Below are 52,153 nucleotides of genomic sequence, written 5' to 3' on the forward strand. Positions count from 1 at the left end.
ATAATATTTAGCTTCTTATATTTCCAACAGTAGGGTCATATATCACTTCTTCTGGAAGAGTATAAATATTATTATTATTCTCTGTAGTATTTCTATTTTCATTTGTATAAGCATTATTTTCATCTAATGGAGCATAATAATAATCTTCTTCTTCTTCATCTGCCATATTAGTTATATCATTATTATTGTTTCTTCTAGTTGCACTTCTTATATGGTCAATATTACATTGAGTACTAAGGTCTATATTTCCACCAACGGTAAGAGGGGTTGTATTAATACAAGTATGATTTCTAGGCAAACCAGAATCCTGACAAATCTCTACAATAAATACATCTTCCGGCACCTTCCAATGAAACTCTCTTTTATCTAAAGGAGTAATTGCATCTAAATATTGAAATGTAGCCAAAGCCGTAGTAGCTCCTCCTGTAACATTATTAGGAAGAACGTCATTTCTATCGCTTCCAATCCAAGTAACAGTTACAATCTCATCATTATAGGCAACAAACCAGTTATCTCTATGCTCGCTTGTAGTACCTGTTTTAGCAGAATATGAAGGACTTTGAAAACCATATGTACTAGCACTTCTGTATGCTGTTCCTCCGGGAGCTATTACTTTTTGAAGAGTAGAGTTTAAAAAATAATATGATGCTTGTGAAGTTGAACTTATTTTTTTTGGAGTTCTATCTGCAAGAGCAGTTACGCTTAATTCATTTCCATCTATATCTATTACTTTATCCACTATATAGTTGTTGTATCTTGTGCCATTATTAGCAAGCCCGCCATAAGCAGTAGCCAAATCTAAAGGACTCATCTCTATAGTACCCAAACCAATAGATAATGCATTTGGTATATATGCATCATTTCCAAAAAACTCTCTGGAATGATCAACAAAATAAGTAAGACCAATATCATTTAATAATTTAACAGCAACAGTATTGATAGATTTTGTTAGAGCAGTTTCTAAAGTAATTTCGCCCATATATCTTCTATTAAAGTTTCTAGGGGAATATGCTGGCTTACCCGGTCCTTGAGGGTAGCTGTAATTGGTGTCAAGCATAGTAGAAAAAGGCTGAGCTCCACCTTCAAATGCATACAAATATATAAAAGGTTTTATTACACTTCCTATTTGTCTTCTTGCCTGCACTGCCCTATTAAACTGGTTTTGCAATGTGTACCCATCTCCTCCTATCATTACAAGTATGCCGCCTGTTTTAGGGTCTATGGAAACCATTGCACCTTGATAGCTTCTGTTGGAAGTAGATGCTTGAAGATTTCTTATCTTTTCTTTCATTACAGCATCTGCCACTCTATAATATCTTTCATTTATTGTTGTGTATATTTTAAGACCAGATAAAGCAAGTTCATCTTTATTAAAATAGTTTAATAATTCTTGTCTTACATATTCATTAGCATAGGGTGTTCTGTTTACAGTCATTTTCCACTGAGCACCTTTAACTTGTTTGCTAATGTTTGTATATTTTTGGTCAAATAGTTCTAATTCTGCATTTTTAGTGTTTTCATCTATAACTTTATTTTTAACGAGTCTTGATAAAATTTGTTCAACTTTTTTTCTGCTGTTGTCTGGATTATTTACTATAGAGTAGTATGTAGGGTTAGGAAGCATGCCAACCATTATAGCAAATTCTAATAATCTGCACTGCCTTAAAGGCTTCTGAAAATAATAATTAGCAGCCGCCTCAAAACCATAATTTCCATCACCCAAATAAACAGTATTAAAATACATAGCTAGTATTTCTTTTTTTGTATATTTAGCCTCTATCTCTCTTGCAGCAAACATTTCAAATAACTTTCTCTCTATGGTTCTCTCACTTTTTGTAAATAACAACTTTGCTAATTGCTGTGTGAGAGTAGAGCCTCCTCCTACTATCCTTCTTGTTAGAATAGTTTGTATTGCCAAATATGCAGACCTAAAATAGTTTATACCATTATGCGAATAGAATTTCTGATCTTCCATTAAAAGAAGTGTTTTTTCTAATAGAGGGTTAATATCATCAACATTTACAACCTCATAAGCAGGAGGCATATATTCCCCTATGAGTATATTGTTTTTATCATAAATCTTTGTAGGAGGTGAATCCCCAAAAGGGTTTAGAGGGTTAAAATATCTTATTCTCTTTTCATTTCCTCTTATTACTATTATATTGTAATATTCCTCAAGCATAGCCATACTTTGATCTCTTTTGGAAACCCAGTCTTTATATATATTTCCAACATAAAGACTAACTACTATTCCCCCAACTGCAGAGATTAAAAGCACAACAATAAACACACTTATTAAAAATTTTTTAAGTTTTGATTTTTTCTTTTTTACAGTTTTATCTTTAGTAACCATTATACACCAATTAACATAATATTTTTTAATATAATACTATGATATAATCAACTTTGCAAGTCAATATACATTAATTTTTTATATCTTATAAAAAACAAATCTTCAATATATATAGTAAAAAATATAAAAAAAGAGCATACATAATATTATTTATGATGCTCTTTAATATTTTATATAAAACTATCAATTATTATTTAATTACTTCTTTTACTTTACTTAAAACATTTTCTCCAGATACACCATATTTTACTTTTAATTCTGTAGATTTACCAGATTCAGTGAAAGTATCTCTGCATCCTACTATTTTTAAAGGAGCAACATCTTTATACTCAGCAAGCACCTCAGCTACAGCACTTCCTAAACCGCCTATAACACTATGATTCTCTAAAGTTACAACACATTTAACTTGTTTAGCATTTTCTACAATGTTTTTAGTATCCAAAGGTTTTAAAGAACGAACATGTATTAAACGATAAGTAATATTATTTTTTTCTAATAAATTAACAGCATCAACAGCCTGTTCAAAAGAAGAACCATCAAAAAATAATGCCACATCATCACCAGTTTTAGCTATTTCTTTATTTGTAATATCAAAATTAGCCTCTTCAGGAGAGTTATAAATAATAGGTACAGGCTCTCTTGATACTCTTATATAATAAAGCCCTTTGTTATTGAAAGCATAATTAATAGCAGATTTAACATCATTTTCATCAAGAGGAAGAAGCAGATTCATATTTGGTATACAACGTATTATAGCCATATCTTGTGTAGCTTGATGGCTTGCACCGTCAGGACCAGCATCTAAACCGGGGTGAGTAGCTATTATTTTAAGATTAGCTTTAGTATAAGCAGCTTGTCTAATTTGAGTCCATACAGTACCGCTTGCAAATATAGCGAAATTAACATATACAGGATACATTCCTTCTAATGCTAAACCAGTAGCAGCACTTAAAGAACTCTGCTCACCAATACCTAATTCCCAATAATTTTTTGGAAAAGTTTTAGTTACATCATAAGCAGATGTTGATGTACCTAAATCATTGTCTATTACTATTATCTGATTGTTTTTTTCTATTAAACTAGTTAAATGTTTACCTATTACCGCTCTAGGAGCAGAAGTTTTTTCTATGTTTATCATAAATATTAGTCCCCTTTTTTATTACATATCTAAATCTTTTTTTATTTGCTCAAAATCTTTATCACTTATAGTTAAAGAATGGCAATTAGGGTTATTTTCCAAGAAAGAAACACCTTTACCTTTTACTGTTTTCATTATAATAGCAACAGGTTTTCCGCTTAATTTATCTAATTTATCTAAGGCTTCAACAACTTCTTTCATATTGTTTCCATCTTTTACTGTTATAACATTCCAATTAAAACTAGTAAACTTATCTTCTAAAGAGCCTAAATTAATAACTTCATTAACAGGGTCATGTGAAGATAAGCCATTATTATCTATAATAGCTACTAAATTATCTAATTTAAAATGAGCAGCCTGCTGAACAGTCTCCCAAATCTGACCTTCATGAAGTTCAGCATCACCGCATAAAGCAAATATTTTTTTAGGGTTATTATTGAATTTTCTAGCATAAGCCATACCCATAGCAACAGCTAAACCCTGACCTAAAAGACCTGTATTCATCTCTGTTTCTGGTATCTTATTAACATCTGGGTGCCCTTGAAGATGGCTATTAATATGTTTTAATGTTTTTAGCTCTTCCATAGGTATAATTCCAAGATTAGCTAATATAGCGTATTGCATAACAACAACGTGACCTTTAGATAATACAAAACGAACCCTATTACTGTCTTTAAGATCAATATATTTGTCGTATACAGCAACAGCCATATCCATAGCAGATAAAGATCCGCCTATATGTGCAACCCCTTTTGCATCATATACCATTTGAAGAAAAATTTGTCTGCATTTTTTAGCTTTTTTTTCTAATTCTTCTATAGAACTCATTAAAAATCCTCCAATTTAATACTAAAATTGAATTATTAAAACTAAATGATTAGTTTATACTTCGAATTTAATTATATAGATTTATGAAAAAAATTCAATACACATATTTTATGATTATTTAATAAATTAATATCCAAATATCAAAATTAAATATATTATTATTTTTTCATATCAACAAATCTTTTTTCATAAAACTTAGGTGCCAATATTGCCATTATGCACATTATTACAAATCCTGTTAATAAAGCTATTAAAGGATTTAAAGTAATACCTCCAACTATAATACCTACAAATGAAGCAATAGCTACCAAACTTGCATAAGGAAGCTGTGTGCTAACGTGCTCAAGTAAAGGACAGTTACTTCCAGTAGAAGAAAGTATAGTAGTATCAGATATAGGAGAACAATGGTCGCCAAATACCGCACCAGATACCAAAGAACCTACACTAATAAGAAGTACATTCAAAAGCTGATCACCTGTATAACCATTAGCATTAGCAAGACCTGTAGCAATAGGTATTACTATAGGAATAAGTATAGCAAAAGTACCCCAGCTTGTTCCAGTAGAGAAGGCTATAACACAACCAAGCAAATAACCAATAGCAGGAAGTATCCAAAGAGGGAAACCGCCTCCTTTAACAACCTCTGATAGGAAAGAAGCTAAACCTAAACCGCCCTCTTCAGGTGATGATTTTATAACATTACCAATAGTCCAAGCTAAAGCTAATACCACCAAAGCAGGTACCATAGATTTTATACCTTCCATTATGGCATTGCCAGCAGAGCGAACAGTTAAAAGTCTTCTTGCCACATAATAAATATACATTATCATAAGAGAAATAACTGCACCATAAAATAAAGCCTTAGAAGCATCTGTTTGTATAAAAGCATTTGTAACAGTTGTGCTGCTGAAAGCCTGAGATAAAGTCTCTATACCGTCAGAGCCAACTAATCCCATGTATGTAGTAATAGGGAACATTGCTATACAAGCCAATATTAATACTACTATTGCTATAACCATGTCATACCATTTAGCACTGTCTCCAGATATAGTCTCTAAATTACCCGGACAAGCACCGTATAAATCTTCATTAAATAATTTGCCGTTAGCCGCATCATCTTCACTTCTTTTCATAGGTCCGAAATCTTTAAAAAATAAAGAAATTAATACTACAAAAGCCAAAGCTAAAAGCGGATAAACTGAATATGGTATCATCTTTATAAAGAATATAAACTCACTCATATTCAAAGATTCAAACCCTTCAGAATCTCTAATATAACTCATAACCGTTACAACCCAAGTAGATATAGGTGCAAGTATACAAACAGGAGCAGCAGTAGAATCTAATATATAAGCAAGTTTAGCCCTAGAAATCTTTTTTTCATCAAAAGCAGGACGCATTACAGTACCCACAGAAAGACTATTAAAATAATCATCTATAAATATAATAAGTCCAAAAAACCAAGTAAATATTAATACACTCTTTTTAGTTTTAAGGTATTTGCTAGCCCATAAACCAAAAGCCTTAGTGGCACCTGTTTTTGAAAGCATGCTGACAAATGCCCCAAGCAAAGCACAAAATAAAAGTATTCTCACATTCCAAGAATCTCCAGTCATAGCAGCAACTTTATCTGTAAATATAGTAATAGCAGTAAATATGTTGCCATGTGCGAGTATTAAAGTACCAGAAAGTATACCAACTGTTAAAGAGATTATTACCTCTTTAGTAAGAAGTGCAAGTATTATAGCCAAAAGCGGCGGTATAATACCGAATAAACCGTAATGTTCCATTTTTCAGTAACTCCTATTTTTTATGTATGTATTATATTCAAATAAAAAAGCCCCCTATATTTAAGGGAGCTCTTAAATTGCTAAACTATATAATTAATGAATAAATAATTTAACACTCCCAAACGATAAGAGGTTTATTTTGTTTCTTAAATTTATTCATTATTTTCCTACTTTCTTTTTATAGTAACTGATTCTACTACAAAATATTAACTTTGTCAACATACAAATAATATAATAGTAGCTGCTTTTTAAATATATATTTAAATTATTTTAAATACAATTTTATAGCTACATAATAAAACAAGTACAAAATGTATATTGATATATTAATAAAAAATGTTATTATATATGATATTATAATATATACTTTAAATTGTTATGAATATTGAGTTTCTACTTAGTGCTAAATTTAATAGGGCTCTTCCTACAAAAGATAGACTATTTAAATCAATAGTATCATCTCTAAACGAAGTAAATATTAACCCGCTTGTTATGCTTTCAGAATATTCTATCTTAGATGAAGATAAATCAAGCACATTAATATATTCATTTCATCCAGCTTCTGACCCTGTGTATTTTGAATATAAAGAAGGCACACTATATGTAACTATTAATAGCGGTACTTTTGGTGCTGGGTATCATAGATTTATAATTTCTGTACTCGATAGAATTTCTAGAAGATTAGATATTGTTTTTGAAGAAGATGAAACATATAAAGACCATAGCGGTTATTTTGAAGAAAGAGATTTTGATAAATTAAAAACATTTTTTACTTTGGCATTAAATGAATATTCAGAGAGTTTGCTTGCTAATGAAGAGTTTACAAACTTTATGATATCTATGCCTTATGATTATCCTATGATAGAAAAAGAATATTATGCACTTTCTCCTTTGGGATATTGGGGTAAGTCTTGGTTTCATAATTTGGTTGATGCTCCTTTAGAAGATAAATATAATTTTGCAAGAGAGTTTTTTATTTGGAATGATGAAGAGATTAATGCTGACTTTTGGTTTAAGAGTTTAAATAGCATTATATGGCTTTATTTCCCTTTTAGAGAGATTATAGATGATAAAGAGAGAGATACATACAAAAAAATAATTTACTCTTTTCAAGAAGCATATAAAAAAGATAAAACATTGCCGTATCCTTGGCAGATACTTGCTGATATAGCGTATTATTTGGACGATGATAATTTAGCAAAATTTATAGAAACTAATAAACAAAATAATATTCAAATGGTTAATACTGATATTGGATTTAGAAAAGAATATGCAAGATACTCTATTGCGGGCGGGTTTAATATTTCTCTTCCTATGAGTTTTAATATTTACAGAGATGATAAAACCTTAGTAGAGTTTAAAAACATACATACATACATTGCAATGCAGGTATATTCTTTTGCAAACGATGAAATTGACGCTATAATGGAATATGTTATAAAACAAATGGACGTCACAAAAGAAGAGAAAGGCGACCTTACAGATATAAAAATAAAAGATATAAAATCTGCTGTATACAAAAAATCTATGGGTAATGATGATTATGTATTTACTGTAGTAGCTGTTTCAAAAAAGCTAGCACTTCTTGCATGGTTTACATACAATGGAAAAGAAAATGAAGAATTATGCATAGAGGCTATAAAGTCTATAAGTATATATAATTAATTCTTTAGATTGGCGTCTTCGCAGTACTCTCTTCCAGATTCATAATATAAAGGCAATTTGTCTGCTCTATAATATAATTCAGACTTCGGCATATCAAACTTAGCTTTAAATAAAACTTCTTTAGTTTGTTTATCTACTTCTAATACAGTTCTTATAGTACCATAGGTTAAAAGTAAATTGTTTCCTACAATATCAGCATCCGAAGTAATTCTCGAATAAAGTGAAGCATCTCTAAACTCATCTGTTTTTATTGCTGTATAAGAACCATGCTCTCCTGTAATACTATATTCTACATACCTTGAGCCTTTAGAGTTTCTGTTGGCATCTCCCTGATTATCAAGCATTCCTAAATTACCATTTGGAAAAAGTATTAATGCATGCTGATTTTTCGGTCCGTCTGTGAGTGCATCTCCTTTTACCCTATATGCATCCAATGAAGGCAAATCTCCAAAGTTATCTTTATAAGGAATCTGACCATATGCATTTCCTGTTCTTGTGTTTAAGGTTTCATCTGCAAACCACCATATAAGTTTCCAATCGCTATAATCAATTGCAAATACTCCTAAATTCCTTGAAGATATATAAAGTATATCAGTCTCTTTATCATAAACAAGTGAATTAGCATGAAACCAATCTATAGATTTTTGTTTGCCGTTTTCATCTACAAATATATTATCTTTATCAAATACTATTCTGTTTAATATTCTTATTTCATTTTTATCATTATTAGGAAGAACTATATCTCTTATAATAGAAGCAAAACCCATCTTCCTAACTATATTTCCAGAAGAATCAATCTCTGTAATCTCATCATCGCCCCCCCATTTGCTTGCAGATAAATAAATATAATTATCATCTTTTTTTATTGTGTCATGATGAGAATTGCTCGGATATTTTACAAGCTCTTTCCCAAGCATATTATAAATTTTTCCTTCATACATAGGATATATTAAAAACTTATTGCCATCTATATCTATCTTTGAAGCAGTAACACCTTTAATAAAATATCGCACATAACCATTTTTTGATATTCCTATAGTAGCAGTAGGATACCAGCCATTAAAATACTGAATAAAATATAACTCAGGATTGTTTCCGTCATCGTTTGTAAGTTTATTAATATCTACAGTATATTTTGAATCAATGTAAACCTTATCATGATAAATCTTTTTTATATAATGATTTTCTATAATCTCTCTTCCTGCATCATTTATAATGATTGTGTTTGTAGCTTCTGGGAAAAGACCATGTATTTCAAACTCTTTGCCGTAATTAGCAGGATAGGTGTGAATTATATCAGGTTCATTGTATAGCCCTTTAACAGTTACGGTTATTGGGTAATTGTTTGTATTGCTTATAACATAAGAGGCAGATAATGGAGCTATATCATATGGGTTTAATATTATAGTACCTAACGGAGTGAGTTTGTTTGGGTCAATGATATTTTCTTCTGGATTTTTTTCATTCTCTTTTGCATTACAATTTATTATAAAGAAAAAACTAAATAAAAAAGTTAATATAATTTTTTTCATGAGCAGCACCTAAATATAATATATATATTATATACTAAAAAATTATAAGTTTGTCAATTTTTTGTTGTTCTTTTTCCCGCGTACGAGCTGTACCACCTTGCCACACTACTCGCCTAGCTGTGCACTCCCTACGGTCGGGGGCTTGCTGCACGGTAATGCTATGCTTTAATTATAACTTCTTAGTCATGCGGGGGAGTGCCTTTTAATGTAAAATTAAATTATAAAATTTATAATAAAAATGCAGTTCTTTTGGTTCTTTGCGACACGCCACAATGGCACTTCCTTCGGTCGCCGGCACTCCCTTCGGTCGCAAAAGAAGTGGGGTGCAGGGGCTAGTCCCCGAAAACAATAAAAAACTACCAAATTTTAAGTATATAATAAATATATAATTTTATAACATATCTCATATTAAAAAAGCGATGCATATTTAAACACATCGCTAATAAAAATATATTTCATAAAATAATAAAAAATTATTTCAACAATACATTATTTATCATATATCTAATTTGTACATAATTATTAATATCCACAGGACTACTTATAACTCTAGAGTTTAAAAATATTTGCTGCTGAGCTTCATACCATTTAATAGCTGTTCCATCTGTATAAGCACTTTTTACATCAGAGCCATCAAGCCATATAGCAGTTTCCTTCTCTAAAACAACAGACTCAACAGGTGTTCCATTTAATTTAGCAACTATCTGAACAGTTTCATCCATATTATTTGCTCTATAATCCATAGCCTTTAATATAGCCATTGAAAATCTATTAACTATATCTTCATTTTTATTCTGATAATCAGGAGTTACTATCCAACTGCTTGGAAATACTGCTTCATCTAAATAATTAGTAATAGAAGCTAGTACAGTAACTTCATGTCCAAGAAGTGTAGATATTTCAAAAGTATAAGGTGCCCATATAGAAACAGCATCAACATTTTTAAGTACCATAGCAGATACTATTTCATTAACATTCATATTAATAATATTAACATCATCTTTTGTAAGTCCAACTTTTCTCAAAGCAATATCCAAAAGTATATCACCAGAAGTTCCAAGCTGAGTACCTATAGTTTTACCTTTTAAATCAGTGATATTATTAACTCTAGCCCATTCGCCTACAATAATTTGTTCAGACTTGCTCAAACCATTAGGAAATAATATATTAACTTTACCTTGTATAGCTAATGAATGAGCACCATGTCCTATATATGCAAATTGTATATCACCAGCAAGCATAGAATCAACTTCAGAAGGACCATTCAAAAATTTAACTAATTCCACATCTAAATTCTCTTCTTCGAAAAAACCTTTTTCTTTTGCTATAGCAGCAGCCGAAGTACCAGAAAAATCTGCCAAATAACCAACTCTTATTTTATCAGCTTCTTTATCATCATTTTTACTACAGCCCACAAAACAAGACAAAATTAAAAACAATAAAACTGTAAACATAGAAGAAAGACATATATTTTTTTTCATTTGCTTCTCCTTAAATAATATAAAAATAACATTAAAAAATACTTTTTCATATTAAATTATAAACTATTTTGTAGAATTATAAATTACTTTTTTATATTAAATTATGTATTATTTAGGATTTAAAAAAGTGAAAATAATTTAATTTTATAGATTTGAAATATGAATTAAATATAAAATAATACCTATATTTTTTGTTGTTCTTTTTCCCGCGTACGAGCTGTACCAGCTTGCCGCACGGTAATGCTATGCTTTAATTATAACTTCTTAGTCGTGCGGGGGAGTGCCTTTTAATGTAAAATTAAATTATAAAATTTATAATAAAAATGCAGTTCTTTTGCTTCTTTGGACACAAAAAGAAGTGGGGTGCTACCCTACGGGCACGCTTTGCAGGGGTGCAAAGCCATGCAAATAACTAAAATAAAAAAGTTAAAAAATTTTAGAATATATTAAAATAATAATATTAATTTTTTCTTGTTATTTTTCCTGCAGCTCGCACCCATACCTAAAGGTACTTCCTATGGTCGCCTTTAAGGACTCCCTTCGGTCGCACCCACAGGCACTCCCTTCGGTCGCGGTGCGGACTTCGTCAAAGAACCAAAAAGTGCAAATGATCTAGCTTTATACATTTGAAATATAAATTAGTAAGATATTACATCTATTATTTAGAAAAAATTCAGTACTTAATAAATACTATAGTTTTTAAGGCACATTGATGTTTGAAAGAAGGTCTTCTATAATCATATCGCTGCTTACATTCTCAGCTTGTGCCTCATAACTTACACTAATTCTATGTCTTAAAACCTCATAAGCAACCGCCCTAATATCTTCCGGTATCACAAAGCCTCTGCCGTTCATCATAGCATTAGCCTTAGCTGCCTTTGTAAGATATATACCAGCCCTCGGAGAAGCTCCATAATCAATATACTCCTCTTTAAGTTTATACTCTATTGGGTTTCTTGTTGCATCTATTATATTAACTATATAGTCTAATAACTTATCTTCTATATATATTTGTTTAGCTAATATTCTTAATTTGTTTATAGTTTCTATTGTTGTGATAGGTTGTACTTCCTCTGGTTTTGAAGAAGACATATTTTTTATTATAGTTTTCTCTTCGCTTTTTAGAGGATATTTAACAATTACCTTTAACATAAATCTATCAACCTGTGCTTCTGGTAAAGGATAAGTACCTTCTTGCTCTATTGGGTTTTGAGTAGCTAATACTAAAAACACTTCTGGAAGCTTATATGTTTTATCGCCTATTGTGACTTGATGTTCTTCCATAGCTTCAAGCAAAGCAGATTGAACTTTAGCAGGTGAACGGTTTATCTCGTCTGCAAGTATGATGTTTGAAAATATTGGACCTTGCTTTGGCAAAAAAACTGAATTTTTAATATCGTATATTTCTGTACCAATAATATCTGCAGGAAGCAAATCCGGTGTAAACTGTATTCTTTTAAAAGTAGCATCTATTGTAGAAGCTAAAGTTTTTACTGTAAGTGTTTTTGCAAGTCCCGGTACTCCTTCAAGCAATACATGCCCGTCACATATTATACCAAGCAAAAGTTTATCTATCATGTTCTCTTGCCCAACTATAACTTTTTTAATTTCATCTTTTACTGCATTCACAACATCTAGTGCCGCATTAGCTGCCTCAGAAATAGCCTGTAAATCCTTAGTCATAAACTCTCCATTTTAATTTTTATGCTGTTTTTTTATAAATTTATATAATAAGTATACTATAAGAACTATAAGTACCCACTGCCCTATCATTATAATTAAAAATGAATTGCCAAACACTCTAATGTTGTATTCACTCAAAGGCTCTTCATTTGGTATTAAATTATTACCCCTCTCAATCTCATAATAACGAGCTTCTAATTCTGGTATTTTTAATTTGCCTTTATTAATAGGCTTTAATGTATATATTATTTTGTATATAGTTTTTACATCAGAGTTTTCTTTATCTATAGTTTCGCTTTCTATTTTTTTGTTTATTATCTCAAAATCACTTATAGAGTTTTCATCTAAACCCTCTACCTTAAAACTATTAGCATCTCCTGTAAAAGTTAAAGTATATTTTATATTCTGCCATTTATATATACTTTTTTTATTTACATTACCTTCAACAGAAACCATTGAAAAAACTGCACTATTAATAATTATTATAAGCAAAATAATATAATATCTCATAGCTTTTTAGATTATAATAAAAAACAAAAAAGTCAACATCATTAAATATATTATATAATAAATTGAAATTAAATAAAATTAAATATATAATTAATACTATAAAAATATATTTATAGGAGTATTGTAATGAAATTTTTTATAGACACAGCTAATGTTGATGAAATTAGAAAGGCTAATGATATGGGTGTTATATGCGGAGTTACCACAAACCCATCATTAATAGCAAAAGAGGGAAGAGATTTTAAAAAAACAATAGAAGAAATTACTACAATAGTTGATGGACCTATTTCAGGAGAGGTAAAAGCTACTACTGTAAAAGCAGAAGATATGATAGTTGAAGCAAGAGAGATAGCTAAAATACATAAAAACATGGTAGTAAAAATCCCTATGACTGTAGAAGGATTAAAAGCTGTAAAAGTATTATCTAAAGAAGGAATAAAAACTAATGTTACTTTAATATTTTCTGCTAATCAGGCATTACTTGCTGCAAGAGCAGGAGCTACTTATGTTTCACCTTTCTTAGGAAGACTTGACGACATATCTACTGATGGACTTGAACTTATTAGAACAATATCTGATATTTTTGCTACTCATGCAATAGAAACAGAAATAATTTCAGCAAGTGTTCGCCACCCTATACATGTTACAGAATGTGCTTTGGCTGGTGCTGATATTGCTACTGTACCTTATAATGTAATTGAACAAATGACTAAACACCCTCTTACTGATCAAGGTATAGAAAAATTCAAAAAAGATTATGAAGCTGTTTTTGGTAAATAATTTATAATTGATGTTCACATTAGCTTTGCATTAATAATATATATGCAAAGCTAATTTTTTATTATAATTTATGAAAGAAAATATAAAAAAACTTATAAGCCTAATACCATTATTTATTATTATCATTCTATTTCTATGGTACAAAACACCAATCAACGGCATAAATTGCTACCCTCAAAGTGTAGAAAAAATTACTGTAGAATACGAAAATAAAATACTAAACATTACAAACACAAACGATATAGATTTTATTATAAAAAGTTTCAATAGCATATCTCTAAATAAAATAATACCCATAATGAAAAAAAATATAAACGGCTATAAAATAAATATAGTAAGCACAAATAAAAATATACCAAATGACATTATAATATATTCAAAAGACACAGCATCAATTGGATATTTTTATTATACAGATAAGAACACAATGCTTCCATATGATTATATAAAGAATATATTTTCTAATAAATAAAATATATATTTACTAAAATAATTATATTTTGTCAATTTTTATTTTTTATAAATATATTATCAACTTTTTCCCGCCTTCGCTGTGCGGACTTCGTCAAAGTTGCAAAAAGTGCAAGTACTATAGCTAATATCTTGGGAATATATAATAAGATAATACCGTACTTACTCTGTAAAAGAAGTTGGAATGTTGCGAAGAACGCACAGCGGTGTGCAAAGTAACTACAAATAAAAAACTCTAAAAATATACTTTTTTAGATATAATCCTATTTGTCTCTTATTATCACTAAATGTCTTTCTTTTTCCTTCGAAGCTAACTTCACTATATTTACATCATATTTATGTATATCGTTAATCTCTTTAAGCTCTTCTTCTATTGTTTGAAGTTTTCCCTTATATGCTATGAGAGAGGCATTTTTAGTTTTTATTTTTTTAAATATTCTAATAAGAGTTTTTATATCAGAAAAAGCCCTTGATGTAATGGTGTCATATTTCTCTTTTAATTCATATACATTCTTTGATACAACATTTATATTAGTGAGATGCAATTTCTCTTTCGCTATAATTAGAAAATCAGACTTTTTATTTTTAGACTCGCATAGTGTAAACTTTTTATCATTATACATTATAGCAAGCGGAATAGAAGGCAAACCCGCACCGCTTCCAACATCTATAATATTATCATAATCTCTAAATACATCTAAAGCTAAAAGTGAATCAAGAATATGCTCATCTAAAAATGTCTGAATGTCTTTAGCTCCTGTTATATTTATATTTTTATTATAATCCATAGCTAAAGATGCATAGTCTATTATCTTTCTTTTTTTTACATTATTATTATCATCTTTAAATAAAGATAATTTATCTAATTCAATACATAAATCATCATAAATCATATTACCAGCCTAATTTTTTAGCTGCATTTTTAGCATTATTACCAGCTGAAACATTTGTGATGTTGTAGCGAATCTCTCTTTTGTCAGTTTTGCTTTTCATAATAAACTCTTTAGGATATGGTATATTATTAACTGTAGTATAAGAACCCAATTCAACATTAACAACATTATCCATAAATGAAGTAGAAAAACTTCTTACGCGGAAAGTAGAAGCAGAAAAAACTATGGTATCAACTCTATCATTATAACCAATTTTTAGAGTATGCCAATTTTTACCTAATGTGATATTGCTGCTTATTATTTTTTTATTTAAATCTATAAACTTATAGTCCAATATATCTGCATAAAGCTTTGGAAAACGCATGATAGGAGCTTCTAATGCAAATGTATTAAAGTTTCTTTTAATTGTTTCCTGAGAATCTTGAGTGTATAATGTAAGTTCATTGTTAATAACTTTAGCATCCATTATAACTCCGCCCAAAAGTCCATCTAATGCTGTCATATATTTATTATTATTATCATTCTTATAATAATTAACTATCATAGGCATTTGGTCTAAATCATCACCGCTGTAAAAAGCACCTCCTGATGAATAAAGCGAAGTAAATGGTGATTTAGAAAACTTATCAAAAGCCTCTTTCATCACTTCCTGTTCATTTTGAGCAAACACTGTCCCTGCAAAAAAAGTAAATAAAAATATATAAACTATTCTTCTTTTTATCATTACTTATAACCTCTCTTATTTTGTATTATTTTCTATTGATGATATTCTCTCTTCTATTCTCTTAGAATCAAAACTATCATCTTTGTAAATAGAAGATATTGATTTTCTATAATATTTTAATGCACTGTTAAAATCTTTTTTAGCATAATAAACATCTGCCAAATGTGAATAAATTTCAGCCTTAGAAGTTTCATCTGCATAAAATGCTGCTTTTAATAATAATTTTAAAGACTCATCATAATTGCCTTTTAAATAATATCCAAAACCTAAAGTATCTATATAATGAGGAGATTTAGGCTCTATTTTTACAGCATCTTTAGCAAGAGATATTCCTCTGTCTATGTCAATATTTAAATATATCAAAGCCCAAGCCAAACTATTTAATGCCTCAGCAGAATCTTTATTTATAGAATATTTAAAATTGGCATATTCCATAATAGAATTAGTATTAGAAACAGAAAGTGCTGTAACATAAGGTATATTTAATCTATAATCATTAGTATTAAGATTTTTATTATTTCTAAAAACCTCTAAATCTTTGTTTAAAAAGTTGTTAGCATTGTCAAAGTCTTTATTTAAATAATATACATAAGACTTCAAATAACTATAATAATCTTTCTCCTTTTCAAACTTTTCAATATTTTCTATAGCAAAATCATATTCACCTATATCTGTAGAAGTCATAACTAAAGAAACTAATTCATTTTCAGCTATGTTTCCTTTCTTTAAAGAAGCATATTTATAAAGCATTTCTTTTGCAGCTTTTTTATTATTTTGCTCTTCAAACTTCAAAGCAGCTTGCAAATATAATGTGTAAAGTTTTTCATTTTTGCTATCATAATTAATAATATTTTCTATATGTTTAGGCAAAGCATCTATATTGCCAAGCATCAAATAAAAACTAATAACATCCAATTCTGCTTTTATTTTTTCTTCTTTGCTTCCTACTTCATTTACAAGTTTATAGTATGTTTGAATTATATCTAAATCTATTTTTGCTCTGTCTATATCTGTTTCTATGATATTTAAAGCATTGCTGTAGCCATTATTTTTAGCTTCTATAATAACAGATAACACTTGAGGAGTATTAACACTATTATTAATTTGTGAGAATAATTCTTCATTATATTTATCTGCCATAAAACTCAAATAAGCACTTAAAACATAAGCATTAGGATTTTCTAAACTTTTACTATATGCTTCATTATAGTTTTCTAATGCCTGATAACTTTTTATTATAGCAAATTCAGCCTCTTGCCTATCTCTATCTGATAAAGAATTATAATTAACTTTGTTTAGTCTATCTATTGCACTTTGAAATCTGCTTAAATAAAAATTACACATTCCATAATAAAAATTATAATACTGCAAATAATTTTTACTAGCAGGCTTTGAAGTGTTTACCTTATCAAAATAATATATAGCATTTTCAAACTCTCTCTCATTAAAATTAATAAAACCTAATAATATTAAAGTGTCATTATAACTTCTGTCTATCTCATAAGCATTTTCAAGATAATATTTTGCCTTTTTTAAATCACCCACAAAAAATATATTTCTCTCAGCCGCCTTAATTAATATATCTATATTTTGAGAATTATTTAATACAAGAGAATCATATATTTTTATGCTTTCACCAATTTCTCCTAAAGCCTCATGAGTTTCAGCAAGAGAAATATATATATCATCATCTTGTATATATTTTAAAACCTCTTTTAATATCACTTTTGCATTTTCTAAGTCATTAATACTCTCTCTGTTAAGCACACCGCTTGCTAATGCTTTTTCTTTGTAGTATAAAGCAAAACTATATGCAGCCCTTGCCTCTTCCTCATTTCTAATATATCCTTCTTCACTGTAGTTGTTTGTAGAAGGATAATCATTGCTTAAAGAAGTTTGTGGATTTTGTGCATTAAGAATATTCAACCCAATTATAAGTATTAGCAATACATATTTACACATATTTACCCCGCGTAGGTTTATTAATTTTTTTATTAATTAATATATATTCGTCAATTATATAAAAAAGCATGAGAGAACTATTTTTGTAAAATGATTTATTTAACTTTTTTTATAATTATATCAAAAAATATATAAAAGTAAATTAAACATTATTAAATACAATTACTTTAAATAATAATACAGCTATGATATACTTTAATAGATGAGAGAGTTTTATGGAAAATATTAATTTATCAAAAAAAATAGAAAATATTATAAAATTGCTTTCTAATGGGCTTTATGAGAGAGAAAATATTGTAGCATTAACTCTACTAAGTGCCATAGCAGGAAAACCTATATTTTTATACGGCCCTCCGGGAACTGCCAAAAGCTTCATAGCAAAAAGAATATCATATGCTTTTAAAGATTCAAAATACTTTGGATACTTAATGCAAAGGTTCAGCACCCCAGAAGATATATTCGGACCTATTAGTTTGGAAGAATTAAAGAACGATAGATATATAAGAAAAATTGAAGGCTATTTGCCCGATGCTGACTTTGCTTTTTTAGATGAAATTTGGAAAAGCAGCCCTGCAATACTAAATACACTTCTTACTATAATAAATGAAAGAATATTTAAAAATGGTGTTAATGAAATAAAAGTGCCATTAAAAGCATTAATCTCAGCAAGCAATGAAACTCCTCCTGAAGGTCAAGGTCTTGAAGCATTGTATGATAGATTTATTATGCGTTTAAATATAAAAAATATAAAAACTAAAGATAACTTTGAAAAAATACTTCAAAACACTGAACTATCTTCTTTTGTAGAAATAGATGATAACTTAAAAATATCTACAGATGAATGGATAGAAATTAGAAAGAAATCTAATGATGTTAAACTTTCAAAAACAGTTATTGATATTATTCATTATATAAAGCTTTCTATAGATAGGTTTAATGAAGATAATATTAGTAGCCCTATATATGTATCAGACAGAAGATGGCAGCATATAGCATATTTATTAAAACTGTCGGCTTATTTAAGCGGTAAAGAAGAAGTTGATATTTATGATTGCTTTATTATTTATAATTGTTTGTGGAGCACAGAAGAGCATATTGAAGCTGTAAAAAAAATTACTGAAAACGCTATTAGACGATATTACAATTTTAATGATTTAATAGATGAATGGAAAAACAATTTTGAAAATATAAAAACAAATATTGACAATGAATGTTTTTATTTAGAGAAAGTTTATGATACAGAAAACATTGATGATAAGCATTATATAGCAAAAAGTTTTGATGTTGTTATGGACGAATATAATAATAAAGCAGAAACTATTATTTATATACCAATAAAACAATTACAAAAAAACGGATATTTTTATCCATTAGATATTAGCAGAAATCAAACAAAGAAGTTCAGATGCAATTTTTTTGGGACTGATAAATGCGTTGTTGAAATAAACTCTGCCATAAAAACAAATGGTTTATTATCAAATAGACTTTCAAAAAATTATGAAGCATTGTTTGAGTTTGAGGCTGAGTATCATATTAAAAGATTAAATGCAAAAAAAATAGAAAAAGAAAAGAAAGAGAAATACATAAACCTTTTAAATGATTCATTACTAAATATTGATAATATTATTTCCAACATTAAAAACAATTTTGAAATCTCAAAAAATATATTTATGTCTGATGAAGAGTTTAATTTTTTTAGAGAGATATTTGATGATTATATAGAGAATCTTGAAAGCGAAAAATTAAACGCCGAAAAATTAAAAAGCGAAATAGAAAACCATGAAACAATTTATTAATAATAATTCTTATAACAAAGAAATAAAAAAAACAGAGAAAATGGCAAGAGGAGTTTTCTACAGCTCTTTTAATAACGATGAAAAAATAGAAAAAGAATTAGAAACAAAAATTGAAAAATGGAAAAAAGATTTAAATGATTATATATATAACAATAATCCATATATAGAAAATAAAAGAGAATTAGAAATAGCAAAAAAAGAGTTAGATAAAAAAGACATTAGCAAAAAAGATATAATAAATAATTTGAATATGTTTAACTCGCTTGATGTAGATACAAAATTTTGGCTTGATAAATTAGAAAATAATAACAATAATTTAAACGCTATAAATAAAAATATAATATCAAATTGGAATGAAGTTTATAATAAAAAAAATAATGAATGGACTATAAACACCATTAAAGAGAAAAGATATAAGTTTATTAATGATATAGAATCTTGGATTAAATTATTAAAGAGATTAAGATATATGTCTAATATACTTAGAATAAAAACAGCTGTATTATGGGACTTTAGAGTTGGGGAGTTAAAAGAAGAAGATATTTCTTTATTAGAGAGATGGGTTAAGTTTATAGACAATATTGATAAAAATAATTATATAGAAAAAATAACAGACTCTATAGGAAAAAAAATAGATATAGAAAAAATAACAAAAAACATAGAATTAAAAAATAATTATTCATACACAAACAAAAAGATTGATTCTAAAGATGAGATATCAGGCATTTATTTTTCTAAAGACATAGAAAACATTATTCCAGAGGAGCTTTCACTTCTTTGCAATGAGGAAGCTCAAAAACTGTTTAAGCTAAAATATATAGAAAACAGAATTATGTGCTTTGATAAAAGTTATTATGCATTTAATGAATTAGATAAAAACAAAACCGCATCAGGATATAAAGACGGCAAAGGGGATATGATAATATGCATAGACACAAGCGGTTCTATGAAAGGAATAAACGAATATATTGCCAAATCTATAATGTTTAAAATATTGATGAAGGCTATAGCAGAAAATAGAAATGCCTATCTTATTAACTTCAGCACAGAAATATACACATATAAGTTTGATAAAAATAGCGGAGTAGATGAGCTTATAAAATTTTTAAAACTAAGCTACTACGGAGGCTCTGATATATATAAAGCTCTCTATGAAGCAAATAGAATAATGAAAAATTATAATAATAATGATGTGCTTGTGATATCAGATTTCATAATGGAAGACATGCCTCAATATTTGGTTGATATATGTTTGAAGCAGAGAAAAGAGGGAAACAATTTTTTTGCTGTGTCTATAGGTAAGTTTCCATTTGGATATTCTTATAAAAAAGTTTTTAATAGGCATTGGGTTTTTGATATAGAAAGCGGTATAAAAGAAATTAGTTAATTAATATCTCTAATGCATAATCATCGTTATTTTTTAGGGCATAATTTTTTGATACTCTATTAATTCCATAAGGCTCTAAATATATTGCTGCTATTTCATTTTCTGATTCTATTATAGGAATTAAATCTCTCTCTTTAGAAGGAACTTTTAAATCTATTAAAATCTTTCTTAAATATTTTTTCTCCCCATTTGGATAGCTATATAAAAAATCCCCTTCTTTTCTTTTTCGTATAACAATAGGGAAAGTTTTTTTTATGTATATATTTTTTTTATAATCAATATCTTTGTTTAAAACAGTTTTTATTGTTATGGTTTTACCAGCAAAATTGTAAACTCCGTCATTATAAATTATAATTGAATCTGTATTAATATCGTTAGTTTTTACAATTTCTAATACACTATAACTCTTTATTAAATTATAATCATCAAGCCTTAATACTATATTTGGGTTTTTGGAATAAATTATTTTTAATATCTCTAATAGCCTTTTTTCTGTTATCTCAATATTGTTTTTAAAAAGAAACTTTATAATTATTTTTTTTAATAAGAGTTTATTTTTAATGTTTTTTATATTTATTTTATTTCTATTAATTTCTATATTTTTATATGTTTTATTAACTTTTTTTCTTAATATATTTGACTCTTCATAAACTCTATAAGCAAACTTTATTATATTATTTTTTGCTTTTGAATTTATCTCTTCAAGCATTGGTATAATAACATTTCTTAATTTATTTCTTGAATATTTATTTGTTTTGTTTGATGAGTCTTCTCTGTGAGAGAGATTATTTTCTTTAGCATAATTTTCAATATCTTTTCTGTAGAAGTTTAATATTGGTCTTAATATATATTTTCTTTTTTTGCTTAGGGCTTTATAAATGTTTGTGCCGCTTCCTTTAATCATTCTATAAATTATAGTTTCTGTTAAATCATCTTTGTTATGAGCTATAAGCAAATAGTCATATATTTTTTTATTGTAAAGCTCTTTGAAAAATGAATATCTGTCTTTTCTTGCCTCTAACTGAGTATTTTTATTATTATAGCTTCCTTTCTCTATTTGCTTCACATAAATATCTATATTATAATTTTTGGCAGTATCCCTTGCAAACATTTCATCGCCAATGGACTCTTCGCCCCTTAAATTATAATTAACATGAATTGCTATAAGATTATAATTGAGTTTATCTTTAAGTTTGTATGCTATATTTAAAAGTACTTGCGAATCAATACCGCCAGAATATGCCACAGCAAAAGTTAATTTTTCTTTTTTATTAGAAGAACTACTAGAAATATTTTTTTTATTATTTTCTTCATTTTCTTTTATAGTTTCTAATAAAAATTGCTCTACTTCTTTTAACATATTCTTTGGCTGCTTTTAATTGTTATCATACATTCTTTCTATTTTTGTGATGCCTATAATATCAAAACATATGCCAAGAATCTTTTTAACAGCTCTTATTAAAGTAAGTCTTTCCTGTCTTATATCATCATTTTCTTCTAATACAATATTGTCATAATAGAATTTGTGTAAAGAAGAAGCAACATCATAAGTATAATTTAATAAAGTATAAACCTCTAAAGACTTAGCAGATTCATAAATTTCATCAGGGAATCTTAATATCATCTTAGCAAGTTTCAAAGTGCTTTCATTAGATATTTTATTAATATCAAACTGTTTATTATAATCATATTTCATATTTTTCTCTTCTAGTTTGAAAAAAATATTACAAACTCTTGCATAAGCATATTGAACATAATAAACAGGGTTATCATTATCTTTCTTTTTAGCAAGCTCCAAATCAAAATCTAATGAACTAGAATATGAACGCATAAGAAGAAAATATCTAGTAGGGTCAACACCAATCTCATCAATAACCTCTTCAAGACTAATCATATCCCCAGTTCTCTTGCTCATTCTTACAAGCTCATTTCCTCTGTACAAACGCACCAACTGACCAAGTATAACTTTTAAATCAGCAGTGTCATCGCTCACAGCCCTCACAGCAGCAGTAATCCTAGGTACATAACCATGATGGTCAGCACCTAATATATCTATTAAATGTTTATATCCTCTGTCTATTTTGTTTTTGTGATATGTAATGTCTGGTGCAAAATAAGTGTATGAACCATTGCTTTTTTTAACAACTCTGTCTTTATCATCTCCATATTTAGTGCTTCTAAACCAAACAGCATTATCCTCTTCAAATAAAAGACCTTTTTCATTTAAATAATCCATAGTCTTTTCTAATTCACCGCCTTCTCTTATCTTGAGTTCAGAGGCGTAATTGTCCATATATGTGCGAAATCTCTCTAATAGCTTTCTCTGCTGTTCTAATATTATATCCTTTGGCACTCCGTCCATCTTAGCAATATCTTTAATATAAGCACCATGATACCCATCTTCTGGAATCTCTCTTCCTTCTCTTACAGCATTCACACTCTCATTAAGCTTTGTTATCTGCTCTCCCGCATCATTAACATAAAACTCCTGATAAACTTCATGACCTACATATTTAAGTATATTAGATAAAGCACTTCCAATAGCAGCCCATCTACCATGACCAATATGAAGAGGCCCTGTAGGATTAGCACTTACATACTCAATTAATATTTTTTTCTTATCTTCTGCAGAGTTCTTGCCATAATCATCATCTTCTAATAATTTGTTTACACATTCATTTATATAATCTTTTGATAATGTTAAATTTATAAATCCCGGTCTTGCAACCTCAACACTCTCAAAATATTTTTTATCTATTAGCTTTACAATATCATTAGCTATATCAAAAGGATTTTTCTTAAGAAGTTTTGCAAGCCTCATAGCTACAGGCGAAGCATAATCTCCAAACTTCTCATCTACAGTGTATCCTATATCTATATAAGAATCTATATTCTCTACATCTGTGTCTTTTAAATAATTGCATAAAGCTTCTTTTATTATGTCTGATACTATTCTTTTAAGCATACCCTCTCCACAAAAAATATTTAGAAAATAGCTTTTATAGTATATCAAAGTTTAGAACTTCTGCAAGTGTATATTTTAATGTATTTAAATAATTATATATTGTTAATATTGAAGTATAATATTGACATTTTTTTAATAAATGTTAGAATATACTAACAATATTTAAGTATTAGCTAACATAAAGAAGGGCGTTGCTATGAAATATATAGTATTAATCACTATTATTATAACAAATATTCTATATAGCTACAATTCAAAAGAAATAAATAATTTTTATAATAATTACTACTCTTCAAAAAACTATGATATTAATTTATTAAAAGAAAATAACTCACAAACTTATAAAAATATATATTATTTAGTAACTTCAAAAAATATATCAAGTGACAAAGAGAAATATAACTATTTAAAAAAGGCAATAGATGAAAACAAAAATTACAGCACATCAAAAGACATTGATTATTTAATAAGCATATCAGAGTTAATGAATTATATTATATATTATTCATCGCTTCCTGATAAAATTTCTTACGGCAAAAAATCTAAAGAGATATATCAAAACATTTTAGAAATTGACAATGGTAACTTTTTTGCACTGCTTGGCACAGCTATAGGCTATATGCATGCTCCGGCCATAGCTGGCGGCAGTGACAAAAAAGCATTTGAATATTTCAATAGAGCTTTAAACAACTCTAAAGAAAAATACCAAAAATATTTATCCTATGTATGGTTATCACAATATTATTTCAAAATAAAAGATAATGAAAATTATCAAAAATATATTGATATGAGCAAAAGTGTATATCAGGATGGGATATTATTAAAGGAGGCTATAGAGAGAAACAAAACTAAAAAGAAACCTTTATAAAAAAAGCAGTTTAAATGAAAATATTAAATATATATGTGTCAATAATTAAGAAATACAAAAAGAATTATAAATAGAAAAAATAAAGGAAAAGTTATGAAACGTATATATATCATTTTAACGGCTTTAATAATAAATGCTTATAGTGTATTTAGCTACACAATTGTAGAGGATTTCAATGATTTTTTGGTTGATGAAAATCAATTAACTGTAAGACTTGACAGATTTGGAGTATTAGCAGGTACGGATAATTTTCGTTTTCTTGTTGGGGTAAATGGTGAAACCGCTGGAGTTTTGTTAGATAATTTGGACAATGGAAGCAAGGGCGGAATAAACACTTTTAGACCTGCGGCTTTAGCTGGATTTGGATATAAAACAGAGAGTTTTGCTATTGGTGCTGGTTATCAATTCAAATATGTTAGCGGAAGTTGGCAGGCACACACTCCTATAATAACAGCAACTGCTCTAAATGAAAATTTTAGAATAAATATACCTGTTACAATAGGAATAGGACGCGGAAGCATTAATGATGGCGATATGGCTGTTTCAACAGATACAAGAATAGAATATTATACAGGTAATAATATTTTCAGCAGAATAAGAGTTAATCTAAAATATGGAATGTACAAATTAAAAGCGAATGAAAGCAGAAGCGGCACTTTAACAGACGGAGGTAATTTAGGTGCTATGGGAACTGTAGGAGAGAGCGGCAAATATGGATTTACTAAAGATACTACTGCTCATTCTATAGGTGTTGACATTAGAGGATATTTTATAGCAGCAACTGACCCTATATTAATAGAACCTCAAATAAGGGTAATATATCAAGGTTCTATAGCAGATTTTAAAGGCACTTCATACAAAGTTACACCTCCGGGAATGGATGCTAAAGAGGGAGCTGCTGAATTTGGACTCTATAATATAGATGCTTCAAATCCTATAGGTGCTTTTGAATTAGGAAATACAGGCACTATACCTACTGCACCATATTATGATTTTACTGCTCATAATATAATGTTTACAGGTGAAGGAGCTTCTATAGAAATAGGAGGAACAGAGTATTATATAACTAAGCCTCAATTTGTAGGTGTGGCTGTGCCTGTTGGTTTTACTGCTGAAAGTGATTTAATTACACTATACTTAGAACCTGCTGTGTCATTCTCTATGGTTACTGGAGGAATCAATGCATATGCCAGCAGTGCTAAACCTGTAAGAATACCTCCTATATTTTATTCTGTAGGATATTTAGTGTATGGAGAATTATATATTAATCCTATGCCTAATTTAGAGTGGTATTTTGAGGCTCAGATTGGAGGGGCTACTACTGTTGATGGTATAGGAAACAGTGCTGACAATGGACTTGCATTCAATGGAAGTACTGGTATTACTTGGAAATTTTAATGAATTTTAAACTTTTATTATAATATATTGATTTTTGGTGGTATATTGGGTGTCTAAAAAAATAGATGCCCAATATATAAAAAAGAGTTATTAAATATGTGCTTAAAAAAAGACAAAATATATAAAAAAAGAGAAAATGAAAAAAGAGTAATGTTTTATATGATTAATCTTTACTGTAAACATCATCATAAAGATTATCAAAAAATTTGCTCAAAAACATTTGGAAGCAAACCACTATGCAAAGAGTGCGAAGAAATATACAATTATTCAATAGAGAGAACAGACAATTGCAGATTTATAAAAACAAAAACTTTTTGCAGTGCTTGCCCAAAGCAATGTTATAAAAGAAATATTAAAAACAAAGTAAAACAAATTATGTCTTTTTCTGGAAAAATAATGCTAATCTATCACCCTATAATAGCATTAAAACATGTATTTGTTATGATTAAGCATAATATTATAAAAAATAAAAAATTAGATTTTAAAGGCATTATATGAAAACATTATTAATAGTTTTAGGATTTATATGTGTGGCTATAGGAGCCATTGGAATAGTTGTACCAATACTACCAACAACACCTTTTTTGTTGTTAGCATCATTCTTTTTTGCTAAAGGCTCTAAAAAGTTTCATGATTGGTTTATGTCTACAAAACTATACAAAAAACATTTAGAGAGTTTTGTTAATTCAAGGGCTATGACATTAAAATCTAAATTAACAATACTTCTTCCTGTTAGCTGTATGCTTATAGCTACATTTATATTTGTTAATAATTTGCATGCAAGAATATTATTAGTTATTTTATTTATAGGCAAATATTTATACTTCTTTACGCAAATAAAAACAATAAAAGAATAATATTTTAATAGGGTTTAGGAGAATAGATTAAATGAAAAAATACATGCTCGTAATAAATATAATATTTTTATCATTATTTTGTAATAAATTATACTCAGAAGAAAATAACGAAAAAAAAGGCTTTCAGTCTGTGCTTGATAATAGATTCTTTTCTATAGGTTTATTTAGCAGTGCCGACTCAATAAAAACATCTGTTAATATAGAATTTGGTTTTAAGTTAATGAAATATAATAACTTTCAGATAAAAAGCTATACTTCTGTTGTAGGTTCAAAGATATATGATGACAGTCCTCAGATGTATCAATTAGGACTCATGCAAAAGTTTACATTTGGAGGCGATGACGAATATAAAGGAACTATAAGCATATCAAGATACGGTTTTGCTTTTGGAAGTTTTGGTGTTTTATCTTTTGATGCTGATAAAAGCGGAAAGTTTTTATTTAGTGAGCCTTATTATTTTGAAGTTGGGGGAGGAGCTGGTTTTAATATAAACGTAAACAAACATGTTGCTATATTATTAGAGTTTGGAGGCGGGCTTCATATGGTGGTAAATGGTAAAGAGTTAGGATATCCTGCAAAAATAAACAAAGCTGGTTTTGGGAGAATGAGCATTGGGGCAAGGTATTATTTTTAATTAAATATTTATAAAAATTTTATTTACATACCCCACCCTTTTTATTTTTATAACTTTATTTTGATATTATAATTTATATTATATTTAATGTTTAATTAGAAATAGCACACCCACCCAAGCGTTTTTTAAATTTGATGTTTTTAAACCCACGCGGTAAACAAGCTTTTTATTTATAAATTATAATGCAATTATTAATTAAATTTATTTTTATAGTTAGCTTAACGCGTGCTAAAATTCATCTTATTAAAATATATTTAAAATATTAATTTCTAATCCTCTTAATAATAAATTAAAAAATAAACACACTATAGAAAATAAAATATATAAATAATCTTTTAATCTTAAACTAGATTCATACAATCTTGTTTTTTTAGCATTATCATTATATCCCCTAATTTCCATAGCAATGGCAGTCTTTATAGATGATTGTATAGCTAAAACTACTATAGGTATAAAAATACTAGTTACATTTAATATCTTTTCGTATATAGATATGATATCATAATCTAAACCTCTTGCTTTTTGTGCTTTAAATATCCTCACAGCTTCATCTTTTATTAAAGGAATAAATTTTAAAGATAATGCTATTATTATACTAATATTTTCTATAGGTATTTTTAAATATTTTAAAGGATAAAATATTTTTTCTATTGCAAAACCAATGTCTATAACAGTCATAGATGATAACATAACAGCTGCTAATATTATGATAAAAAATAACCTAGAAGCAGTATTTAATATATAATAAACATCTCTTCCTATAAGAAAATAATTAATAAATATTATAGACAATAGCAGCCATATAGAAGCTAAAAATATCTTTAATATATTCCCAACGTTTATACCTACAAATAATATATGTATAATAATCACTATAGTGAAAAATATAATCTGATTAATATTTCTCATCATAATCAATGAAACAGTAAAAACTATTGTAGATAAAAAAATTGTTCTAGGGTCAAATCTATTATTCATTTTATTTATTCTCTTTTATTAAAAATTATTAAAAATTATATTAAAAAACTATTAAAAAATTTTTTCTATTAACTCTTTTATATTATATGCTCCATCAGCCTTATTCATTCCTAATCTTTTTAGCTCTTTTATGTATTTATAAATATCAGGCTCTGCTAAATTATATTTATTTAATATTTCATCAGAAAATAATAAGTCTTTAGGTTTTCCTAATATATATTCTTTATTTTTATTTAAAATAAACACATCATCTCCATATTCTATTATATCATCCAACATATGAGATGATTGTATAATTGTAACATTTAAGTTTTTATTTAATTCTTTTATTGTATTCATAAATATGTTTTTACTTTCAAAATCTAACCCAGCAGTAGGCTCATCTAAAAATAATATCTTTGGAGAAGTTATTATAATTGATGCAAGTGCTATAGTTCTTTTTTGCCCGCCACTAATTTCAAATGGGGATTCTTTTAAAATTGCTTTATCTATATTTAATAATTCCACTACTTCTTTTAATTTTAAATTAATTTCTTTGCTGCTTAATTTGTTTCTTTTGAGATTAAATATTATTTCTTCCCTTATAGTATCATTGAAAAATTGCTTATCAGAATATTGAAACATTATTCCAGATAATTTTCTAAACTCTATTAAATTCTTTTTGTTGTTTAGGCTTATATTGTTAAATAATATTTCACCAGATATTTTCTTTGTAATCAAAGACATAGTTTCAAGAAGTGTAGATTTACCGCTTCCGGATACACCTGTAATAAAATGAAATTTACCGCTTTCAAAAATGATATTTAAATCTTCTATTATGATATTTCTTGTTCTTTTATTTAAGATATATCCTGCTGTTAAATTTTTTAAAGATATTTCCATAATTTATCACAAACCATTTTATAATCAAAAACATATTCATCTATTAAAACATTCTTTTTTTTATACAATTCATAAGCTAATTGAAAATTAATAGGCATATTAAGTTTATGAAACTCATCGCTTTTTATCAGCATCTGCACAAACTCATTAACACTGCCATTAAATGAAATAACTCCATTATCCATAAATATAACATCATTGCAATATTCTATTTCATTTAGATGATGCGTTACTATTATTATAGCAGTTCCCATAGAATGCACTTGATTTAATATTTCTATAATCTTTTTTCTATTTTCACTATCAAGCATAGATGTAGGCTCATCCAACACCAATATTTTTGGATTTAATGCTAAAGAAGAAGCTATACAAAGTCTCTGCTTTTCTCCGCCAGAAAGTGAGGATATTTTATCCTTTCTTCTATTAGATAAACCTACTATCTCTAAAACTTCATCTATTCTTTTATGCATATCTTTACTAGCTATAGAATAGTTTTCCATAGAAAATGCCACATCAAACTCAACTATATCAGCAACTATTTGATCATCTGGATTTTGAAAAACTAAACTAGCCATTTTATATATTTCATAAGACTTTTTATTTATGTCCAAATTTAGTATTCTTATTTTACCGCTATTTGCTTTCTCTATTCCAAACATCAATTTTATTAAAGTTGATTTGCCGCTGCCGTTCTTACCAAGCAATGCTAAATAACTATTTTCATTAATGCTAAAACTAAGATTGTTTATAAAGTTTTTTTCACCCTCTGCAAAATAAGAAAAACAAACATCTTCAAATTCAACAACCTTATTCATAATCAATCTGCCTATATATTTTTATAAATAATCATTAACATCATAAAAATTAATATTGATATTATTCTCTTCTAAAATAATCTTAAAAGTTTCCATAAATACCCCGCTCTCATTTACCATCTTTATTTTAGAATTAATATCTTCCAAATCTTTATACTTGCTAATCTCTCCGCCAATATCTCCACAACATGTAAGATTAACTCCGCAGCTCGGGCTTCCTGCTATACCATATACACCAATTATCTCATATCCATTATTAATATATTCTTTTATAATATCAACAAAATCATTGATTCTGTTTTTTATATATTTTTTATACCCAACATTACAGAATTGATCTTTAACATGTCCCCATCTCTTTAGTCCATAATATTCTGTTTCAGGACAAGGTAATTGCAATATACCAACATTGTTTTCAAATAATTTTTTTACAAATGGCAAAAAAGTATTAATATCCTTATATTCACCCTTTACTACAGAATTCTGATTTAATATGCAATGTGATAATATTGCTAATTTCTTGCTTCTGTTCATTATATTTCCTCTTCTGACTTAGACATTCTTTGAGATAATATCTTTTGGTTTGAAGTGATTTTGTTTAACAAAGAAGTTGGTATTCTTAATATGATAATACTTGCTATTATACAAGAAAGCGGTTTATCTATGATATTTGATATAATTCTAGGTATAAAAGCAGCAGTAAAAATCTTTTGACCGCTTTGAACTAAAAATCCTGTCATAATATCCATAGTTCCGCCAGTTAATCCGCCATATAATAAAACTGTAATAGGTGTGCCAACTAAAGGAGCTACTACAGCAAGAATTACTCCTGTTATTATAGCTACAGGTATCTTAAAGCCAAAATTAATAGATACTATTCCAACAACTATACCTATTATCATATTAACAAGTGCATAAGGTAGCTCTGCCGGATTATTAAGCATTGATGTTATTAAATTTGTAATGAATCCTGTTATTCCTCCATACAATGGTCCTAATGCAGCAGCACTCAATACAGTACCAATTACATCAAAAAATACAAAAGGTATTTTTAAATGTGATGATATAAAAGATAATACAATATTTAAAGCTACGCCTATAGCACAAAAAACTATAGAATATGTTTTGTTTTTCATAAAATAATCCTTGTAATTATTATTTGTAATAAAAAGTATTTTAAAAGTATTTAAAAATATTTAATTAAAGAAAATTGTTTTTTTTATAAGCAACCTGCTTACGGGAATTAATGATTCTGAGGAAAGTCGTATTCGTTGATAAAATACATTAGTTTTGATAGGAATAAAATTTTCATTATAATAGAATCCTATGTAATTGTTATATGCCCTATACTACAATACATAAAAAATATGTCAATAATATTTTATAATATTAATAAAAATTATTTAATTAAGCCAATATCTTTTCTAAAATATTTATCTTTAAAATCTATTTTTTCAATATCACTATAAGTTAGTTTTCTTGCTTCTTCCAAACTGTCTGCAATATTTACAACATTCAAAACTCTTCCGCCGCTTGTAATAATATCTTTATTTTCATCGAGTTTCGCACCAGCAATAAAACATTTGCCGTTTATATTGTTTATGCCAGTAATTTTGTAGCCCTTGTTATAGCTAGAAGGATATCCGCCAGAAGCCATAACCACACAGCAAGCATGTTTATCTTTCCATTTTATATTTATATCTTTTAATTTTTTATCCATAGCACTTTCTATTAAAGATAAATAATCACTCTCCATTAGCATAAGCACAGCCTGTGTCTCTGGGTCTCCCATTCTTACATTATACTCAAGCAAATATACACCTCTCTTTGTAATCATAAGACCAAAAAATATTATACCAGCAAAACTTATATTTTCTTTTTTCATTCCTTGAAGTGTAGGATTTAATATATCTTTTATAAATAAGCCTTCTGCTTCTTTTGTATAATAAGGGTTAGGAGATATTACCCCCATTCCTCCAGTGTTTAATCCTTCATCATTATCCAATGCTTTTTTATGGTCTTTAGCAGATATAAAAGGTATTATAGTGTTTCCATCTGTTATAGATAAAATAGAAGCCTCATAACCTTCTAAAAACTCTTCTATTACTATCTCGTTGCATGCCTCACCAAATACTTTTTTTATCATCATATCTTCTAATGCATTGTTGGCTTCATTTATATCTTTACATATAATAACGCCCTTACCCAAAGCAAGCCCGCTCGCCTTTATAACAAGAGGATAATTTACACTATTTAAATATTCTTTTGCATTATTATAATTATTAAATGTTTTGTACTCTGCTGTTTTTATGCCATACTTTTTCATAAACTCTTTGGCATAAGCCTTAGATCCTTCAAGCATAGCTCCTTTTTTATTCGGTCCAAATATTTTTAAATTGTTCTTTTCAAATATATCAACTATACCTGCAACAAGAAGCTCCTCACTTCCCACTATAGTTAAATCAATATTTTTCTCTTTTGCAAAATTAACAAACTCTTCAATTCCATTTAATTTTACATTCTCGCATTTATTTTCATAAAAAGTTCCAGCATTCCCCTCAGAACAATATATCTTCTCTACTTTTTCATTTTTTGATAAACTAAAAGCTATAGCATGTTCTCTTCCGCCAGAGCCTATAATTAATATTTTCATTATACAAAACCTTTATTTTTTTCTTATATTATAAATGATTAATTATATTTAGTCTATAAAATAATTAATTTTTAATTGACAAAAATATATTTTTATGTAAAATGAACAATGTTCAGTTAGAAAATTAATTAGGAGCAGCAACCTATGAAATATATAGCTCTATTGTTAATAATATTTTATTCATCACTATATTCATATAATTCTGAAGAAATTAATGACTTTTATAATAATTATTATTCAACTAAATATGATATAAAAACCATAGAAGATAATTCCTCTCAAACATATCAAAACTTATATTTTTTAATACAATCTAAAAAAATAGAAGATAAAAAAGAAAAGTATAATTATTTAAAAGAAGCAATTAATCAAAATAAAGATTATGAAGAGTCTGATGATATTGATTATTTAATTAGCGTGTCAGAGTTAATGAATTATATAATGTATTATTGCAATGTTTCAGAGAAAATTTCTTTTGGTTCAAAAAGCAAAGATATATACAAAAATATTTTAGCAAAAGATGAAAAAAATTTCTTTGCTCTTCTAGGCACAGGAATAGGATATATGCATGCACCTGTAATAGCTGGAGGAAGCAGTAAAAAAGCTTTTCAATATTTTAATAAGGCTCTAATAAATGCCAAAGAAACATATCAGAAATATTTAGCTTATGTTTGGTTATCTCAGTATTATTTCAAAATGGAAGACAATGAAAATTATATTAAATACATAAAAATGAGTAAAGGTATATATGAAAATGGTTATTTATTAGAATATGCAATGGACAGAAATTTAAATCACGAAAAAACATTATAAAAATTCATATTTATTATTGACTAAAAACTGTTATTGGTTTATAATGAACATTGTTCAATATGAAATAATATATTGAACTTTTATTTTGTTTACATAATGAACAAGGTTCATTACAAGAGTAAAATTATGAGAGCATTATATATAGTTTTAGGGTTTTTATTTATGGGGCTTGGTATTATAGGAGTAGCTCTCCCAATACTTCCAACTGCACCGTTTCTTTTGCTTGCTGCATTTTTCTTTGCAAAAGGCTCTCAAAAGTTTCATAATTGGTTTATATCTACTAAACTTTATAAAAAACATTTAGAGAGTTTTGTTAAATCAAAAGCTATGACATTAAAATCTAAACTAAGCATACTTATACCTGTAACTATTATGCTCATACTTGCTTTTATATTTGTAAATAATTTGCACGCTAGAATTGCATTAGTTGTATTGTTAATAATAAAATATTTTTATTTTTTTGTATGTATAAAGACCATAAAAGAATATAGAGAAAATACAAATATTGAATTTGATGAACAGAAGTAAAAAATAGATGATAATATTATGAGAGTATATAGATATATAGCTATAATAAATATTATAACTTTGAGTTTTTTTGATATTGCCTACACAGAAGAGGAGAATAAAAAAAATAGGATTTTATCTGGAGTTGATAACAGATTTTTTTCTATAGGGTTATACAGCAGTGCTGATACAATAAAAACAAGCGTTAATATAGAGTTTGGTTTTAAACTATTTAAGTATAATAATTTTGAGATGAAAAGTTATACTTCTATAGTAGGCTCAAAGATATATGATGATAATCCTGATATGTATCAATTAGGTTTGATGCAAAAAATTACTTTTGGAAGCAAAGATGTATACACAGGAGAGATAAGCATAGCTAGATATGCATTTGCTTTTGCGAGTTTTGGTTTTTTATCATTTACAGCTAATAGTGGGCACAAATTTTTATTTACAGAGCCTTTTTACTGGGAAGTTGGAGGAGGAGCTGGATTTAATATAAATGTAAGCAAACATGTGGGTATGGTATTAGAGTTTGGAGGCGGGCTTCATGATATTTATAATGGAGCAAAACTTGGTTACCCTAGAAAATTAAATATGGTTGGTTTTGGAAGAATAAGTGTAGGTGTGAGATACTATATTTTTTAATAATTAAATAAACATACTATTTTTAAGGAAGTAAGTATTATGAATAAAAATATAACTTCAAAAGAACAAATACTTAATATGAGCAGAGAACTCATAAAAAGAAAAGGTTTTAATTCAATTAATATAAGAACAATAGCAGATGCATGTAATATAGCTATTGGTTCTATATATAATTATTTTAATTCAAAAGAAGATTTAACTATAGCTATAATAGGAAGCATATGGCTTGATATATTTCATCCTTCAAATATTTGCATACAATCTGATAGTTTTATAGAAGTGATAGATACAATTTTTAAGAGCATTGAAAATGGAAATAAAGAATATCCAAATTTTTTCTTAATGCATTCTACTATACTATTTGGAAAAAACAAAACTAAAGCTATTGGTATGATGAACAATATAAAAAACCATATTAGAGAAGGATTATATAAAAATCTCATGAATGATGAAAATGTGAGAAAAGATGCATTTAATGAAAGTTTTACTGCAGAAAAATTTATAGATATAGTATTGTCATTTATAATAAGTGCTATGACTAGAGAGGATTATGATAGTTCTGGTATAAAAGAGATAATAAAAAGAAGTATTTACTAATAATTTAAATATATAAAGGAAAGTTTATGATAAATAAAAGGCTTATAGCTTTGATGGGAGAAGCTAAAAAATATATAGCTTGGCATGTAATAATACAGCTTGCAAATTTAGCTCTCAATATAGCTGCAATATTTTTTATGGCTAATATTATACAAAAAGCATATCAAAAAACTATAACAAAAGAAGACATTATAACATTATGTATTGCTATTTTTGTTATAATAGTTTTAAGATTTAGATTTAATATTTTAATAGCAAATATGTCATATCATGCTTCTGGAAGAGTTAAACAAACTTTAAGAGAAAAGATATACTCTAAACTTCTCACACTTGGAAGCAGATACAAAGAAAAATTTTCAACAAGCGAAATTGTTCAAATATCTATGGAAGGTGTTGATCAATTAGAAACTTATTTTGGACGTTATTTACCTCAATTTTTTTATAGTATGATAGCTCCTATTGTGCTTTTTTGTGTGCTTTCTACTATAAGTGTAAAGTCTGCTGTTATACTTTTAATATGTGTTCCGCTTATACCTTTATCAATAGTTGCTATAGTAAAAATTGCAAAAAAGATATTAAAAAAATATTGGGGAAGCTACAGCGATTTGGGAGAGATATTTTTAGAGGATGTACAGGGGCTTACTACTTTAAAAATATATAAGGCTGATGAAAAGAAAAATGAAGAGATGAATATAGAAGCAGAAAAGTTTAGAATTGCCACAATGAATTTATTATTTATGCAATTAAACTCTACAACCATAATGGACATAATCGCATACGGCGGAGCTGCTTTAGGAGTAATAATATCTATACTTGAATATATGAAAGGAAATATTAACCTTGCAGGAACATTTACTATAATAATGCTTTCTGCAGAGTTTTTTATTCCTTTAAGACTTTTGGGGTCATTCTTCCACATAGCTATGAATGGAATATCTGCAAGCGATAAGATGTTTGAGATACTTGATATGCCTGAAGATAAAAACAGAATAAATAAAATAAATAAAGATAATAAAGAGATTATTTTTCACAATGTAAGTTTTGCCTACAATGAAGATAAAACCATATTAAAAAATATAAATCTTAATATAAAAGAAAAATCATTTGTTTCTATAGTAGGAGTTTCTGGTTCTGGAAAAAGCACAATTGCGGGTCTCATATCTTTAAAAAATGAAAATTATAAAGGCTCTATAAAAATAGGAAGTTTAGAACTCTCTACAGTAGACAAAGATGATTTATATAAAAAAATAGCAGTAGTTGATCATAACAGTTATTTATTTGAAGGCACTGTATATGATAATTTAAAAATGGCAGGAAGCACTATCACAGAAAACAAAATGAATGAAGCATTAAAAAAAGTAGAGCTTTATGATTTTTTACAAACTGAAGATGGTCTTAATACAAAGATAATGGAGAAAGCTTCCAACCTATCGGGAGGGCAAAAACAAAGATTAGCATTAGCAAGGGCTATACTTTTTAATGCTGATATATATATATTTGATGAGGCTACTTCTAATGTTGATGTTGAAAGTGAGGAGAGCATTATGGAGGTGATAAGAGATATAGCTAGGGAGAAGACGGTTATATTAATATCTCATAGGCTTTATAACTGCATACCTTCAGACAAGATATATTTTTTAAAAGACGGTGTTATAGAGGAAGAAGGCAGTCATAATGAATTGATGAGTATAAATGGAGAGTATGCGAGAATATTTAATGAGCAAACAAATTTAGAGAGCATAACAAAAGGGGAGAGTTTAAGCATAGCGATATAATTATATATATTAGATTTTACATTTTGTTGTTTGTGGTGGCTTTGCCCCCTGCGAAGCGTGCCCTTAGGGTACACACCCCCAGTTCTTTTATTGGTATAAAAGAACCAAAAGAACTGCATTTTAGAAAGTATGCTTTAGATTTATTTTAGGCATATTCCTAATATATAAACTATAGTACTTGCGTTTTTTGCAACTTTTTTGAGCGACAAAAAAGTTGATAATATAATAGGTGCGAAGTCTAGAAAAGAACAATAAAAACAATTAATAAATTAATTAATAAAAATAATAAATTGGAGTTTAAATGATGCGAAGAAGCGGTATTAAAATTATGGCACAATTAATCGGACTAATTGCGCCGCTTATGCATGTTATGATATTGGCAATAACTACAGGAGTGTTGGGATTCTTATGTGCTATATCTATAACAATATTAGGCGGATATGCAATATTAACTTTTTTGGGTTTAAATAATTTCTTTACAATAAAAACAATATTCATTACTGTTTTGGTGCTTGCAGCTTTAAGAGGTTTGCTTCACTATGTTGAACAGTTAAGCAATCACTTTATAGCTTTTAAATTACTTGCATTGATTAGAGATAAAGTTTTTAAGGCTCTAAGAAAATTATCTCCTGCAAAACTTGAAGGAAGAGACAAAGGAAATTTAATAGCACTTATTACGAGCGACATTGAACTTCTTGAAGTGTTTTATGCCCATACAATTTCACCAATAGCCATAGGAGTATTAACTTCAATAATAATGACAATATTTATAGGAAGTTTTAATATTGTGTTAGGTGCTATTGCTTTACTTGGATATTTTACTATAGGTTTTATCATTCCTTATTTCTCATCAAAGTTTGGAAAGAATGACGGAATGGAATATAGAAATAATTTTGGTAAATTAAACAGCTATTTTCTTGACAGCTTATGGGGAATAAAAGAGATACTTCAATTTGGATACGGTGAGAAAAGAATACAAACAATAGAAAATAAAACCGATAACTTAATGGATTTAAACAAAAAACTAAAAAAATATGAAGGCATAATATCAGGACTAACCACTTCAGCAGTGTCACTATTTACATTAGCTATTCTTGTTGTGAGTGTGTTAATATCAAAAGACAAAAATTTATCTAATATATTAATACCTACTATAGCAATGGCAAGTTCTTTCGGTCCTGTAATAGCATTGAGTAATTTATCAAACAATTTATTTATGACATTAGCAAGCGGTGAGAGGGTGCTTAATTTGCTTGCAGAAAAGCCTATTGTAGAAGAAGTTTATGATGGAGAGAGTAATTTAGAGTTTAATGGGCTTGAATGCGAGAATGTATGCTTTGATTATGAAGGCGAAGAGATATTAAATAATTATAATTTAGAGATAGAGCCTAATAAGATAATAGGCATAAGCGGAAAAAGCGGAAGCGGAAAATCTACACTTTTAAAACTATTCATGCGTTTTTGGGATATAAAAGAAGGAAGCTTAAAAATATCTGGCTCTAATATAAAAGATATTAATACTGATAGCTTAAGAGATATTGAAAGCTATGTAACTCAAGATACTTCAATATTTAAAGACACTATAGAAAACAATATAAAAATAGCAGATAAAAATGCTACAAGAGAAGAGGTTATTGAGGCATGCAAAAAAGCATCATTGCATGACTTTATAATGAGCCTTCCAAACGGGTATGATACTAATGTAGGGGAGCTTGGGGATACTTTATCTGGCGGAGAAAAACAACGCATTGGAATAGCAAGAAGTTTCTTACATAAAGCACCATTCATGCTTCTTGATGAGCCTACAAGCAATCTTGATAGTTTGAACGAAGCTGTTATATTAAAATCTGTGAAAGATAATAGCAAAGATAGAACTGTTGTTTTGGTATCGCATAGACTCTCTACACTTAATATAGCTGACAAAGTGTATAAAATGAAAACAGACAGAGTGAGCTAAAAAAGTAAATTGGAAAGTAAATTAAAAATTAAGTTTAAAAAAGAAGTATAGTAAAAATAATACTATACTTCTTTTTATATGTATTTATTTAATTATTAATCATTAACAGTCTTTTTAATAAATCCAAGAAGAACCGCTGTAACTACAGAACCTATTACTATAGCAAGCAAATACATTACAGGATTATTAACTATAGGCAAAACAAATATACCGCCATGAGGAGCTCTTAACTCTATATGAAAAGCCATAGACAAAGCCCCAGAAATTGCAGCACCAATCATACAAGAAGGAATAACTCTTATAGGGTCAGAAGCTGCAAAAGGTATAGCTCCTTCAGTAATAAATGAAAGCCCCATAACATAACAAGTTTTTCCAGCATCTCTTTCATCGGCAGAGAATTTATTTTTAAATATTGTAGTAGCCAATGCTATACCCAAAGGAGGCACCATTCCTCCAGCCATAACTGCAGCATGAGGTGCATATTGACCAGAAGCTATCATTGCTATACCAAAAGTGAAAGCAGCCTTGTTTATAGGGCCTCCCATATCAGTAGACATCATAGCACCAAGTAAAGCACCTAATAATATTAAGTTTCCTGTTCCTAAGTTTTGTAAGAAATTTGAAAGACCAGTATTAATTGCAGCTATTGGGTTAACTATAAACAAATACATTATAGCACCAGTGAAAAATATACCAAATAAAGGATATAATAAAACAGGTTTAATTCCTTCTAAACTGTCTGGCAATTTAGAGAAAATCTTTTTTAATAAAAGAGTGATATATCCGCCTAAAAAACCACCTATCAAACCGCCCAAAAATCCGCCGCTGTTGTTTAAAGAAATTAATCCTCCAACCATAGCAGGAGCAAAACCCGGTCTGTCAGCAATACTCATACCAATAAATCCTGCCATTACAGGAACCATGAGGAAGAATGCATTTCCGCCTCCTATGTCATTTAAAAGCTTAGCAAAATAATTGTATGAAGGGTCATTAGGGTTGCTTGCATTAATACCAAACATAAATGAAAATGCTATTAATATACCTCCGCCTACAACAAATGGGAGCATATTTGACACTCCTGACATTAAATGCTTATATACTCCTGTTTTTGGCTTTTTAGCAAATTTATTTGAAGCTTGAGTATTATCTTCACTGCTATGATATATAGGAGCAGTTTGATTTATGGCATTGTTTATTAATCTTTCAGGGTCTTTTATAGCCTCTTTTACTCCTACTATATCAACATTCTTTCCTGCAAATCTCTCCATAGCAACATTTTTATCTGCTGCTACTATTATTCCTTTTGCATTTTTTATCTCTTCTTTTGTAAGTTCATTTTTTACACCACTTGAACCGTTAGTTTCTACTTTTATAGTAATTCCAAGTTCTTTACCTTTTTTAAGCAATGCATCTGCTGCCATGTAAGTATGTGCTATTCCTGTAGGGCAAGCTGTTACTGCTAATACTTGATATGAATTGCTATTGTTAGTTTCCTGATTTAATGATGAGTTTTCATTATCTTTTTCAGCATTCTTTATTAATATATCCAATACTTCCTCTTTGCTTTTTACATTAAGAAGTGCTTCTCTAATATCATCTTCAAGAAGAAGTGTTGTTATTTTTGATAATAATTCAATATGAGAATCGTTAGAGTTTTCTGGAGCTGCTATCATAAAAAATAAATGTGAAGGCTTACCGTCTAATGATTCATAATCAACACCTTTTTTTGAAATACCTATTGCAACTGTAGGAACCTTTACTGCATTAGTTTTACCATGAGGTATTGCTATTCCTTCTTCCATACCTGTTGAGCTTTGAGCTTCTCTCTTTAGTATTTCCTTTTTATACTCTTCTTTGTCATTTAATTTACCGTTATTATAGAGAATATCTATCATTTCATCTATAATTTCTGATTTTGTTTGTCCCTTTAGGTCGATATTAATACAATCTAAAGTTATAACATCTTTTAGCATTTTTTAGCCCTCCATTTATATTTTAATTAATTTTTTTTATTTCTACGTTTTCTAGAAATTTATTCATATTTTCAAATGTAGTTAACCCTTCAGAGCATGCAGTAGAGCTTCCGCTTGCTATAGCATACTTATAAGAATCAACTATACTTAAATTATTGCTTATACCGTAAACTATTCCAGCTACCATAGAATCTCCAGCACCAACAGAACTTATCAATTTTCCGTCAGGTGCATTTCCAAGATAAGCTTCATCTTTTGTTACAAGCACAGAACCATCTTTACCCAAAGAAACTATTACATTCTCGCTTCCTTCTTTTATTAGCTCTCTTGCATATTTTATTATCTCTTCTGTTGATTCTATTTTTTTATTAAAATATTCTCCTAACTCTTTTTTATTAGGTTTTGTGAGAAATACTTTTTCTTTTAGTCCTATTTTAAATGCCTCATCTCTTGCATCCAATATCACTTTTATATTTTTGTTAGCATTTGATATAACATTTTTATATATGCTGCTTTCAATAGAATTAGGAACGCTTCCAGATAATACTAAAACATCATTTTCTTTTACATTATTTTTTATGTAGTTTATAAGTTCATTAACTTTTTCTTTTGAAATATTAGGAGATTTTCCTGCTATTTCTGTTTCTGTTTTGTTCGTTTTTAATTTAATATTTATTCTTGTATCTTCTTCTAAATAAATAAAGTTTTCTTTTATGCCATATTCTTTTATATGCTTTTTTATATAATCACCTGTAAAGCCTCCGCAAAAACCTAATGCAGTAGATTCAACATTAAAATTTTTAAGCACCTTAGAAACATTTATTCCCTTGCCTCCTGCTAATGTATAGGCATTATTAACTTTGTTTAAATCCCCCTCTTCAAAGTTTTCCATGTCTATATAATAGTCAACAGCAGGATTTAATGTTAAAGTATATATCATAGTTAATCCTCCTTGTTTTTATTTTTTTCTTTCTTTTATTATTAATTAACAATATATAAGCCTTTTAATTTGCTTTTTATTTCTTCATTTATCTCTTTAGCATTTGTTATTAAGTATGAATCTTCCAAATTATAAAAATTAACCAAGCTCTTTTTTTGTAATTTTGATTCATCACATAAGAAGTAAGTTTTATTTGCCTTTGAAGCAGCTTCATTTTTTATCAATGCCTCTTCACTGTCAGGAGTAGAATATCCGTTAATATCTATTCCATTTGCTCCCATAAATGCCAAATCAAAATTAAAACTTTTTAGAGATAAAACAGCACTAGCACCAACCAAAGCACCAGTAAGCATTTTCATCTTTCCGCCAATTAGGTAAGTTTCTATTTTTTTATTATAAAGCTCCTCTATATGGCTAAGCCCATTAGTTACTACTTTTATGTTCTCTATACCAGCTAAATATTTAATCATAGCAAATACACTTGTACCTGCATCTAAATATATAGTACTTCCGCTTTCTACCAATGAAGCAGCAAACTTTCCTATATTTTCTTTTTCTTCTGAATATATTTCTTTTTTATATAATAGGCTCTCTTCCTGAGTATCAACTAATATCGCACCGCCATGAACTCTTCTTATTTTTCCTGCTTTTTCAAGAAATGTTAAATCACGTCTAATTGTAGCCTCTGAAACATTAAGCCTTTCAATTAATTCCTCCACTTTTATATTTCTTTTCTCTTTTATAACTTCTAATATTAGCTCATATCTGCTTACTTTTAGCATTATTATTTTTACCTCTTCACTAATATAGTATATAAAAAATTCATAGAAAATCAATCAAAAATAGTCAAAATTAATCAAAAACAATCAAAAAATATACAGCTTTACTTAAAAAATTATAAATTAGCTATAAAAACAAAATATTTAAAATAAAAAAGTCCTGCCAATACAAAGTATTTAGCAGAACTCTTAAAAAATATAAAATAATTATTATTAATTAATTTCTATTAACTTCTCAATAGTTTTTTCTAATAAATAAACTCCAACACCAGTAGCACCTTTAGTTAAATATTTATCATTAGAATCAGATACAGAAGTGCAAGCTATATCCAAGTGAGCCCATTTAGTTCCTTCAGTGAAGTATGAAAGAAATTGTGCAGCTGTAATAGTGCCTGCATATCTTCCGCCAGTGTTTTTAATGTCTGCAACATCAGATTTTATTTGCTCTCTATACTCATCAAACATAGGAAGCTCCCATACTCTTTCATAAGTATCATCACCAGCATCTTTAATAGCTCTAGATAATTTATCATCTGTAGAAAGAAGTCCTGTAGCATGTCTTCCTAAAGCTATAGAACAAGCACCTGTTAATGTAGCAATATCTATTATATAATCAGGTTTATATTTATCTATTCCATAAGCAAGGGCATCGGCAAGTATTAATCTTCCCTCGGCATCAGTATTAACAACCTCCACAGTAACACCATTATACATCTTTAATATATCGCCGGGGTTAATAGCACCGCTTCCTGTTTTGTTGTCTGTCAATGGGCAAATAGCAGTAACATTAGCATCAAGATTCATATCGGCAGCCAAAAATAAAGCTCCGCAAACTGCAGCTGCACCAGCCATATCGTCTTTCATGCCAAGCATACTATCAGCAGGCTTTAAACTCATTCCGCCAGTGTCAAAAGTTATACCCTTACCAACTAATACTACATTTTTTTTAGCCTTAGGCTTTTTATATTGCATACAAAGTAATCTTGGAGGGTTCTTACTTCCAGCATTAACACCTAATATACCATTCATCTTTAATGTCTTTAATTGTTTTTCATCTAATACAGCAGCAGTTATTTTTTTCTTTTCTGCAATCTTTTTTGCTCTCTCTATAAATGTTAAAGAATTAATAACATTGCTAGGCTCATTAACCATATCCCTAGCCCAACAAATATGCTCAGATATACTAGAAGCAATATTAATAGCATTATCTGTATCTTTTTTATGGTCAGACACTAATAAAATATTATTAATATTATTCTTGTCTTTAAGTATTTTTTCTCCCAAATAATAATTAAAATTATAAGAAGCTAAAAACATTCCTAAACAAAATTGTATATAAGATTCCTCAGAACCAATCTCAGCAAATAATTCTGCCATATCTACTTCTATATCAGATATATGAAGCTGATTCATTATGCTTATTAAAGAAGCTCCTGCATTTTTCCAAGTTTCATAGATATAATTTTTTACTTCTTTATAAGTAATATAAATTACTCTAGTATTGCTTGAAAAAGCAAATGCAAATGGAGTTGATATAGTGTAATATTTGTCTTTTACTAAACTGTTAAATAATTTTATATACTCATCATTAAATGTGCAAACTTTTGGTTTTTCTTTTTCAACCTTAACAAAGATTGCCACTGTATCTTTTTTTATAAAATTGTTTGTGTGTTTGAGTTTCATCGATATGTCCTTTAAGAATTCTATAAGATATTTTAAATATTATATATAATGTTTATTTTATGTCAATTAATTAATTTTTAAATTAACATAATCTATAGATAAGTCATCTTTAGTTTTAGTTATTACTAATTTATACTTATCTCCATAATGAGTGTAAATCTCAGCTAAATTATCCCCATTAGAATCTTCTATACGTTCAATTTCTAATGCTATATTATTATTATCCAAATTTTTAAATATATTTTCTAAAGACATATCAATATTATTAGTAATGTTGAGTGTAATTTGATCTATTTTTTTATCTGAAATAAAAACATTAACTTCTGCATTATTTTCATGTATATTTATATCTTTTTTTAAAATGTTATTATAAATTATATTTCTATCTATATTAAATAAATTAGATAAATTATCAAAAGATGTTGTGAAAGAAAGGGAAGCCAAAGATTTTACCTCCCCATTTGCACAATAAAGTATATCATTATAAGAAAAAGGACGAACCATGTTTTTTTTATCATACACAACTTTATTTTTATGTATGATGTTTAATATCATTATACCAAATACTATAAAACATACTAATACTACAAACTTTATGAATCTCATTAATCTACAATAATACTAATTTACAAATATTTTTATTAATTAATTTATTTACTTTCTATAAGTGATATATCATTAACTTCTTCAACAGAAAATAATGGCATATCTCCTGCATTATAATATTCTGGCTGTATAGTAAAAGTTAAAGAACTTCTATACTTCTGATAATTTTCAGCTTCTACTACTATATCTAAATTAACATCTATCTTTTTATTAGAATCTGTTTTTTGAGGCATAAAACAAAACATATATTTACCAGCAACATTTTTAGCAACTACAGCAGGATTTGGAAAATTAACTCCATATCCTTTTAATAAAGCGTTATTACTAAACATATAAACTTTAGCACTCTCTATTCTATCAGTATTATTAGAAGCAAATAAATTACCCATTATACTAGGATAAGTGATGTAATAACCGCTCTCTTCTATAACAGGTATAGTGTCTGAAGCATTACTCTCTCTTCTTTTGGTAACAACCTCACAAGCTTGAGATATGATATTTAAAACTTCTTTATTATCTTCTATAGGGTCTTTATAGCTATATAATACCCCCCTAGCACTTGTAACATATTCTGGTTTTACTCTATTTAATGTATATGCAATAATATCCATACGCATGTTGCTATTAACTGGAATATTTTTCTTTTGTAGATATGCATCTGCCAACTTAGAAACTTTTTGTTCCATTAGGTTTACTAAATACATAACAAAACTCCTTAAACTTTATAATACATTATACAAAATTATATATTATTTGTCAAAGTAAATATAATAAATTGTGTAAAAATGAAAGGGCTAAACTAATAGTTAAGCCCCCTAAAAAATAATAACAATATAAAACTATTTATATAATAAAATTATTTACATATTATTAAGTCTATTTAATACTTCTATATAAGCCTCTTCTATAGAACCTAAATCTCTTCTAAATCTATCTTTATCTAATTTTTTGCCAGTAGCTTTATCCCAGAAACGGCAAGTATCAGGTGTAATTTCATCTGCTAAAAGTATTTCGCCTTTTGAGTTTTTACCAAACTCTACTTTAAAATCTACCAAAGTAATACCTATTTTATCTAAAGCCTCTTTTAATAAATTGTTTACTTTAGAAGTTACTTCGTATATATATTTTAATTCATCATAAGTAGCAAGTTTTAAAGCAACAGCATGATGGTCATTAATAAGCGGATCACCATATTCATCATTTTTATAACATATTTCAAAAATAGTATTAGGCGGAACTGTACCTTCTTCTATGCCGAGTCTTTTAGCCATAGAACCTGCTATTAAATTTCTTACTATTACTTCCAATGGAAATATTTTTACTTTCTGGCAAAGCTGCTCTCTGTCAGATAACTTTTCTATAAAATGTGTCTTAACACCATTTTTCTCCAACATCTTAAAGAGTAAAGTAGTAATCTCATTATTCATAACGCCTTTATCTTTTATAGAGCCTTTCTTCTCACCATTAAAAGCTGTGGCATCATCTTTGTAATAAACAATTATCTCATCAGCATTATCAGTAGAATAAACCTTCTTTGCTTTACCCTCATAAATCATTTCTTTTTTTTCTTTAGACATAACCTATACTCCTATTTATTAAAACGATTACTTATTATATACCCTTTTTTATTATTTTACTATAGCTTTTTTATTAAAACTAATATATTAATTTATTTTAAACTCTTCTCTAATAGCTTACATATATTGTTAATTAAAATATCTCTATCTATATTTTTATCTTCTTTTATCCAATGATATATTATAGAAACCAATCCTCCAGATATAAACTCTTGTATTACTATATTATCCTCATCTTTTAACCATTCATTTAAGTAGCCTAATAAAATTTTGTGAAGAAGTGATATAAACAAAAGTGTATTATTATAATTAACTAATGAAGTATTAAAATATTGTTTGTTATTGTCAAAATAGTTTATTATTCTTTCTATTATTTTTCTGTAATTTTTTCTAAAATTATAAATTAGATTATCATCTCTTAATTCTTTTATAATATCTTCTTTTATATCTTCTATGATGCTATTTAAAAGTTCTTCTTTATTGTTGTAATGGTCATAAAAGGTAACTCTATTAATCATAGATTTTTCGCATATTTCTGTAACAGTGATATCATTAAAGGAGTGAGTTTTAAAAAGTTCGAGTAAAGATTCTTTTAATAATTTTTGAGTTTTTATAATTCTCAAATCTTTTTTATTTTCTTCTGTCATAGTTAGATTATACTGAAACAAGTATATTTTGTCAAAATTTAGTTTTAATATTTTTGTTGTTTGTGGTGGCTTTTTATCTATATACAAATATAGATATTATTTTAGCTTTATATATTATAGTACTTGCATTTTTTGCAACTTTTTGCGGCGGGAAAAAGTTGAATAAAAAAACTTATTATATATTTKAAAACTTTTAAGTTTATCAATTTTTGTTTTTATATTTTGGGGACTAGTCCCCAAACCCCTACTTCTTTTGCGACCGAAGGAAGTGCCTGTGGTAGTGGCCCAAAGAAGCAAAAGGACTGCATTTTTATTATAAATTTCATAATTTAATTGTACATTAAAATGCACTCCCCCGCACGACTAATGAGTTATAATTAAAGCATAGCATTACCGTGCGGCAAGGTGGTACAGCTCGTACGCGGGAAAAAGTTGAATAAAATAAAAACCTATATAACAAAATATAGTTGTATTATATATTAATAAAATTGTAATCTTTTATCAAGATAATTTACAAAAACTAAAATATGTAGTTTATCATACAATAGTAATTTTTCTGTACTTGATATAATAAATAATCATAAATAAAATATAATATAAAGTATAATGAGGTTTTTTACAAAAGTGTCAAAAAAATTATTATATTATTTTACCATGTTTTTATTTTTATTAAGCAGTTCTATATACTCGCAAACCAATGCTCAAATACTCTCTTATGCTGAATATATTGAAAGAATAAAAAACATAATACCAGAGATGAAATTAACAGCGATACAAGAGAGTAATGCTTATAATAATCTAACTAAAGCAAAAAGCTCTGGAGATGTTAAGTTTGATTTGCAGGCAGGGGCAATAGGAACACAAAAACACTTTGATGAATATAATATTATACCCACAGCAGACTTTATGCATAACGGCATGCGAATTGGTGCGGGTTTCAGCGGACTTATACCATATTCAGGCACAAGATGGTCTGTAAAAATACAGCATGACAGCTATTTTGGTGATTTAAAAATGGGAGAGGTAGAAATACCTGTAAATACACCGCTCGGCACAGTTGTAGGAAGACTTCCAAATTTAAGCACAAACAATTTTAAATATTATGCCCCAAGTATAGAAATACAAATAGCTCAGCCAATATTGAGAGATTTTTTTGGTAAGTTAGATATGTATCCAATAAAGGATGCAGAATATCAGCTGTCAATAGCAAAACTAAAAAGAATAATAGATGATAACAGCGTATTAACATCATATCAGAAAATATATTATCAGTGGATTATGTCTCAAAAACTTATAAAACTCTATGATGAAATGATTAGAGAGGCAAGGGCTTTTGAAAATCAAATATACAAAAGATACACAAGCGGTGTAATAGATAATGATGCCTATCAAAATGCTAGAAGACAAACTTTAAAATATAGAGAAGCAAGAAACAAGTCAGAATTAATTTTAAAAAAGATAATTAGAAACATACAGTTTTTTATACCAGAAGAGAATGTTGAGCCTAATGAAGATGATTGGGAGAGTATGCTAGAGACTTCAATTAATGCTAAAATAAATGTTGTTCCATTTTTAGAGAGTGCTCAGGGGCAGATGGCTTATCAATTAAAATTAAGAAGCGAATATGCATTATCTATAATGAAAAATAATTCTCTTCCAGATTTATCTATAGTTGGAAGTGTATCATTGTCCACTTTAGATGACAGCGGTTATTTTAATTCTTTTTCAACTATGACGAATGTTGAATATTTTGTTGGTTTAATGTTTTCTTATCCTATAGGCGGAAGAGATGCTAAAGCCAAGATGGAAGATGCATACAATGCTTTAAGTGCTGTTACTGCAGATTTTGATAGGGTAAACAGAGATTTTGACGTGCAGATTGGAACATACTATGACGAGTTTGAGGCGTACAAAACAATGCTTGAAGATAAAAAACTTGAAGTGCAGGCTTTGGCTTCGAGGGTAAGAACTCAAAATACAAAATTTAATCAGGGCAGGCTTCCTGTTGATGAGATAATTAATGCAAGATTAGATTTAGTAAATGCCCGGGCAGAGCTTCTTAATTTGGAATATATGATAATAAGCACGGTGATGGATTATAATTCTCTTGTGCTTCTTAATAACTAAAAACATAATAAAACTTTTGAGGTATTATGGATAAAATTGTAGAATTATTTGCTAAAAATAGATTATTAGTAAATGTAATAATATTAATTACTGTAGCGATTGGTATGTTCTCTTATACTGCCATAAAAAAAGAGGCTTTCCCTTCTACAAACTTTGATGTAATGATAGTGCAAGTAATATATCCGGGTGCTTCGCCTCAAGATGTTGAACAAAATGCCATGATACCTTTAGAAGATGAGCTTCAAACTATAGCGGGTATTGATGAGTTTTATTCTATAATGATAGAAAATGCTGGTATTCTTACAATTAGAATAGACATGAAAATAAAAGATACAAGACCTATAAAAGATGAAATATTTAGAAGGCTTCAAAATGCCCCTAATGTATCTCAAGATGTTACAGAGATAAAAATTACAGAGGCTAATGCTAACAGAGTTCCAATATACAACATAGGAATAAAGTTTAAAGAAGGCATGGAAGGCACAGAAAAAGAGCTTTATGATATATCAAAAAGATTTGAAAAAGAGCTTAAATATGTTGATGGGGTTGCAACTGTTGAAGTATATGGAAGAACAGACCCAGAGATTCAAATTATAGCAGACCCATATAAACTTCAAGAATACTACACATCATTAACTGAAATAGTGCAGGCATTATCTTTAAGAAATGTGAGACTTACAAGCGGAAGCATGAAGCCGTATGAAAGCGAGGGAGAAGATGCCAAAAATAAATTATTGGTTACTGCTGGGCAATTTCAAGACCCTCTGTCAATCACAAATGTTATAATTCGCTCTATATTTAATGGTAAGCCTATAAGAATTGCGGACGTTGCAAGAGTAGAAGAGATGTTTGTTGATAAAACTGTGTATATGAGAGTAAATAAAGATAATGGATACTCTATAAACATAGTAAAAAAAGAAGATGCTGATATATTAAAAACTATAGACAATGTTAATGCTTATTTTGAAAAAAACAAATCCAATATTCCAAGCAATATAGAAATAGTTCCTATGTTTGATAACTCAAGAACCATTAACGACCTTCTTAATGCTGTATCATCAAATATCATTACTGGTTTTATTATCATATTTATAATACTAATAATATTTTTGGATTTTAAGAGTGCAATATTTACTTCGCTTGGTATGCTTATTGTTATATCGGTTTCTTTAATATTTATGACATACTCTGGAATTACATTTAATATTATATCTCTTGGAGGGCTTATTACTGTACTTGGTATGATTGTAGATAACTCTATAGTTGTATCAGAAAACATATTTAATTTTCACCAAAGAGGTTTTAGAGGTTTAGATGCCACAAAGAAAGCTGTTCATGAAGTATTTATGCCAATGCTTATATCAACGCTTACAACCGTTGCTTCTTTTGTGCCTATTATTTTTGTGGGCGGCACTATGGGAAGGCTTCTTAATCAATATCCTAAAGTTGTAATTATAGCTTTAATTGCTAGTATATTTCAGGCTGTATTGATACTTCCAAATAACCTAATAACTAATGAAGAATTAACAGGCATAAAAAAGAAAAAAAGATTTAATTTAAAAAATCCTCTCGACTTCGATAAAGATAAATTATTTGATAAGCTAAAAATACCTTTTGTTAAATTTTTGAAAATCACTCTTAAACATAGATATTTAGTTTTAATATTTTTTATAAGTGTATTTATTGTAAGCATATTTATATTTAAAATTGTATTTTCTCAATTTATACTTGTTTATGATACTAGTGCTGATGTTGTTGTTATTAATATGGATGCAGGTGTTGGAGCTCCATTATATAAAACAGAAAAATATTTAAGCGAAATAGAAGACATTGTTTTTAAAACAGTAGATACCAACGACATTATTGCAGTATATAGTTTACTTGGAAAACAATTAGACAAAAACAATGTTGATATTTCTGAAGAGATGGACAATCTCGCAGGAACAATTATATATTTAGTGCCAGCAAACAACAGAAAAAAAGTAGCCTATGACATAGCAGATGATTTAGAAAAGGCTGTAGAAGAGGCTGGGCTTAGAGATGAATTAGCACTTCTTACAATACACACAAAACTCCCTATAACACCCGGTAAGGCTGTGGATGTAAAAATAATAGGAAATGATACTGAAAAAGTTAAAGAGGTTAAAGACAAAATAAAGGCTCATCTATTAACACTAAAAGGAGTTATAAACTATGATGATGATGATAAGATTGGTATGGAAGAGCTTAGAGTGTTGTTTGATTATGACAGAATGAGTGAGCTTGGTGTAAATGTGGCTTATGCGGCAAGAGAATTGAGAGCGGCATATTCTGGAATAGTTGCTACTTCTATTCAGCAATTTGAGAATAAACTTGATTTTAGAGTGCGAATGGATAAAAAATACACCTACGACACTAATGTATTAAACAATTTATATATGCCAAGCACATATGGAAGACTAATACAATTAAAAGATATAGCAACAATAGAAGTTACAAATA

The 52,153-nt window shown here is 28.2% G+C and carries 46 protein-coding genes (1 of these 46 cut by a window edge); 19 read left to right on the forward strand and 27 right to left on the reverse strand.

Going from position 1 to position 52,153, the window contains the following annotated elements; genetic code table 11:
• Window positions 1–11, forward strand: the 3' portion of a protein-coding gene (locus GQX97_RS11855) for a bifunctional ornithine acetyltransferase/N-acetylglutamate synthase (protein WP_157152140.1). 1,174 nt of this gene lie to the left of the window's left edge; only the last 11 of its 1,185 coding nucleotides appear in the window; its start codon lies off the left edge, out of view; its stop codon occupies window positions 9–11.
• Here the strand turns inward: GQX97_RS11855 and GQX97_RS11860 are convergent.
• The 4 genes from GQX97_RS11860 to GQX97_RS11875 form a co-directional block, all read right to left on the reverse strand.
• Window positions 8–2,353, reverse strand: coding sequence for a transglycosylase domain-containing protein (locus GQX97_RS11860; protein ID WP_157152141.1), 2,346 nt, complete (start codon window positions 2,351–2,353; stop codon window positions 8–10). The two genes, GQX97_RS11855 and GQX97_RS11860, sit on opposite strands and share 4 nt — an antisense overlap.
• Window positions 2,354–2,543: 190 nt before the next feature.
• Complete coding sequence (locus tag GQX97_RS11865; RefSeq protein WP_157152142.1) at window positions 2,544–3,491, reverse strand: transketolase family protein; 948 nt, start codon at window positions 3,489–3,491, stop codon at window positions 2,544–2,546.
• Between the two features lie 21 nt (window positions 3,492–3,512).
• Complete coding sequence (locus GQX97_RS11870; protein WP_157152143.1) at window positions 3,513–4,319, reverse strand: transketolase; 807 nt, start codon at window positions 4,317–4,319, stop codon at window positions 3,513–3,515.
• 158 nt (window positions 4,320–4,477) lie between these two features.
• Complete coding sequence (locus GQX97_RS11875) at window positions 4,478–6,109, reverse strand: Na+/H+ antiporter NhaC family protein (protein ID WP_157152144.1); 1,632 nt, start codon at window positions 6,107–6,109, stop codon at window positions 4,478–4,480.
• A gap of 378 nt (window positions 6,110–6,487) precedes the next feature.
• Between GQX97_RS11875 and GQX97_RS11880 the strand changes: the two genes are divergently transcribed.
• Window positions 6,488–7,774 carry a hypothetical protein gene (locus GQX97_RS11880; RefSeq protein WP_157152145.1) on the forward strand — a complete coding sequence of 429 codons (1,287 nt, stop codon included), beginning with the start codon at window positions 6,488–6,490 and terminating at the stop codon, window positions 7,772–7,774.
• Here GQX97_RS11880 and GQX97_RS11885 read toward each other — a convergent pair.
• The 4 genes from GQX97_RS11885 to GQX97_RS11900 all read right to left on the reverse strand — a co-directional run bounded on the left by GQX97_RS11885 (window position 7,771) and on the right by GQX97_RS11900 (window position 12,926).
• Window positions 7,771–9,306 (reverse strand): aryl-sulfate sulfotransferase, encoded by a 1,536-nt coding sequence (locus tag GQX97_RS11885; RefSeq protein ID WP_157152146.1) that lies wholly within the window; start codon window positions 9,304–9,306, stop codon window positions 7,771–7,773. The two genes, GQX97_RS11880 and GQX97_RS11885, sit on opposite strands and share 4 nt — an antisense overlap.
• Before the next feature lie 473 nt (window positions 9,307–9,779).
• Window positions 9,780–10,787 (reverse strand): ABC transporter substrate-binding protein, encoded by a 1,008-nt coding sequence (locus GQX97_RS11890; protein WP_157152147.1) that lies wholly within the window; start codon window positions 10,785–10,787, stop codon window positions 9,780–9,782.
• 699 nt (window positions 10,788–11,486) lie between these two features.
• The gene (locus GQX97_RS11895; protein ID WP_157152148.1) at window positions 11,487–12,470 is read right to left on the reverse strand and encodes a MoxR family ATPase; all 984 of its coding nucleotides are present in this window, start codon (window positions 12,468–12,470) and stop codon (window positions 11,487–11,489) included.
• Window positions 12,471–12,482: 12 nt separating this feature from the next.
• Window positions 12,483–12,926: a BatD family protein gene (locus GQX97_RS11900; protein ID WP_157152149.1), complete on the reverse strand. Its 444-nt coding sequence runs from the start codon at window positions 12,924–12,926 to the stop codon at window positions 12,483–12,485.
• 180 nt (window positions 12,927–13,106) lie between these two features.
• Between GQX97_RS11900 and fsa the strand changes: the two genes are divergently transcribed.
• Window positions 13,107–13,760 (forward strand): fructose-6-phosphate aldolase, encoded by a 654-nt coding sequence (fsa, locus tag GQX97_RS11905; RefSeq protein ID WP_157152150.1) that lies wholly within the window; start codon window positions 13,107–13,109, stop codon window positions 13,758–13,760.
• 70 nt (window positions 13,761–13,830) lie between these two features.
• Window positions 13,831–14,232, forward strand: coding sequence for a hypothetical protein (locus tag GQX97_RS11910; RefSeq protein ID WP_157152151.1), 402 nt, complete (start codon window positions 13,831–13,833; stop codon window positions 14,230–14,232).
• A 262-nt stretch (window positions 14,233–14,494) separates the two neighbouring features.
• Here the strand turns inward: GQX97_RS11910 and rsmG are convergent, their stop codons facing one another.
• From rsmG to GQX97_RS11925, 3 genes are read right to left on the reverse strand one after another with little or no spacing between them, the layout of a single operon-like run.
• A complete protein-coding gene (gene rsmG, locus GQX97_RS11915; RefSeq protein WP_157152152.1) occupies window positions 14,495–15,124 on the reverse strand; it encodes a 16S rRNA (guanine(527)-N(7))-methyltransferase RsmG in 630 nt (209 codons plus the stop codon).
• A 1-nt stretch (window position 15,125) separates the two neighbouring features.
• Window positions 15,126–15,848: a hypothetical protein gene (locus GQX97_RS11920; protein WP_157152153.1), complete on the reverse strand. Its 723-nt coding sequence runs from the start codon at window positions 15,846–15,848 to the stop codon at window positions 15,126–15,128.
• Window positions 15,849–15,863: 15 nt separating this feature from the next.
• Complete coding sequence (locus GQX97_RS11925) at window positions 15,864–17,810, reverse strand: lipopolysaccharide assembly protein LapB (RefSeq protein ID WP_157152154.1); 1,947 nt, start codon at window positions 17,808–17,810, stop codon at window positions 15,864–15,866.
• Between the two features lie 215 nt (window positions 17,811–18,025).
• Between GQX97_RS11925 and GQX97_RS11930 the strand changes: the two genes are divergently transcribed.
• Together GQX97_RS11930 and GQX97_RS11935 are read left to right on the forward strand one after the other, a co-directional pair.
• Window positions 18,026–19,606: an AAA family ATPase gene (locus GQX97_RS11930; RefSeq protein WP_157152155.1), complete on the forward strand. Its 1,581-nt coding sequence runs from the start codon at window positions 18,026–18,028 to the stop codon at window positions 19,604–19,606.
• Window positions 19,590–20,993: a VWA domain-containing protein gene (locus tag GQX97_RS11935; protein ID WP_157152156.1), complete on the forward strand. Its 1,404-nt coding sequence runs from the start codon at window positions 19,590–19,592 to the stop codon at window positions 20,991–20,993. The genes GQX97_RS11930 and GQX97_RS11935 overlap by 17 nt, the downstream gene beginning before the upstream one ends.
• Here GQX97_RS11935 and tilS read toward each other — a convergent pair.
• Together tilS and GQX97_RS11945 are read right to left on the reverse strand one after the other, a co-directional pair.
• Entirely contained in the window at window positions 20,986–22,353 is a 1,368-nt protein-coding gene (gene tilS, locus GQX97_RS11940; protein ID WP_157152157.1) for a tRNA lysidine(34) synthetase TilS, read from the reverse strand. The two genes, GQX97_RS11935 and tilS, sit on opposite strands and share 8 nt — an antisense overlap.
• A 15-nt stretch (window positions 22,354–22,368) precedes the next feature.
• The gene (locus GQX97_RS11945) at window positions 22,369–23,958 is read right to left on the reverse strand and encodes an arginine--tRNA ligase (RefSeq protein ID WP_157152158.1); all 1,590 of its coding nucleotides are present in this window, start codon (window positions 23,956–23,958) and stop codon (window positions 22,369–22,371) included.
• Between the two features lie 196 nt (window positions 23,959–24,154).
• Between GQX97_RS11945 and GQX97_RS11950 the strand changes: the two genes are divergently transcribed.
• The 5 genes from GQX97_RS11950 (at window position 24,155) to GQX97_RS11970 (ending at window position 27,715) form a co-directional block, all read left to right on the forward strand.
• On the forward strand, window positions 24,155–24,826 hold the full coding sequence (locus tag GQX97_RS11950; RefSeq protein WP_157152159.1) for a hypothetical protein: 672 nt from the start codon (window positions 24,155–24,157) through the stop codon (window positions 24,824–24,826).
• A gap of 93 nt (window positions 24,827–24,919) precedes the next feature.
• Window positions 24,920–26,224, forward strand: a complete 1,305-nt coding sequence (locus GQX97_RS11955; protein WP_157152160.1) for a variable surface protein VspJ — start codon at window positions 24,920–24,922, stop codon at window positions 26,222–26,224.
• Window positions 26,225–26,320: 96 nt separating this feature from the next.
• Window positions 26,321–26,722, forward strand: a complete 402-nt coding sequence (locus GQX97_RS11960; RefSeq protein WP_157152161.1) for a nitrous oxide-stimulated promoter family protein — start codon at window positions 26,321–26,323, stop codon at window positions 26,720–26,722.
• Entirely contained in the window at window positions 26,719–27,081 is a 363-nt protein-coding gene (locus GQX97_RS11965; RefSeq protein WP_157152162.1) for a YbaN family protein, read from the forward strand. The genes GQX97_RS11960 and GQX97_RS11965 overlap by 4 nt, the downstream gene beginning before the upstream one ends.
• Window positions 27,082–27,112: 31 nt before the next feature.
• Entirely contained in the window at window positions 27,113–27,715 is a 603-nt protein-coding gene (locus GQX97_RS11970; protein WP_157152163.1) for a hypothetical protein, read from the forward strand.
• 243 nt (window positions 27,716–27,958) lie between these two features.
• On the opposite strand, the gene GQX97_RS11975 is transcribed toward GQX97_RS11970, so the two are convergent.
• The 6 genes from GQX97_RS11975 to purD form a co-directional block, all read right to left on the reverse strand.
• On the reverse strand, window positions 27,959–28,693 hold the full coding sequence (locus GQX97_RS11975) for an energy-coupling factor transporter transmembrane protein EcfT (protein ID WP_157152164.1): 735 nt from the start codon (window positions 28,691–28,693) through the stop codon (window positions 27,959–27,961).
• Window positions 28,694–28,744: 51 nt separating this feature from the next.
• Window positions 28,745–29,575 carry an ATP-binding cassette domain-containing protein gene (locus tag GQX97_RS11980; protein ID WP_157152165.1) on the reverse strand — a complete coding sequence of 277 codons (831 nt, stop codon included), beginning with the start codon at window positions 29,573–29,575 and terminating at the stop codon, window positions 28,745–28,747.
• On the reverse strand, window positions 29,560–30,390 hold the full coding sequence (locus GQX97_RS11985) for an energy-coupling factor ABC transporter ATP-binding protein (RefSeq protein WP_157152166.1): 831 nt from the start codon (window positions 30,388–30,390) through the stop codon (window positions 29,560–29,562). Before GQX97_RS11985 ends, GQX97_RS11980 begins: the two co-directional genes overlap by 16 nt.
• Before the next feature lie 21 nt (window positions 30,391–30,411).
• Entirely contained in the window at window positions 30,412–30,924 is a 513-nt protein-coding gene (locus tag GQX97_RS11990) for a CD3072 family TudS-related putative desulfidase (protein ID WP_157152167.1), read from the reverse strand.
• Complete coding sequence (locus GQX97_RS11995) at window positions 30,924–31,526, reverse strand: CD3073 family putative ECF transporter S component (protein ID WP_157152168.1); 603 nt, start codon at window positions 31,524–31,526, stop codon at window positions 30,924–30,926. The genes GQX97_RS11990 and GQX97_RS11995 overlap by 1 nt, the downstream gene beginning before the upstream one ends.
• Before the next feature lie 263 nt (window positions 31,527–31,789).
• Window positions 31,790–33,043 carry a phosphoribosylamine--glycine ligase gene (gene purD, locus GQX97_RS12000; RefSeq protein ID WP_157152169.1) on the reverse strand — a complete coding sequence of 418 codons (1,254 nt, stop codon included), beginning with the start codon at window positions 33,041–33,043 and terminating at the stop codon, window positions 31,790–31,792.
• Window positions 33,044–33,187: 144 nt separating this feature from the next.
• Here purD and GQX97_RS12005 point away from each other — a divergent pair, with 144 nt between their 5' ends.
• The 6 genes from GQX97_RS12005 to GQX97_RS12030 all read left to right on the forward strand — a co-directional run bounded on the left by GQX97_RS12005 (window position 33,188) and on the right by GQX97_RS12030 (window position 39,340).
• A complete protein-coding gene (locus GQX97_RS12005) occupies window positions 33,188–33,856 on the forward strand; it encodes a hypothetical protein (protein WP_157152170.1) in 669 nt (222 codons plus the stop codon).
• A gap of 126 nt (window positions 33,857–33,982) precedes the next feature.
• Complete coding sequence (locus GQX97_RS12010; RefSeq protein WP_157152171.1) at window positions 33,983–34,384, forward strand: YbaN family protein; 402 nt, start codon at window positions 33,983–33,985, stop codon at window positions 34,382–34,384.
• Between the two features lie 18 nt (window positions 34,385–34,402).
• Complete coding sequence (locus GQX97_RS12015) at window positions 34,403–35,011, forward strand: hypothetical protein (RefSeq protein ID WP_157152172.1); 609 nt, start codon at window positions 34,403–34,405, stop codon at window positions 35,009–35,011.
• A gap of 39 nt (window positions 35,012–35,050) precedes the next feature.
• Window positions 35,051–35,608 (forward strand): TetR/AcrR family transcriptional regulator, encoded by a 558-nt coding sequence (locus tag GQX97_RS12020; protein WP_157152173.1) that lies wholly within the window; start codon window positions 35,051–35,053, stop codon window positions 35,606–35,608.
• 26 nt (window positions 35,609–35,634) lie between these two features.
• Complete coding sequence (locus tag GQX97_RS12025; protein ID WP_157152174.1) at window positions 35,635–37,383, forward strand: ABC transporter ATP-binding protein/permease; 1,749 nt, start codon at window positions 35,635–35,637, stop codon at window positions 37,381–37,383.
• 304 nt (window positions 37,384–37,687) lie between these two features.
• A complete protein-coding gene (locus GQX97_RS12030; RefSeq protein WP_157152191.1) occupies window positions 37,688–39,340 on the forward strand; it encodes an ABC transporter ATP-binding protein in 1,653 nt (550 codons plus the stop codon).
• Between the two features lie 95 nt (window positions 39,341–39,435).
• Here GQX97_RS12030 and GQX97_RS12035 read toward each other — a convergent pair whose 3' ends face one another.
• From GQX97_RS12035 to GQX97_RS12070, 8 genes are all read right to left on the reverse strand, one after another.
• Window positions 39,436–41,313: a fructose-specific PTS transporter subunit EIIC gene (locus GQX97_RS12035; protein ID WP_157152175.1), complete on the reverse strand. Its 1,878-nt coding sequence runs from the start codon at window positions 41,311–41,313 to the stop codon at window positions 39,436–39,438.
• A 22-nt stretch (window positions 41,314–41,335) separates the two neighbouring features.
• Window positions 41,336–42,253 (reverse strand): 1-phosphofructokinase, encoded by a 918-nt coding sequence (pfkB, locus tag GQX97_RS12040; protein ID WP_157152176.1) that lies wholly within the window; start codon window positions 42,251–42,253, stop codon window positions 41,336–41,338.
• A gap of 41 nt (window positions 42,254–42,294) precedes the next feature.
• Window positions 42,295–43,035, reverse strand: a complete 741-nt coding sequence (locus GQX97_RS12045) for a DeoR/GlpR family DNA-binding transcription regulator (RefSeq protein ID WP_157152177.1) — start codon at window positions 43,033–43,035, stop codon at window positions 42,295–42,297.
• Window positions 43,036–43,245: 210 nt separating this feature from the next.
• The gene (locus tag GQX97_RS12050; RefSeq protein WP_157152178.1) at window positions 43,246–44,715 is read right to left on the reverse strand and encodes a M17 family metallopeptidase; all 1,470 of its coding nucleotides are present in this window, start codon (window positions 44,713–44,715) and stop codon (window positions 43,246–43,248) included.
• Between the two features lie 66 nt (window positions 44,716–44,781).
• Complete coding sequence (locus GQX97_RS12055) at window positions 44,782–45,321, reverse strand: hypothetical protein (RefSeq protein WP_157152179.1); 540 nt, start codon at window positions 45,319–45,321, stop codon at window positions 44,782–44,784.
• A gap of 44 nt (window positions 45,322–45,365) precedes the next feature.
• Entirely contained in the window at window positions 45,366–46,025 is a 660-nt protein-coding gene (locus GQX97_RS12060; RefSeq protein ID WP_157152180.1) for a late competence development ComFB family protein, read from the reverse strand.
• Window positions 46,026–46,181: 156 nt separating this feature from the next.
• Window positions 46,182–46,898: a phosphoribosylaminoimidazolesuccinocarboxamide synthase gene (gene purC, locus GQX97_RS12065; RefSeq protein WP_157148693.1), complete on the reverse strand. Its 717-nt coding sequence runs from the start codon at window positions 46,896–46,898 to the stop codon at window positions 46,182–46,184.
• Between the two features lie 92 nt (window positions 46,899–46,990).
• Window positions 46,991–47,545, reverse strand: a complete 555-nt coding sequence (locus tag GQX97_RS12070; protein WP_157152181.1) for a TetR/AcrR family transcriptional regulator — start codon at window positions 47,543–47,545, stop codon at window positions 46,991–46,993.
• A 624-nt stretch (window positions 47,546–48,169) separates the two neighbouring features.
• Here GQX97_RS12070 and GQX97_RS12075 point away from each other — a divergent pair.
• On the forward strand, window positions 48,170–49,672 hold the full coding sequence (locus GQX97_RS12075) for a TolC family protein (RefSeq protein ID WP_157152182.1): 1,503 nt from the start codon (window positions 48,170–48,172) through the stop codon (window positions 49,670–49,672).
• Window positions 49,673–49,698: 26 nt separating this feature from the next.
• A partial coding sequence (locus GQX97_RS12080) for an efflux RND transporter permease subunit (protein WP_157152183.1) occupies window positions 49,699–52,153 on the forward strand: 2,455 nt, incomplete at its 3' end.

It is taken from the genome of Brachyspira sp. SAP_772 (assembly GCF_009755885.1).
GTDB lineage: Bacteria > Spirochaetota > Brachyspiria > Brachyspirales > Brachyspiraceae > Brachyspira.

Bases quoted from the DNA above. Each gene is read 5' to 3' on its own strand.
- GQX97_RS11860 (WP_157152141.1), bottom strand. From the start codon at position 2,353: ATGGTTACTAAAGATAAAACTGTAAAAAAGAAAAAATCAAAACTTAAA.
- GQX97_RS11865 (WP_157152142.1), bottom strand. From the start codon at position 3,491: ATGATAAACATAGAAAAAACTTCTGCTCCTAGAGCGGTAATAGGTAAA.
- GQX97_RS11870 (WP_157152143.1), bottom strand. From the start codon at position 4,319: ATGAGTTCTATAGAAGAATTAGAAAAAAAAGCTAAAAAATGCAGACAA.
- GQX97_RS11875 (WP_157152144.1), bottom strand. From the start codon at position 6,109: ATGGAACATTACGGTTTATTCGGTATTATACCGCCGCTTTTGGCTATA.
- GQX97_RS11880 (WP_157152145.1), top strand. From the start codon at position 6,488: ATGAATATTGAGTTTCTACTTAGTGCTAAATTTAATAGGGCTCTTCCT.
- GQX97_RS11885 (WP_157152146.1), bottom strand. From the start codon at position 9,306: ATGAAAAAAATTATATTAACTTTTTTATTTAGTTTTTTCTTTATAATA.
- GQX97_RS11890 (WP_157152147.1), bottom strand. From the start codon at position 10,787: ATGAAAAAAAATATATGTCTTTCTTCTATGTTTACAGTTTTATTGTTT.
- GQX97_RS11895 (WP_157152148.1), bottom strand. From the start codon at position 12,470: ATGACTAAGGATTTACAGGCTATTTCTGAGGCAGCTAATGCGGCACTA.
- GQX97_RS11900 (WP_157152149.1), bottom strand. From the start codon at position 12,926: ATGGTTTCTGTTGAAGGTAATGTAAATAAAAAAAGTATATATAAATGG.
- fsa (WP_157152150.1), top strand. From the start codon at position 13,107: ATGAAATTTTTTATAGACACAGCTAATGTTGATGAAATTAGAAAGGCT.
- GQX97_RS11910 (WP_157152151.1), top strand. From the start codon at position 13,831: ATGAAAGAAAATATAAAAAAACTTATAAGCCTAATACCATTATTTATT.
- rsmG (WP_157152152.1), bottom strand. From the start codon at position 15,124: ATGATTTATGATGATTTATGTATTGAATTAGATAAATTATCTTTATTT.
- GQX97_RS11920 (WP_157152153.1), bottom strand. From the start codon at position 15,848: ATGATAAAAAGAAGAATAGTTTATATATTTTTATTTACTTTTTTTGCA.
- GQX97_RS11925 (WP_157152154.1), bottom strand. From the start codon at position 17,810: ATGTGTAAATATGTATTGCTAATACTTATAATTGGGTTGAATATTCTT.
- GQX97_RS11930 (WP_157152155.1), top strand. From the start codon at position 18,026: ATGGAAAATATTAATTTATCAAAAAAAATAGAAAATATTATAAAATTG.
- GQX97_RS11935 (WP_157152156.1), top strand. From the start codon at position 19,590: ATGAAACAATTTATTAATAATAATTCTTATAACAAAGAAATAAAAAAA.
- tilS (WP_157152157.1), bottom strand. From the start codon at position 22,353: ATGTTAAAAGAAGTAGAGCAATTTTTATTAGAAACTATAAAAGAAAAT.
- GQX97_RS11945 (WP_157152158.1), bottom strand. From the start codon at position 23,958: ATGCTTAAAAGAATAGTATCAGACATAATAAAAGAAGCTTTATGCAAT.
- GQX97_RS11950 (WP_157152159.1), top strand. From the start codon at position 24,155: ATGAAATATATAGTATTAATCACTATTATTATAACAAATATTCTATAT.
- GQX97_RS11955 (WP_157152160.1), top strand. From the start codon at position 24,920: ATGAAACGTATATATATCATTTTAACGGCTTTAATAATAAATGCTTAT.
- GQX97_RS11960 (WP_157152161.1), top strand. From the start codon at position 26,321: ATGTGCTTAAAAAAAGACAAAATATATAAAAAAAGAGAAAATGAAAAA.
- GQX97_RS11965 (WP_157152162.1), top strand. From the start codon at position 26,719: ATGAAAACATTATTAATAGTTTTAGGATTTATATGTGTGGCTATAGGA.
- GQX97_RS11970 (WP_157152163.1), top strand. From the start codon at position 27,113: ATGAAAAAATACATGCTCGTAATAAATATAATATTTTTATCATTATTT.
- GQX97_RS11975 (WP_157152164.1), bottom strand. From the start codon at position 28,693: ATGAATAATAGATTTGACCCTAGAACAATTTTTTTATCTACAATAGTT.
- GQX97_RS11980 (WP_157152165.1), bottom strand. From the start codon at position 29,575: ATGGAAATATCTTTAAAAAATTTAACAGCAGGATATATCTTAAATAAA.
- GQX97_RS11985 (WP_157152166.1), bottom strand. From the start codon at position 30,390: ATGAATAAGGTTGTTGAATTTGAAGATGTTTGTTTTTCTTATTTTGCA.
- GQX97_RS11990 (WP_157152167.1), bottom strand. From the start codon at position 30,924: ATGAACAGAAGCAAGAAATTAGCAATATTATCACATTGCATATTAAAT.
- GQX97_RS11995 (WP_157152168.1), bottom strand. From the start codon at position 31,526: ATGAAAAACAAAACATATTCTATAGTTTTTTGTGCTATAGGCGTAGCT.
- purD (WP_157152169.1), bottom strand. From the start codon at position 33,043: ATGAAAATATTAATTATAGGCTCTGGCGGAAGAGAACATGCTATAGCT.
- GQX97_RS12005 (WP_157152170.1), top strand. From the start codon at position 33,188: ATGAAATATATAGCTCTATTGTTAATAATATTTTATTCATCACTATAT.
- GQX97_RS12010 (WP_157152171.1), top strand. From the start codon at position 33,983: ATGAGAGCATTATATATAGTTTTAGGGTTTTTATTTATGGGGCTTGGT.
- GQX97_RS12015 (WP_157152172.1), top strand. From the start codon at position 34,403: ATGAGAGTATATAGATATATAGCTATAATAAATATTATAACTTTGAGT.
- GQX97_RS12020 (WP_157152173.1), top strand. From the start codon at position 35,051: ATGAATAAAAATATAACTTCAAAAGAACAAATACTTAATATGAGCAGA.
- GQX97_RS12025 (WP_157152174.1), top strand. From the start codon at position 35,635: ATGATAAATAAAAGGCTTATAGCTTTGATGGGAGAAGCTAAAAAATAT.
- GQX97_RS12030 (WP_157152191.1), top strand. From the start codon at position 37,688: ATGCGAAGAAGCGGTATTAAAATTATGGCACAATTAATCGGACTAATT.
- GQX97_RS12035 (WP_157152175.1), bottom strand. From the start codon at position 41,313: ATGCTAAAAGATGTTATAACTTTAGATTGTATTAATATCGACCTAAAG.
- pfkB (WP_157152176.1), bottom strand. From the start codon at position 42,253: ATGATATATACTTTAACATTAAATCCTGCTGTTGACTATTATATAGAC.
- GQX97_RS12045 (WP_157152177.1), bottom strand. From the start codon at position 43,035: ATGCTAAAAGTAAGCAGATATGAGCTAATATTAGAAGTTATAAAAGAG.
- GQX97_RS12050 (WP_157152178.1), bottom strand. From the start codon at position 44,715: ATGAAACTCAAACACACAAACAATTTTATAAAAAAAGATACAGTGGCA.
- GQX97_RS12055 (WP_157152179.1), bottom strand. From the start codon at position 45,321: ATGAGATTCATAAAGTTTGTAGTATTAGTATGTTTTATAGTATTTGGT.
- GQX97_RS12060 (WP_157152180.1), bottom strand. From the start codon at position 46,025: ATGTATTTAGTAAACCTAATGGAACAAAAAGTTTCTAAGTTGGCAGAT.
- purC (WP_157148693.1), bottom strand. From the start codon at position 46,898: ATGTCTAAAGAAAAAAAAGAAATGATTTATGAGGGTAAAGCAAAGAAG.
- GQX97_RS12070 (WP_157152181.1), bottom strand. From the start codon at position 47,545: ATGACAGAAGAAAATAAAAAAGATTTGAGAATTATAAAAACTCAAAAA.